Source organism: Nocardiopsis sp. NPDC006139 (assembly GCF_040614155.1).
In the GTDB taxonomy this organism is placed as follows: Bacteria; Actinomycetota; Actinomycetes; order Streptosporangiales; family Streptosporangiaceae; genus Nocardiopsis; species Nocardiopsis changdeensis.
Window position 1 is genome coordinate 55,551 of record NZ_JBEXTT010000025.1, and the last position, 44,557, is coordinate 100,107.

Consider the following 44,557-nt stretch of genomic DNA (forward strand, 5'->3'; position numbering starts at 1 on the left):
GGGCCGCCTGGTCACCGAGGAGACGCCCGCGCGGCTGCGGGCGCGCACCGGCGTGCAGGACCTGGAACAGGCCTTCCTCCGGATCGTCCGCGAACCCGGCCCGGGGCGCGGCCGCCACGAGCGCCCGGCGCCCGGTACCCCCGGCGGGGGTGAGGGCTGATGCACCCCGCCCTCACCGGCGCCACCGCGCTGCGCATCCTGCGCCAGCTCCGCCACGACCCGCGCACGGTCGCCCTGCTGCTGCTCGTCCCGTCGCTGCTGCTGGTGCTGCTGCGCTTCGTCTTCGACGACGAGGCGTTCTTCGCCCGGCTGGCCCCGCAGCTGGTGGCGATCTTCCCGTTCGTGGTGCTGTTCCTGATCACCTCGATCGCGACCCTGCGCGAGCGCCGCAGCGGCACCCTGGAACGGCTCATGACCCTGCCGGTGGGCCGGTTCGACCTGCTCCTCGGGTACGCCCTGGCGTTCGGCCTGGTCGCCGTCGCCCAGGTGGCCGTGGTGATCGCGGTGGCGCTGTGGCTGGGCATGGAGACCGAGGGGTCGCTGTGGACGCTCGGCGCGATCTCCCTGGCCGACGCGCTGCTGGGGGTCGCGCTGGGGCTGTTCGCCAGCGCGTTCGCCCGCAGCGAGTTCCAGGTGGTGCAGTTCATGCCGGCGTTCGTCATGCCGCAGGTCCTGCTGTGCGGGCTGTTCGCCCCGCGCGAGGACATGGCCGACGCCCTGTACCTGGTCTCCGCGGTGATGCCCCTGTCCTACGCGGTGGACGCCATCACCGAGGCGGTGGAGCGGCCCGAGGTGACCGGAGACCTGCTCGTGGACACCGGGATCGTCCTGGGCTCCGCCGTGCTGGCGCTGCTCCTGGGGGCGGCCACCCTGCGCCGCCGGACACCCTAGGAGCAGGGCGTCCCTGGTGGCGGGGCTACACTGCGGCGGAACGGAACGCTTCCCCGCACCCCCGCACCAGGAAGGGCGAAACGGATCATGGGCTTCTTCGACGGCCTGCGCCGACCCCCGGCACCGGCCCGGCCGCTGGACCAGGACACCGTGGACCGGGTGCTCGTCCTCGTCCGCGACCGGCGCAAGATCGAGGCCATCAAGCTCGTGCGCGAGCGCACCGGCATGGGGCTGGCCGAGGCCAAGTACACGGTGGAGGCACTGGAGGAGGGGCGCCGCGTCCCCGTCGAGCCGGCACCCGGCCGCAGCCTCGCCGACCGGGTCCGCGAACTGCTCGGACAGGACCGCGTCGCCGACGCCGTCGTCCTGGTCTCCCGCGAGACCGGCATGACCGAGACCGAGTCCGCGCGGTTCATCGACAGCCTCGGCCGATGAGATGAACCGCAGGCTGGACGGGCTGGAGCAGCGCATCGCCGCCGCGCTGCAGATCGACGGCCGGGCCTCCTGGCGCCGGATCGCCACCGTGCTCGCCGAGCCCGAGCGCACCGTCGCCCGGCGCGGCAACCAGCTGCTGGCCTCCGGGGACGTCACCGTCGCCGGGATACTCCCCCAATCGGCGTCCACCCTGCTGCGGGTCCGCTGCGCGCCCGGCACCGCGCGCATGACCACCGAGTCCCTGGCCCAGCGCGCCGACTGCACCTTCGCCTACATGACCACCGGCGGCACCGACTGCGTCGCCGAGCTGATGTTCGACGCGGAGCGGCTGCCGCAGGTGCTCGGCACGGAGATCCCGGCCACCGTGGGCCTGCGGGCCGCGGTGAGCTACCCGGTGCTGCGGTACTTCCGCACCATCCGCGGCTGGCGCTTCGGGCCGTTGACGACCGCCCAGTCCGACGCCCTGGCCCGCGAGTACTCCGCGGACCGCGGCGGGTTCCCGGACCAGGGCGAGCTCACCGCGCAGGACCTCCAGATCGCCGGGGTGCTGGCGGAGAACGGGCGGGCCGGGTTCGAGGAGATCGCCCGGCGCACCGGCGTCTCCGAGAGCACGGCGAGCCGCCGCACCGACTGGCTGCTGCGCCGCGGCCACATTCACCTGCGCGCCCTCGTGGAGCCCGCGCTGGTCGGGCTGCCGGTGGAGGCCATGCTGTGGATCCGCTCCGCGCCCCACCGGGTGGACGGCATCGGCCGGGAGCTGGCCGGGGCGCGGGAGGTGCGCTACGCCGCCGCACTGGCCGGGGACCACCAGATCGTGGCCAACGTGACGGTGCCCGACACCGCGGCGCTCTACCGGTTCGTCACCGACACGCCCTGGGCCGAGCAGGTCGACGCCGTGGAGACCACCCTGCTGCTGCACGCCCGCAAACGCGGCGGCCGGATGCTGTCCGCGGGCTGATCCGGCCGCCCGCCCCGGCGGCCCGCCCGACGCGCCACCCGGACGGGCCGCGAGCCGGACGGGCCCCTGCGGCCCGCTACGCGGTGGCCGCCGCGGTCGCCACCGGCCGCAGCCGCTGGCCGGCGCCGATGTCCGGCCTGCGGTCCGCGCACCGCGTCCGGTCCTCGAACGCCTTGGCGTAGCGGAGCAGCTCCACGTCCCGGTAGTGGTCCACCGCCATCTGGAAGCCCACCGGGAGCCCGCCCGGAGTGAACCCGGCGGGCATCGCCAGCACCGGCAGGCCGGTCGCGGACAGCAGGCAGGCCGACCGCATCCAGTCCAGGTAGGTCGTGGACTCCACGCCGTTGATCCGCTCCGGGTACCGCAGCCGCGCGTCGAACGGCAGCACCTGCGCCGCGGGGGAGAGGAAGAGGTCGTAGCGCTGGTAGAACCGCCGGACCGCGGCGGCCAGCCGGGTCCGCGCCGCGGCCGCGTCGATGATCCGCTGAGCGCTCAGCCCCCACCCCGCCTCCACGTTCCAGACCACCTCCGGCTTGACCAGGTCGCGGTGGGCGCGGACCAGCGGGCCCAGCGCGGAGGCGAAGTCCAGGGCCCGGGTGGTGTGGAACACCTCGTCGGCTCCGGCGAGGTCCGGGGCGGCCTCCTCCACCACCGCACCCGCGTCCTCGAACACGCGCAGCCGCTCGGTCAGCACCGCCAGGACCTCCGGTTCCACCGGCACGCCCATCCCCAGGTCCGGGCTCCACCCGATCCGCACCCCGCGCAGGTCGCCGACCACAGGGCCCGCGAAATCGGCCCCGGTCAGCGGTGCCGGGGGCAGCACCCGCTCCGACGGGCCGGCGACCGCGGACATGAACAGGGCGATGTCGGACACCTCGCGGGCCATCGGCCCGGTGCGGGCCAGCCACGCGTGGTCGTTGTCGGCGGCGGGCGCCGGGATCACTCCGTAGGAGGGACGGAAACCGACCACGTTGCAGAAGGACGCCGGGATGCGCAGAGACCCGCCCATGTCCGAGCCCTCGCCCAGCGGCTGGATCCCGGCGGCGATCGCCGCGGCCACCCCGCCCGAGGAGCCGCCCGCGCTGCGCGAGGGGTCGTACGGGTTGGTGGTGGTGCCGAAGACCTCGTTGAACGTGTGCGACCCGGCACCGAACTCCGGGACGTTGCTCTTGCCGGTGGCGATGACCCCCGCTCCGCGCAGCCGGGAGACGAGCAGGTCGTCCTCCTCCGGCACGTGGTCCGCCAGCACCGGGGAGCCGTTGGTGCTGCGCATCCCCGCCACCGCGTGCGTGTCCTTGTGGGTCATCGGCAGGCCGTGCAGGGGCGGCAGGTCCGCCCCCGAGGCGGTGAGCCGGTCGGCCGCGTCGGCCGCCTCCAGGGCCCGCTCCGGGTCCACGGTGACCACGGCGTTGACGGCCGGGTCCACCTCCGCGATCCGCTCCAGGTGCGCGGTGACGGCCTCCCGCGCGGAGACCTCGCGCCGGCGGATCGCACCGACCAGCTCCGCCGCCGACATCCGCTCAATCCCGTCCATGGGTCCTCCGAATTCCTCCACCGCTCCGGGCCCGTCAGCGGCCCGGACTCGACGCGCCCAGTTTCCGCGGTGGCGGCGCGCGCCGGAACGGTGCGGGGTGATGTGTCGCACTTTGCGGGAAACGGCCACGTCCGTGGCGATTTCCCGCATCCCTTGCCACCCCGGAGACCACTGCCCGAGGGTTGGCGCAATCGGGGAGCAGAACGCACCCCGCCCACCTCGGGAAGGAGCGTCCTCAGGTATGGCACCCCCTGTCCCCACGGTCGCCGCCACCGCGCTCACCTCCGCGGCCGAAACCGTCCCGGCGCCCGCCGCCGCGGCGGCGGACGGCATCGCGGAGGTGTCCGGGACCCCGGTCCTGTGGCTGTGCGCGCTCGGCGTCTTCGCCGTCATCTTCGTCCAGACCTTCATCTACATGCGGGCCGCCCGGGTCGCCGGACCCGACGTCGGCATGAGCCGGGACGAGCTCCGGAACGCCTACCGCGCCGGGGCCGTGGCCTCCATCGGACCCTCGCTCGCCGTCGTCCTGGTGGCGGTCGCCCTGCTCGCCCTCTTCGGCGCGCCCGCCGTGCTCGTCCGCATCGGACTGATCGGCTCGGCGAGCACCGAGGTCGCCTCGGCCGGCGTCGCCGCGGGCACGGTCGGCGCCACCCTGGGCGGCGACGGCTACTCCCCCTCCGTCTTCGCCCTGGCCTTCGTGGCCATGAGCCTGTCCGGCGGCATGTGGATGCTCGCCACCCTGGTCCTGACCCCCCTGCTCAAGCGCGGCGGCAAGAAGCTGGACGCGGTGAACCCGGCCGTGATGGCGGTCGTCCCCGCCGCCGCACTGCTCGGCGCGTTCGCCATGCTGACCGTCACCGAACTGCCCAAGTCCGGGATCCACGCGGCCACCGCGCTCACCTCCGCCGCCGTGATGGCCGGGTGCCTCGTCCTGGCCCGCGCCCTCAAGGCGTCCTGGCTCAAGGAATGGGCGCTCGGGTTCGCCGTCATCACGGCCCTGGCCGTCGCCTACCTGGCCCACACGGCGTGAACCCCCGCAAGCGAGTGGAGAAGACGACATGACCGCGGACGACACCGGCGCCACCGCCATGGCGGCGTTCGAGAACACCACCTCACGGTGGGGGCGGGCGACCATGGTCGCCGGGCTGGCACTCTCCCTGGCCGGGCCCCTCTACCTGGCGTTCTTCGCCGACCTGGGACTGGACGCCGCCCGGATCTGGGTCGCGTTCCTCGCCGTCGCCGCCACCTTCGGCGTGTTCTGGGTGCTGGAACCGCTGACCTACTACCCCATCCTGGGCCCGGCGGCCATGTACCAGGCGTTCATGATCGGCAACATCTCCAACAAGCTGCTGCCCGCCGCGGTCGTCGCCCAGGCCAGCGTCGACGCCCGGCCGGGCACCCGGCGCGGCGACCTGACCGCGGTGATGGCCATCTGCGGGGCGGCCACCGTGCACCTGACGTCGCTGCTGGTCGGCGTCGGGCTGCTGGGCACCTGGCTGATCTCCGTGCTGCCCGCCGGGCTGATCGAGGTCGCCCGGCTGTACATCCTGCCCGCCGTCATGGGCGGGGTGCTGGTGCAGTGCATCGTCACCATGCGCCGGTACCGCACCACCGCCATCGCCGTGGCCGTGGCGCTGGCCGTACAGTTCGCCCTGCTCCCCCTCGCACCGGGGCTGGCCCTCTTCTCCACCGCCCTGTGCGTGGCGGTGACGATGGTCCTGGCCTGGTTCCTGCGCGACCGCCGTATCGTGCACGGGACCGCCGCCGACAACGCCCCCGAACCCGCCCCGACCCCAGAGGAAGGCCGCCGATGACCGCCGAGACCGTACCCGCCGTCACCGACCCCGAGCGCATGCACCGGATCTACCGGCACCTGCACACCCACCCCGAGCTGTCCATGCAGGAGCACGCCACCGCCGACTTCATCGCGGCCGAGCTCGACGACCTCGGCATCGAGAACTTCCGCTGCGGCGGCACCGGCGTGGTGGGCGTCGTCCGCAACGGCGAGGGACCCGTCGTCGCGTTCCGCGCCGACACCGACGGGCTGCCCATCGCCGAGGACACCGGACTGGAGTACGCCAGCACCGCCACCGGCACCCTGGAGGACGGCACCGAGGTGCCCGTCATGCACGGCTGCGGACACGACACCCACGTCACGTCCCTGCTCACCGCCGCCCGCGAACTGCTCGGCCGCGCCGGCGAGTGGTCCGGGACCCTGGTGCTCGTGTTCCAGCCGGGGGAGGAGACGGCCGCGGGCGCCCGGGCCATGGTCGACGACGGCCTGTGGGACCGCGCCCCGCGCCCCGAGGTCGTCCTGGGCCAGCACGTCATGCCCTCGCGCGCCGGGAGCGTCACCATCTCCCACGGCACCGCGATGGCCATGGCCGACGCGCTGCGCGTGACCCTGTACGGCAGACAGTCCCACGGTTCGCAGCCGCAGTCCTCGATCGACCCCATCGTGCTCGGCGCGCACGTGATCGCCCGCCTCCAGACCATCGTGTCCCGCGAGCTGGACCCGCGCTCCCCGGCGGTCATCACCTCCGGCACCTTCCACGCGGGGCTGAAGGAGAACATCATCCCGGACCGGGCGGTGCTCACCCTCAACATCCGCTCCTTCGAGGAGGACGTGCGCGAGCAGGTGCTCGCAGCGGTCCGCCGGATCATCGCCGCCGAGGCCGCCGCCTCCAACGCCCCGGAGCCGCTGGTGGAGGAGATCTACACCTTCCCGCGCTGCTACAACGACCCCGGCGCCGCCGCCCGCGTCGAGGCGGCGCTGCGCGCCGAGCTCGGCGAGGACAACGTGTCCGTCGGCGAACCGGTGATGGGCAGCGAGGACTTCGGCCACCTGGCCGACTCCATCGGCGTGCCCGCGGTCTACTGGATGTTCGGCGGCTTCGACCCCGACGCGGGCGAGCCCCCGGTCAACCACTCCCCGTTCTTCGGCCCGCTCATGGAACCCACTCTCACCACCGGCACCCGCGCCGCCGTCGCCGGCATCCTCGCCTACCTCGGCACCAAGCCCTGACGGACCGAAAAACCCTTAAGGCAGGGAGTGGGAGTCATGCCAGACTCTGCTCATGGCTGAGAGTTTCATCGGTCCGGTTCCCGAAGTCGAAGTCGGGCGGGGCTTCAAGTCCAGGAAAGATGCTTCCCTGGCCAAGGTGCACCGCCCGCTTCAAGCGGGAATCTGCGGAACCAAGAAGACCGGTGCCGAATCCATCGTGGTCTCCGGTGGCTACAAGGACGACGAGGACCTCGGAGAGGTCATCGTCTACACCGGCCACGGTGGACGGGACGCAGCGACCGGAAAGCAGATCGCAGATCAGAGTCTGGAGGACAGCGGGAACGCCGCGCTCTATACGAGTCTCCTCGAAGGACAGTTGGTCCGTGTGCTCCGCGGCGCACAGGCGGACTCCCCTCACGCCCCTGACCACGGATACCGCTATGACGGCCTCTATCGAGTCGCGGAATACGGCTGGAAGACCGGGGCCGATGGATACCAGGTCGTCCAGTTCACCCTGACACAAGAGGACTCCGAGGCGGAGGTGCCGAGTTCGATCTCTGCGCCCACCGAAAGCACCGAGTCGGAGCCGGTGGGGACCGTCGGCCCGGCCCCCACCAAGGCCTTCACCGCTCAGCGCCCTGTTCGCAACACCAAGGTCACGCGTACGGTCAAGGAGTGGCACGGAGGTCGCTGCCAGCTCTGCGGGATCACTCTGACGGTCCCCAGCGGTGTCTATAGCGAAGGCGCCCACATTCAGGCGCTCGGTGCTCCTCACCACGGTCCCGACATCACCAGCAACGTGCTGTGCCTGTGCCCCAACTGCCATGTTCAGTTCGACACCGGAGCGGTTATTGTGACGGACGATCTCCTCATCGTCCGTAACGGCGTCGCTGAAGGCCAGCTCATCACCGTTCCGAAGCACAAAATCGGCATCGAGTACCTCCAAAGCCACCGAGCACGCTGGGGCAAGTGAGAGGCGGGCGGCTCTGGCGTTAGGGGAGGGCCTGACGGCCGGGCCTGGCAAGGCCCGGCCATGTCGCGCAGCATGTCCGTTCGGGTCGGCACCGACCCGAACGGCTCTTCTCCCCTCCAGACCTTTGCCGACCAGCGCCCTTCATCCTCGCACCACCGTCGTCATACCGCCTCGCCACGCAGAGACCGCTTGTGGGACGGAAGGATCCGATCGGCTCGCCCGTGTGCTCCGGTGTTACCGTGAACCGAACGTGCTCCACCCCCTTCTTCCGGAGCACGGAAGGGAAGCGTCATGGCAGACCCGACCAGCACCGCCGGTGACCGATCCGCCCCCGGAGAGCCGGATTATGAGGGCGTCGAGGTGCTCGTGCACGGCTTGACACCGACGTGGAGCGGCCACGACTTGGAAGCGTCGGCCGTCAGCGACGACGAACAGATCGGCACCTTCCAGCGCAACCAACTGTTCGAGGCGATGGGGGACACTCCCGAGACCGCCTGAGGCCCCTGATCCCCGCGCCGGCCCGGCGATTCTGTTCTACGAGCGTGGGTGTACAGCGGTGCCTGCTCGTGCAGAGAGGGAAGGACACCTCTCACCGAGTACCCGGATAACGCCGACGGGAGCCGGGGCGTTCGCGGGTCACCGTCGGCGCAGGTGGGCACTGCTCGAAGAGAGGAACATCGCTACCATCGCCACCGGCACCGCGGCGATGTGGAGGCCGCGCACCGTGTAGTAGGCCAGGTCGGCACCGTCGGCGGCGGCCAGTGCCGCCCCGGCGTCGCCACCGGCGGCGAACCAGCCGACCAGCGGCACCACCAGGGTCGCCAAGCCGATGCAGCCGAGCAGTACGGCGAGCGCGACCCGGGCCCACGCGCGACCCCGGTACAGGTGGAGCACCAGCAGCACCGCACCCCCGTAGACCACCGTGCGCAGCGCGATGTTCGCGGCCAACCCGGGCCCGAACCCCTCCGCGGCGATCACTCCCGAAGCCCCGATGACCGATTCCACCACCCCGGCGCCGATCGCGACCAGCCACAGGAGGCAGGCCGCCCGCAGCGCCGGAGGCGGCGCCTCCGGTCCGGAGGTGCGCGCAACGCCCTGTGTCGTCGTGTCCATGCCGGCTCCCTGAAACGTTCCGTCGTCGGTGGAACGAGTCTGGGCCACCGCGCGGCCCCGGTCAGGGGTGTCTGGACGCCGGTCCTCCGGTGGTACGGGCGCCCCGCCCCCGGGGGTTCGCCCACCCGGTCCCGGTGCCCCCGTCGTCGGCGGCCCGCCGCCGGAACGGACCCCGCGAACGCCGAGAGGCCGGTCCCGAAGGACCGGCCTCTCGCTCTGTCGGGGTGGCGGGATTTGAACCCACGACCTCTTCGTCCCGAACGAAGCGCGCTGCCAAGCTGCGCTACACCCCGAAGCAACGAGCCCAAGTCTAGCGGACGTCGGGAGTGCTCGGGTAATCGATTACGGGACTGTGGCCCAGGCCTCCTCAGGCCCCTTCCGGGCCCGCCACGAGGTCCAGCAGCGACGCCTCCGGGCGGCAGCAGAACCGCACCGGCGCGTACGGCGACGTGCCCAGCCCGCCCGAGACGTGCAGCCACGCCCCCGCGTACTCGTGCAGCCCCCACGCCCGCCGCCGGTCGATGCCGCAGTTGGTGACCAGCGTCCCGTAGAACGGCAGGCACAGCTGGCCGCCGTGGGTGTGCCCGGCCAGCATCAGCTGGTAGCCGTCGGCCGCGAACCGGTCCAGGTTGGCGGGCTCGGGCGAGTGCAGCACGCCCAGCCGCAGGTCCGCCGACGGGTCGGCCGGGCCGGCGATGTCGTCATAGCGGTCCAGCTTGATGTGCGAGTCGTGCACGCCGCCCAGCGCCACCTCCAGGCCGCCCGCCTTGAGGGCGCCCTTGCGGTTGTTCAGGTCCAGCCAGCCCGACGCGGACATCGCCGCGCCCAGCTCGCGCCAGGGCAGGTCCGGCACCCGGCGCTTGTTGTAGTCGGTCTTGCTGGTCCGCCACAGGTAGCGGGCCGGGTTCTTCAGCTGGGGGGAGAACAGGTCGTTGGACCCGTACACGAACGCGCCCGGCCGGTCCAGCAGCGGTCCCAGGGCTTCGATGAGCGGCTCCACCGCGTCCGGGTGCGCCAGCGAGTCCCCGGTGTTGACCACCAGGTCGGGCTCGTAGCGCTCCAGGCCGCGGATCCAGTCGATGAGCATCCTGCGGCCCGGCGTCAGGTGCGCGTCGGACAGGTGCAGGACGCGCAGGCGCGGGCTGCCCGGGGGCAGCAGGGGCAGCTCGTAACGGCGCAGCCGGAACCAGTTGCGCTCGATGACCGAGGCGTAGGTCAGCCCGGCGACCCCGAGGGCTCCCGTGACCGCGACCGCCCGGCCGGTGTTGCGCAGGAGTCGTCGCTTGTCGATGCCCATGCGGCCTTCTTCCTCGTCGGGCTCGGATGAGGGGCGGCGGGTGCGTCGTCCGGGACGGAGAGGCCGCGGAACGACGTTCCGGCACCCACGACGATGGTCTCACGCCGTCCGGGCACAAAACGTTGGTGGGCCGACGGGGGACCGCCGTAGGATCGGCCCATGTCCGAACTCAAAGACCGCCTGAAGAACGACCTGACCACCGCCATCAAGGCGCGTGACAAGGTGCGCACCGGCACCCTCCGCATGGTCCTGGCCGCGATCTCCACCGAGGAGGCCGCCGGCTCCAGCCAGCGCGCCCTGGGTGACGACGAGGTCGTCAAGCTGCTGACCCGCGAGGCCAAGAAGCGCCGCGAGGCCGCCGAGGCGTTCGAGAAGGGCGGCCGCCCCGAGCAGGCCGAGGCCGAGCGGGCGGAGAGCGAGGTCATCTCGGACTACCTGCCCAAGCAGCTCACCGACGAGGAGCTGGCCGACCTGGTCGCCGCCGCCGTCGAGGAGGCCGGCGCGCAGACCCCCCGGGACATGGGCAAGGTCATGAAGGTCCTCAACCCCAGGATCGCCGGGCGGGCCGAGGGCTCGCGGGTGGCGGCCGAGGTCAAGCGGCGGCTGGCCGGCTGACCCCCGGTAGGGGACCCCGGAACGCCCGAGGGGGCCGCGGCGTGCGCCGCGGCCCCCTCGCCGTACGTCCCGCTAGTCGCGGGTGGTGGTCGGCGTGTGCGCCGGCCGGACCCGGAACCAGCCGTCGTCGTCCTCGCCGGTGCCCGCGCCCGCGGTCCCGCCGCCCCGGCTCAGGAACACGTTGACCGTGGCCCCCTCCGGCAGGCGTGTGCCGGGGTCGGGGTTGACCGCGGCCACCGCGCCCTCCGGCTCCGGGGAGTTCAGGCGGGTGCCGGACACGTTCGCCGTGTACCCGGCCTCCTCCAGGGCCGCCACCGCGTCCGCCTCGGTCAGCCCGACCACGTCGGGCACACCGCCGTCGTCGGACGCCGGACTGGGGTCGTCGTCGGGCTCGGAGGGCGCCCTGGGCACCGACGTGGAGCCGAACCTGCCCGGTGCCGAGGGCAGCTGCTCGACCTCCAGGCCCTCGTGGGCCGCCCGGAAGCTCTCCTGCCAGATCCGGCCCGAGATCGTCGCCCCGTAGACCACCGAGAAGTAGCGGTCGCCGATGGTGACGTTGCGCAGCGGGTACTGCTGGGGGCCGCGCGGGTCGGCGACGAACACCGCGGACGCCATCTGCGGCGTGAACCCGGCGAACCAGGCCGCCGCGGAGCCGTCCGTGGTGCCGGTCTTGCCGGCCGCCGGCCGCCCGATGCCCAGGGAGCTGGCGGTGCCGCCGTTGAAGGTCTGCGACAGCAGGTAGGCGACGCCGTCGGCGACCTCCTCCTCCAGGACCCGCTCGCACTCCGGCTCGATCTCGATCGTGGAGCCGGCCTGCTTGTCCTCGATCATGGTGATGGCCTGCGGCTCGCAGTACATGCCGCCCGAGGCGAACGTCGCGTAGGCGTTGGCGACCCGCAGCGGGGACACCTCCTCGCTGCCCAGCGTGAAGCTGCTGTTGGCCAGCGAGTTCTCGTTCTCGGTGAACAGGGTGCCGTCGGCCCGTTTCAGGCCCAGCTTCTCGGCCATCTTCATGACGTCGCAGATGCCGACCCTGGCCTGGAGCTGCGCGAAGTAGGTGTTGGACGACGCCTTGGTGCCCGACACCATGTTGTGCGTGGTGCCCGCGGCCGTGTCACCGGCGTTGCTCGGCGTCCACGTGGCCAGGTACCCGCCGTTGCAGCTGCGCTGCCCGGACACGGACACACTGGTCGGCGAGTTGAACGCGGTGCTGAACGGCAGGCCCTCCTCCAGCGCCGCGGCCAGGGTGATCGCCTTGAACGTCGACCCGGCCTGGAAGCCGGTGCTGCCGCCCCGGTCGGAGTCGGTGGCGAAGTTGATGGAGGTCTCGCCGAGCTTGCTCTCGTCGGGGCCGTAGTTGCGGCCCTGCGCCATGCCGAGGATCTGGCCGCTGCCCGGTTCGATGATCACCTGGGCGGACACCTTGCGGGACTCGTTCTCGCGCGGCACCCACTCGTCGACGGCGGTCTGCGAGGCCTCCTGGACCTGCGGCCGCAGCGTGGTGTGGATCTCCAGGCCCGCGGTGCGCAGCCAGCGCGCCCGCTCGGTCTCGTTGGGGCCGAACCGCTCGTCCTTCTCGATCTCCTGGACCACGTAGTCGCAGAAGAACGGCTCGTCGCTGGGGACGCACCCGTTGGGCGGGGTGTCCAGGTCCACCTCCAGAGGCTCCTTCTTGGCCTCTTCGGCCTCGGCCTCGGTGATGGCTCCGGAGGCGACCATGCGGTCGAGGACGACGTTGCGGCGCTCGACGGTCTGCTCGGGGAAGAACCGGGGGTTGTAGAGGTAGGGGTAGCGGACCAGGCCGGCGATGGTCGCCGCCTGGTGCAGCTCCAGCTCGCTGGCGGGGATGTTGAAGTAGTGCTGGGCCGCCGACTCGACGCCGTAGGCGCCGTCGCTGAAGTAGGCGATGTTGAGGTAGCCCTCGAGGATCTCGTCCTTGGTCATCCGCTTCTCCAGCGCCACGGCGTACCGCAGCTCCCGGATCTTGCGGGCGATCGACTCCTCGCGGGCGGCGTCCAGTTCCTCCTGGGAGGTGGCGGCCTCGATCTGGACGTTCTTGACGTACTGCTGGGTGATCGACGAGGCGCCCTGGGTGTTGCCGCCCAGGGTGCGCACGGCGGCGCGCAGCGTGCCCGCGACGTCCAGGCCGCCGTGCTCGTAGAAGCGGGCGTCCTCGATGGCGAGGATGGCGTCGATCATGACCGGGGACACGTCCTCGAGGGGGACGAGTTCCCGGTTCTGGTCGAAGATCTCGGCGATGACACCGCCCTCGGCGTCATAGATGGTGGAGCGCTGCGGGGGAGGCGGCGTCTCCAGGTTGCTCGGCATGTCGAGGAACCCGGCGGCGACGTTGCGGGCGGTGATGCCCACGCCGCCGACGGCGGGCAGCGCCAGCGCGGCGACCAGAAGGCCCGCGATCGCGCTGACGACGACAAGTTGGCTGATTCTCTGAAGCAATGTCCCCTGACCCACCCCATCAGACTAAGTGACCACATGAGCGCGAAGAGGTGCGCTGTGGAACGGATGGTGCTCGGACGTACCGAAACGCCCACGGCACCGCGCGGGCCCTGCCCCCAGACCATCTTTTCACGTGCTATCGCAGCCCCTGTGTCCTTCGGTTCGGCCGTACAGGGGTTCCGGGGCATCGCGGCCGGAAGGGCTCGCGCCGGTCGCGCAATGGCCCGAGCGGACCATATTCGGTGAGATGGAATGTGGGTCGAGTGGGTTCTGTCGCGACGGCCCCGAAGTCCGTAACTTTCTGCACAGCGGGGCGGGCCTTCGTCCGTCCCACTCGTCAGCCGGAGCCTACCCGTTCCCGGCACCCGCTCGGAGCACACGGATACCCGGGCTCCCCGCGATCACGGCCCACCCACGGGGGTGCAGCGCACATGTGGATTCACCAGTGGACGACCCGGGCACGCTGCCGCCGGGTCGACCCCGACGCACTGTTCGTCCAGGGCGCGGCTCAGAACCGCGCCAAGCTCATCTGCCGGGACTGTCCCGTGCGCACCGAATGCCTGGTGGACGCGCTGGACAACCGGGTGGAGTTCGGGGTGTGGGGAGGGATGACCGAACGCGAGCGCCGGGCGCTGCTGCGCAAGCACCCGCAGGTCACCGACTGGGCCCCGGTCCTGGAGGAGGTGGCCTGCCGGGAGGGCGAGCGCGAGGGCGAGGAGGACCTCGTCCGCGACCTGGTCCGCTTCGCCGACGCCGCGGTGGCCGCGGCCGCGGGCACCGACGCCGACCGCTCCTGACCACCGGCCGTTCGGGCCGTGTTCTCCGAATCCTCGCCCCGCTTCGGCCCGCCCGTCGCCCGCCACCGCCCTCGGCGGACGGCCCGCGGCCACGCGGCTTCCCCGAGCACCGGCTCCCCGGGGCTCCCGGAGCCCCGCCCAGGCGCCTCGCGACCCCCCACGGCACGGGAGGACATGCGAAGCAGGCCCCGACCGTCGGGACCGCCGCCATCCCCTGAGCCCCCGGGTCCCCTGAGTCCCCCCGGGGCCCGCGGCTCCTCCCCCGCCCCGGCCGTCACGCGCCGCGGGCCAGGGCCTCCCCGATCCCGCGCAGTCCGTCCAGGTCGTGCACGTCCTCCGGCAGGGCCGGCACCTCCGCCACCGGCACTCCCGGGTGGTCGGCCGCGGTCCGCTCCCGCAGTCCCCGCTCCCGCCGGTGGGTGCGCACCAGCTCGGCGTGCAGCCGCAGCGCCGCCGACGCCCCCGGGTGCGTTCCCGCCGCCTCCAGGGACTCCGCGGCCGCCGTCGCCGCCTCGGCGTCCAGCCGCGCGCCCGCACCCTCCGGCAGCGGGTGCGTCCGGTTGACCACCAGCCCCGCCAGCGGCATCGCGTCGGTGGCCAGCCGCCGCATGAAGTACGACGCCTCGCGCAGCGCGTCCGGCTCCGGCGCCGCCACCACCACGAACGCCGTCCCCGGCGCCTGCAGCAGCCGGTAGGTGCGCTCCGCGCGCTCCTGGAACCCGCCGAACACCGTGTCGAACGCCGCCACGAACGCCCGCAGGTCGTTCAGCAGCTGCGCCCCCAGGATCTTGCCCAGCACCGAGGTGACCAGCCCCATGCCGGCGCCCAGCAGCCTGAACGCCCCGCTGGGGGCGGGCGCGCTCAGGAACTTCACCAGCCGCCCGTCCAGGAACCTCCCGAGTCGTTTCGGCGCGTCCAGGAAGTCCAGCGCGGACCGGCTGGGCGGGGTGTCCACCACGATGAGGTCCCACTCCCCGGACTGGCGCAGCTGCCCCAGCTTCTCCATCGCCATGTACTCCTGCGTGCCGGAGAAGCTCGTGGAGAGGGTCCGGTAGAAGGGGTTGGCCAGGATCTGGCGGGCCCGCTCGGGGTCGGCGTGCTCCTCGACGACCTCGTCGAAGGTCCGCTTCATGTCGAGCATCATCGCGTGCATGCTCCCGGGGGTCCCCTCCGGCAGCGGAACCGGGCTCGGGGTGTTGTCCAGCGTCTCCAGCCCCATCGACTGGGCCAGCCGCCGGGCCGGGTCCACGGTGATCACCACGGCGTGCCTGCCGCGCTCGGCGGCCCGCAGCCCCAGGGCGGCGGCGGTCGTGGTCTTGCCGACCCCGCCCGCCCCGCAGCACACCACGATCCGGGTCGCCGGGTCGTCCAGCAGCGCGTCCACGTCCAGGCGTCCGGCGCTCACCGGCGCACCCCCTGTCCGGCCATGCGGCGGGCCAGCCCGTCCAGCGCCGCCCGGTCCGCCCCGCCCTCCAGCAGGGGCAGTTCCAGCAGCGGTGCCCCGGCGTCCGCCAGCTCCCCGCGCACCCGCTGCTCCAGCAGCACCCGCCGGGCGTGGGCGCCCACCTCCTGGGCCAGCGACTCCGCCAGCTCCCCGGGATCGTCCAGTCCGGCGGCCTTGAGCCCGGCGGCCAGCTCCTCCAGGTCGGCCTCCCCGGCGGCCGCGGCGGCCAGGAGGTCCTGCGGCAGCAGCGGCGGCCGCACCATGTTCACCACGACCATGCCCACGTCCAGGCCGAGGGCGGAGACCTCGGCGATGCCGTCCCGGGTCTCCTGGGCGGGCATCTCCTCCAGCAGCGACACGAAGTGCACCCGCGTCCGGCCGGAGCGGATCACCTCCATCACCTTGTCGGCGTGGTTGCGGATCGGTCCCACCCGGGCCAGTCCGGCCACCTCGGAGTTGACGTTGAGGAACCGGCCGATGCGCCCGGTGGGCGGGGCGTCCATGACCACCGCGTCGTAGTGGAAGGGCCCCTCCGCGCGCCGCCGGCCTCCCTCCCGGCGGCGCACCGCCTCGGTGGCCTTGCCGGTGAGCAGCACGTCCCGCAGGCCCGGGGCGATGGTGGTGGCGAAGTCGACGGCGCCCAGCCTGGTGAGGGCCTGCCCGGCCCGGCGCATGCCGTAGAACAGCTCCAGGTACTCCATGAGCGCAGACTCGGCGTCCGCGGCCAGTGCGAACACCCGGCCGCCGCCGGGCACCGCCTCGATCTCGCGCTCCTCGTACGGCAGCGGCGGTATCCCGAACAGCGAGGCGATGCCCTGCCGCCCCTCGACCTCCACCAGCAGCACCCGCCCGCCGTCGGCCGCCAGGGCCCGGGCCAGCGCCGCCGCGACCGTCGTCTTGCCGGTGCCCCCCTTGCCGGTGACGATGTGCAGCCGGGCGCCCGCGCACGCCCGTGCGGGGTCGGGGTACCGGCCTCGGTCCTCTCGCTCGCTCACTCCACGGAGTCTATGCGGGCGTCCTCGCCGCACGCGGTGGGCCGCCCGGGTGAGTAATGTGGCGGCGTCGACGTGCCCGGACCCGCCGGGCGCACCGCACAGGGGGTAGTCACCTTGAGCAAGTGGGAGTACCAGACGGTGGCGCTGCTGTCGCACGCCACCAAGCAGATCCTCGACAACTGGGGCGCCGACGGCTGGGAGCTGGTCTCCGTCGTCCCCGCGCCGCTGCCCGAGGGCACCGACCCGCGCAACCAGCAGTACGTCGCCTACATGAAGCGGGAACTCTAGCCATGGCCACCCCCGAAGCCCGGATCGCCGAGCTCGGCCTGACCCTGCCGGAGGTGGCGGCCCCGGTCGCCTCCTACGTCCCGGCGGTCCGCAGCGGCTCCCACGTGTACGTGTCGGGCCAGCTGCCGTTCGTGGAGGGCCGGCTGCCCGCCACCGGCAAGGTCGGCGCCGAGGTCTCCCCGGAGACCGCCAAGGAGCTGGCGGCGGTGTGCGCGCTCAACGCGATCGCGGCCGTGCGCGCCGAGATCGGGGAGCTGTCCGATGTCGTGCGCATCGTCAAGGTGGGCGGGTTCGTGGCCAGTGCCCCGGACTTCACCGGGCACCCCGGGGTGATCAACGGGGCCAGCGACCTGCTGGCCGCGGTGTTCGGCGACGCGGGCGTGCACGCCCGGGCGGCGGTCGGTGTCGCGGCCCTGCCGCTGGACTCGCCGGTCGAGGTTGACATGATCGTCGAGGTCGTCTGAGCGAGGGGGAGCCGATGTCGAGCGGTTCGGGCCGGAGCGGGGCCGTGGTGCCCCGTCCGGCGGCCACGGTGGTGCTGCTGCGCCCGGCGGGCGCGGGCATGGAGGTCCTGCTCATGCGCAGGGTCCGCTCCATGGGGTTCGCGCCCGGCGCCTACGTCTTCCCCGGAGGCGGGGTGGACGTGCGCGACGAGGCCGGAGACCTGCCCTGGACCGGACCGTCGCCGCAGGAGTGGGCGGACGTGCTCGGCGTCGACGTCCCGCGTGCCAGGGCCCTGGTCTGCGCCGCGGTCCGCGAGACCTTCGAGGAGACCGGGGTGCTCCTGGCCGGGGAGCCCGGGAGCGACGACCTCGTCCTGGACACGACGTCGCCGGAGTGGGAGCGGGACCGGCTGGGGCTGATCGACCGCTCCCGCTCCTTCACCGAGGTGCTGTCCCGCCGCGGCCTGGTGTTGCGCTCGGAGTGGCTGCACGCCTGGTCGCGGTGGATCACCCCGGCGGCGGAGAAGCGCCGCTTCGACACGTGGTTCTTCGCCGCGGAGCTGCCGCGCGGACAGGTCTCCCGGGACGTCGGCGGCGAGGCCGACCTGACCCGGTGGATCGATCCGGCGCTGGTGGCGGGGGAGTGGGAGCAGGGGCGGATGCCGATGCTCCCGCCGACCCTGGTCACCTGCGGACAGGTGGCCGAGTGCGGCACCCTGGACGGGGTGAAGCGCGCGAAACGGGATATCGTCCCCATTGAGCCCGAAGTGCGCGTGGTCGACGGCCGGCTCCGTGTCTTCGTCCCCGACGGGATCGACTACCCCCTTCCCAGTGAGTGAGGTGCGATGAGGATCGACGGTTCCGGCACGTTGCGCGCCGGCTGTGTCCTGTGCCCCAACCCCGGTCCGATGACCCTGGAGGGGACCAACACCTGGATCCTGCGCGAACCCGGCTCCCGCGGGGTCGTGGTGGTCGACCCGGGCCCGCACGACGAGCGGCACCTGGAGCGGGTCGCGCGCACGGTGCAGGAACAGGGAGCCCAGGTGCTCATGGCGGTCCTCACCCACCGGCACCCCGACCATTCGGAGGGCGCGCGCTACTTCTCCGAGCTGACCGGCGCCCCCGTGCACGCGGTCGACCCCGAGATGCGGGTGGGCGGCCGCGGGCTGGCCGACGGAGAGCTGCTGGAGGCCGACGGGCTGCGCCTGCGGGTGCTGGCCACCCCCGGGCACACCGACGACTCCGTCTGCCTGTACCTGGAGGCGGACGGGGCGATCCTCACCGGCGACACCGTCCTGGGGCACGGCACCACCGTCATCGACGGCGACGACGGACTGGGCCCCTACATGGAGTCGCTGTACCGGCTGCGCGACCTGGTCCGCGAGAACCAGGTGCGCACCCTGCTGCCCGGCCACGGGCCGATCCTCACCACCCCGGCAGCGGTGCTGGACTCCTACATCGACCACCGCGAGTCCCGGCTCGCCCAGGTGCTGGACGCCGTGAACTCGGGCGCCTGGCGGGTGGAGGAGATCGTCGACCGGGTCTACCCGGACATCACCGAGCAGATCCGCTTCGCGGCGATGTCGTCGGTCCGCGCCCAGCTGCGCTACCTGTCCCTCAACGGCGGCCTCCCCGACGGCGTCGAGGTCTGACCGGGCTCCGCGCGGCCCCGGCCGCGCGCCTTCCCGGGCGCTTCGCACCCTGCCGTGCCGCGCCTTCGGTGTGACCCGCTGCCGTGCTCCCCACCGGTCCCCTCGGCCGGGCTTCCCGTACCGCCCCCTCGCACCGGACCCGGAAACGGCGACGGGCTCCGGTCCGCGCGATTCCCGGGAGGGGATTCGACGCGGGCCGGAGCCCGCCGTGGCCCCCGCAGCGCGGGGCCGGGCACAGCCGGTGCGGCCGCTCCTAGCGGGCGCGGCGGCGCATGCGCTCGACGTCCAGCAGGACCACGGCCTTGGCCTCGATCCGCAGCCAGCCGCGCAGGGCGAACTCGGCGAGGGCCTTGTTGACCGTCTCGCGGGAGGCGCCGACCAGCTGGGCCAGCTCCTCCTGGGTGAGGTCGTGGTGGACGTGCAGGCCGTCGTCGCCCTCCTTGCCGAACTTCTCGGCGAGCTCGAGCAGGGCCTTGGCGACCCGGCCGGGGACGTCGGTGAAGACCAGGTCGGCCATCACGTCGTTGGTCCGGCGCAGGCGCTCGGCCAGCGACTTGAGCAGCTGGAGCGAGACCTGCGGGCGGCTGGAGAGGAACGGGCGCAGGTCGTCGTGGCCCAGGCCGGCCAGGACGGAGTCGGTCACCGCGACGGCGCTCGCGGTGCGCGGGCGCGGGTCGAACAGCGACAGCTCACCGAACATCTCGCCGGGGCCGAGCACCCCGAGCAGGTTCTCGCGGCCGTCCACGGCCGTGCGGGTCAGCTTCACCTTCCCGTTGAGGATGACGTACAGGCGGTCGCCCTCGTCGCCCTCGTTGAACAGGGTCTGGCCCCGCCCGAGACGCACCTCGTTGACCGAGGAGCGCAGCGCGGCGGTGTCCTCCTCGTCCAGGGTCTCGAACAAGGGGGCCTTGCGCAGCACCTCGTTGATGTCGTCCACCACGTCCTCCTAAAACCTGACCGCCAACAGTGTGACGTATATCGCACCCGGGTGTGAAACCGGGTCGTTACCGCGGCTTGTCCGCCGGGAGACCACGCGCCCACGATTGGCCGGCGTCAGCCCCTGCGATCTTAGTCGTGATCGGCTTGTAGCAGGGATGTCCGCGCCGTGCCAGCGGGACATTGGTTACATAATCCCGACGTCCGACCCCCGCCCCGGAAGGCGGGTGCCCGATCGGCGTTTCCGAGCGGATCCTCCCCACGGCCCCCTACCCTGTGACGATGCCCCGTGACACACCGAACGCGAGCGACCCCGCGCCCACCCCCACGGGTGAGAGCCGCCTCGCACTGGTCCGCCGAGCCCGCAGGATGTACCGGGAGCTCTCCGAGCTCTATCCGGACGCCCACGCGGAGCTGAACTTCACGACCCCGTTGGAGCTGCTGGTCGCCACGATCCTGTCCGCGCAGTGCACGGACAAGCGGGTCAACCAGGTCACCCCGACCCTGTTCGCGCGCTATCCCGACGCCGAGGCCTACGCCTCCGCGGACCGGGACGAGCTTGAGGGGATCATCCGACCTCTCGGCTTCTTCCGCGCCAAGGCGAACAGCCTCATGGGCCTGGGGCAGTCCTTGTGCGAACACCACGGAGGCGAGGTCCCGGGGAACCTCGCCGACCTGGTCAAACTACCCGGTGTAGGGCGGAAAACCGCAAACGTACTGCTCGGTAACGCCTTCGGTGTGCCCGGAATCACGGTGGACACCCACTTCGGGCGCCTCGTCCGGAGATTCGGGTGGACCGACGAGGAGGACCCGGTCAAGGTCGAGCACGCCGTCGGGGAGCTGTTCCCGCCCAAGGACTGGACGATGCTCTCCCACCGCGTCGTCTGGCACGGCCGCCGCGTCTGCCACGCCCGCAGGCCCGCCTGCGGGGCGTGCGTGGTGGCCCGGTGGTGCCCCTCCTTCGGAGAGGGCCCCACCGACCCGGAGGCCGCGGCCAAGCTGCTGCGCATGCGCTCCTTCGCCTGACCGGAGGGCCCGCGGCCCGGGGCGCCCGCGGGGCGGGCCCCGTCCGGGGCCTCGTTCGCCTGTCAGGAGGGGGTGCCGTGCTTTGTAGTCTGATGGTGTGAGCGTTGACACCGCCAGAGTCCTCCTGTCGGGGTCCCATCACGTGACGACCCAGGGGAGGGACGGGCCGGAGCGGTGCCGACGGCCCGCGGCGCCCCGCCGACCCGCCCCCTCTCCGAAGGCAGGTGCCGACCATGAACCCGATGCCGTCCTGGCTCGCCTCACTCGCCGACGCCGCGTCCGGTATGACCGTGCCCCCGCAGATGCGGCCGCCGCGCGACGGCGGCCGCGAGTCCGCGGTCCTCATCCTCTTCGGTGAGGGCCCCCAGGGCCCCGACGTGCTGCTCATCCAGCGCAACGCCGGACTGCGCAGGCACGCCGGCCAGCCCGCCTTCCCCGGCGGCCGGATCGAGCCCACCGACCCCTCACCCGAGGCCGCGGCCCTGCGCGAGGCCGCCGAGGAGACCGGCCTGGTGCCCGACGGCGTGGACGTCGTCGGCCGCCTCCCCGAGCTCTACCTCAGCTACAGCGACTTCCGGGTCGCCCCCGTCCTTGGCTGGTGGCGCGAGCCCTGCGAGGTGCGCCCCACCGACCTGGGCGAGGTCGCCGCCGTCTCCCGGGTCCCCGTCGCCGACCTGGCCGAGCCCGGCAACCGCGTCATGGTGCGCTACGGGGACGGCACCCGCTGGGGACCCGGCTTCCGGGTGGACGGCATGCTCGTGTGGGGGTTCACCGGTGCCATCGTCGACCGCCTGCTCGTTCTGGGCGGCTGGGAACTTCCCTGGCGCAGGGAGGGTCTCACCGATGTGTTCGAGGCGACGCCGCACGGACTGCGCCCCGTCGGCTGAGGCCCGACCCGCTCACCTCGCTCCCGTGGGTAGCGCACACCTTTGGAGGGCAATGTGCTCGACGTGATCCTGATCGTCCTGTTGCTGCTTTTCGCGGTGACCGGGTACCGACAGGGTTTCATCGTCGGTGTCTTCAGCTTCGCGGGATTCATCGGCGGCGGCGTGCTCGCGGCGCTGACCTGCCCGGAGTACATCCAGCGGTGGGTGGAGGACCCCGGCCGGCAGGCCCTGGTGGCCATCGCCGTGGTGTTCCTGTCCGCCGCCCTGGGCCAGTTCCTGCTCTCCTACCTGGGCACGATGGTGCGCAACAAGGTGACCTGGGACTCGGCGCGGGTCGTCGACGCCATGGGCGGAGCCGTCGTCAGCGGCCTGTCGGTGCTGCTGGTGGCGTGGTTCATCGGCAGCACGGTCGCCAACTCGGCGCTGCCGTTCGTCGCCGACCAGGTGCGCGGCTCCCGCATCCTCCAGTCCGTCGACACGCTCATGCCGGAGTCGGCGCACAGCGGCTTCTCGACGTTCCGCAGGGTGGTCGACCAGAGCGCCTTCCCCCAGGTCTTCAGCGGACTGGGAACGGGGGAGCTGGCCGAGGTCGACCCGCCCGACCCCGACGTGCTCACCACGCCCGAGCTCATCGAGGCCAGCCGCAGCGTCGTCAAGGTGCTGGGCACCGCCCCGTCCTGCCAGCGGCGGGTCGAGGGCACCGGGTTCGTGTACTCCGACGGCCGGGTCATGACCAACGCCCACGTGGTCGCCGGCGTCACCGACGACCTGCGGGTGGTCACCCGCGAGGGGTACCAGCTGGAGGCCACCCTGGTGCTCTTCGACGCCCAGCAGGACCTGGCCGTGCTGCACGTGCCCGAGCTGGACCTGACGCCGCTGGAGTTCACCGCCGACGCGCCCCAGGGCGGTGACGCCGTCGTCGCCGGGTTCCCGCGCAACAGCGGGTTCACGGCGGTCCCGGCCCGGGTGCGGGCCCGCCAGACCGCGCAGGGTCCCGACTTCTACCACTCCCAGCAGGTGAGCCGGGAGATCTACCAGGTGCGCGCCGTGGTGCGTCCGGGCAACTCCGGAGGCCCGCTGCTGGCCCCCGACGGCACGGTCTACGGGGTGGTGTTCGCCGCCGCCACCAACGAGCCCGAGACGGGGTACGTCCTCACCTACGACGAGGTCGCCGCCAACGCGGAGAGGGGTCTGACCGCCACCGCCGAGGTGTCGTCCCAGACCTGCGACTGACCCGCCCCGGGGGCGTGCCCCGAACGAACGAGGGCGCCCCCCTGCCGGGGGGCGCCCTCGTCGCAATCGTGCCCGGAACCCTAGTTGGACCTCGGGTCCGGGGTGATCGGCCAGCTCATGCGCACGATGGTGCCGTGCTCACCGGGGTCGATCTTCACCTCGTCGGCCAGACCGGTGATGACAGCCAGACCCAGCCCCGGGGAGAACCCCGAGATCCCGCCGGGAGGGGTGTCCTCCCCGTCGAGGAAGAGTCCGTCGAGAAGGGGCTCGGTGTGGTCGGCCGGTTCCGGGACCTCCGTGGCCGGGGCCCGGTCGGAGACGACCACCTCGAAGCGTCGGGTCGCGCTCCCGTTGGCGCGCAGGATACGGCTCGCGGTGTCGGCACGGGGGTCCGACGCCGGATCAGGCCCGCCGTCGTCGATCAGCTGGAGCAGGATCGGCTGCGTCGGGCAGTGCAGCTTGTGCGCCGCCACCGCCCGGGAGCACGCCTCACCGACCGCCAACCGGATCTCGTCGATGGTGGAGGCGGGGATGCCCGCCCGCCGGGCCACGGTCGCGGCCATGAGCCGGGCCGTGCGCACGTGGGCCGGAAGCGCACTGATCGTGAGCGTGATGGTCGCCATCGCTCGCTCTGTACTACTTCGCCGAACGCTTGTCGATGGCTTCCTGAACCGTGTTGTGGATACCGAACACCTTGGTCAGGCCGGTGATCCGGAAGATCTTGAGGATGCGCTCCTGGGTGCACACCAGGTCCAGGGTGCCGTCGTGCGCGCGCACGCGCTTGAGGCCGCCCACGAGCACGCCCAGACCCGTCGAGTCCAGGAACTCCACCTTCTCCATGTTGACCACGAGGTGGAAGTTGCCCTTGTTGACCAGATCGATCAGCAGCTCACGGAGCCGGGGTGCGGTATAGACGTCGATCTCACCCTCAACGACGACGATCTCGGTGTCGCCCTCGGTGTAATGATCAAGCTTCAAGTCCACTAGTCCTCCAGCGCCGATGATCTCTGCCGGGCGTTACCCCACCAGCACGCATTCAACCACGGGTGGCGTGCCGGTCCTCCCGTGATGCACGGAAAAACGGTGACACCGCGCGACCGTTCCCCCGGATGACACACTGAAACCAATGTCCGCCCAGTGAGGAGGGGTCCCGGATGACGCGACCGGAGTCCGTGCTTCCCGGTGTGTGGCGTGACGATACCCGGTACCCGCAGGTGACCCACGTCGAGCACGTGGCGCGGCACGACGGGGTGAGCGGGCGGTGGCCGGAATGGACCCCGGCCCTCCTGGTCGAACGCCTGGCCGACCGGGGGATCACGGAGCCGTGGTCCCACCAGGTGGCCGCCGCCGACCTCGCCCGCTCGGGCCGTGATGTGATCATAGCCACGGGTACCGCCTCGGGAAAGTCACTTGGCTTCCTTATGCCCGCGGTGGAGGCGGTTGACGCGGGCGGAACCGTTCTCTATCTCTCACCGACCAAAGCGCTGTCCCGGGACCAGCTCCGCGCCATCGAGGACCTGCGGCTGCCCGGCCTGCGGGCGGCCGTCTACGACGGCGACACCCCGCCCGAGGAGCGCACCTGGGTGCGCGAGCACGGCAATTACGTGCTCACCAATCCGGACATGCTCCACCACGGCATGCTGCCCCGGCACGAGGCATGGCGGCGCTTCCTGAGGCGGTTGCGCTACGTGATCGTGGACGAGGCGCACCTGTACCGCGGGGTGTTCGGCTCGCACGTCGCCCAGATCCTGCGCCGGCTCCGGCGGGTGTGCGCCCGGCACCGGTCCGAGCCGGTGTTCGTGCTCGCCTCGGCCACCTCCGGGAGCCCCGGGGAGAGCGCCGGCCGGCTCACCGGGATCCCGGTCACCGCCGTCACCGAGGACGGGTCGCCGCGGCCGGGGATGTCGGTGGCGCTGGTGGAGCCGGAGTTCACCGACCTGACCGGCGAGCACGGCGCCCCGGTGCGCCGGACCGCGCCCTCCCACGCCGCCGAACTGCTCGCCGAGCTGGTCAGGGAGGGTGTGCGCACGCTCGTGTTCGTGCGCTCCCGGCAGGGCGCCGAGCTGGTGGCGCTCACCGCCCAGCGCCTGCTGGAGCCCGATCTGGCCCGCCGGGTGGCCGCCTACCGCGGCGGCTTCCTGCCCGCCGAGCGCAGGCGGCTGGAGGAGGCGCTGCGGACCGGGGAGATCCTCGGGCTGGCCAGTACCAACGCCCTGGAGCTGGGGGTGGACATCACCGGCCTCGACGCCGTGATCATCGCCGGGTGGCCCGGCACCCGGGCCTCCCTGTGGCAGCAGGCGGGGAGGGCCGGGCGCGGGGACGACGCGGCACTGGCCGTGTTCGTGGCCCGGGACGACCCCCTGGACACCTACCTGGTGCACCACCCGGAGGCGATTTTCGGTCAGTCCGTAGAGACCGCCGTACTGGATCCGGAAAACCCGCACATCCTCGGCCCGCACCTCTGCGCGGCCGCCCAGGAGTTCCCGATCACGGAGGACGACTTCTCCCTCTTCGGACCCACCACCCGGGAGCGGCTCGACGAACTCGTTCACCGGAAATTCCTCAGGAAGCGGCCGAGGGGGTGGTTCTGGACGAGCAACGAAAGGGCAAGTGACCTGGCCGATATCCGGGGTTCCGGGGGGTCGCCCGTGCAGATCGTCGACACCTCGACGGGCGGACTGCTCGGAGAGATCGACGAGGCGGCCGCCCACGGCACCGTCCACCCCGGGGCGGTGTACCTCCACCAGGGCGACACCTACCTGGTCGGGGAGCTGGACCTCGACGAGGGGGTCGCCCTCGTGCGGCCGGCCGAGCCCCCGTACAGCACGTGGGCGCGCGACACCACGGACATCACGGTCCGGTCGGTCATCCGTGAGGAGCGGTGGGACAGCGGGGTGGTGCTGCGCTTCGGCGAGGTGGAGGTGGTCCGGCAGGTGGTCGGCTACCTCAAGCGGGACGTGCGCACCGGCGCGGTCCTGGGCGAGCAGTCGCTGGACCTGCCCGAACGAACCCTGCGCACCCGCGCCGTGTGGTGGACGCTGCCCCCCGAGGCCGAGGAGCGCCTGCGCAAGGAGGAGGTCGGCCTGCTCGGCGCCGCGCACGCCGCCGAGCACGCGGCGATCGGCATGCTGCCGCTGCTGGCCACCTGCGACCGCTGGGACATCGGCGGGGTGTCCACGGCCACCGGCCGGGTGGAGGTGTTCGTCTACGACGGCCACGAGGGCGGCGCCGGGTTCGCCGAACGCGGCTACGCGGCGGCCCGGGAGTGGCTCACCGCGACCCGGGCGGCCATCGCCGACTGCGCGTGCGAGGCGGGGTGCCCGTCCTGCATCCAGTCGCCCAAGTGCGGCAACGGCAACGAACCGCTGAGCAAGTCCGGCGCCCTGCGCATGCTGGACGAGGTGCTGGGCGCCGCAGGCTGAGACGTTCAGAGACCCGGGAGCGGTCGGGGGCGCGCGTCGAGGCGGGGAGCGCGCCCGGGCGGGGCCGGGGGCGCCGGGAAGGGGGCGTCGCCCACGGCGGCGTACAGCAGGAGCGGCAGCTCGGCGTCGTCGTGGACGAGGGCCAGCGCCGCCCAGCGGCCGGTCTCCGGGAGGCTCCACACCCGTAGGTCGCAGACCGCCGTGTAGAGGTGGCCGAGCGCGGACGGGAGCTCCGCGCCGTCGAGCGCGGCGTCCGCGTAGGGGGCCGGGTCGACGAGCCCGGGGGCGCCCCAGCGTTCGGTGAGGGCTGCCTCGACCTCCGCCAGGTCGGCCTCGATCGCGGCCTGGGCGGCCTCGACGGTCCCGGGCGAGCGGTCGTCCCAGAAGTCTCGGCTCATGGCCAGGAGCGCCAGGTGGAAGTCGGCGCCGCCGGAGGGCTGGGGCCGCCCGGGGGAGTAGGGGCGGGCCAGGTCCGCGTCGATCAGGCGCAGGCGGGCGCGGACGTCGGCGGGAGTGTTCACACGGATCCTTCGGGCGTCGGGTTCTCCCGGCGGGCTCTTCCCGTCCGGGGGCGGCGGCCGCGGGGCCCGGCGGCGGCCACGGCGCCATCATCGCGCGGGACGGTCCGGCAGGGGCGGGGTGCGGGCCGGGGAAAGTTATCCACAGGCTGGGGAAAGCCCTTCCGTCGCCTCCCCGGGCCGCCCACCCTGGAAACCGGGGCGACATCCCTGTCACCCCTCCTACCAGGGAGGTTCCGTGTTCTCTTCGGCATGCCTTGCCGCCGTCACCCGCTGTCCGCTGCCCCTCGCGCGGCGGCACCCGGCCGCGGACGCCGACCGCGGCATCACGACGACCGAGTACGCCCTGTGCATTCTCACGGCGGCGGCCTTCGCCGGGGTCATGTACGCGATCGCCAAGAGCCAGGCCGTCAACGACGCCTTCACCGGGATCGTCGTCAATGCGCTCAACAACGGCTTCTGACCGGGGGGCCGTCACCGTCGAGTTCGCCCTCACCCTGCCGGCCCTCCTCCTCGTCCTGGCGCTGGCCGTCGGTGCGGTCACCGCCGCCGACGCCCGGCTCGCCTGCGCGGACGCCGCACGCGTGGGCGCCCGGTCCCTGGCCCGTGGCGAGAGCGAGGCACAGGCCCGGGAGCTGGCCCGCGCCGCCGCCCCGGACGGCGCCCGGGTCGGCCTGGGCCGGGACGGCGGGACGGCGCGGGTCACCGTCACCGCCCGGGTCCGGTTCGGCCGCGTCCACCTCCACACGGTGGAGGTGAGCGGCACCGCCGCCGTCCTCCTCGAACCAGGGGTCCCACCATGACCCCGGGCCCTCGGAGCGATGTCCGGGCCGGACCCGGGCCCCGGCCCGGGGGCGTTCGGGGCACGACCGGGTCCCGCCCCGGAACCGGACGCGACCCCGCTCCCGACACCGGGGCGGCCGCCGTCCACTGGGTGGCCATGGCGGTCCTGCTGTGGACGGTCGCCCTGGCCGCCGTCCTGGCGGCGACCGCCCGGTTCGACCGGGACCGCGCCGGCACGGCGGCGGACCTGGCCGCCCTCGCGGCGGCCTCCGTCGCCGTCCACGGGCGGGACACCGCCTGCGAGCGGGCCCGCCTCACCGCCGAGGCCAACGGGGCCTCCCTCGACACCTGCGAGATCACCGGCCACACCGCCGAGGTGGTGGTCGCCGTCCCCTCTGTTCTCGACCTGTCCGTCAGCGCGGGCTCACGTGCCGGGCCGGTCCACAGAGCCCTTCCGGAGGAAGCACCATGACCCTGCCCGCCCTGATGTGCGCCCTGCTCCTCAGCGCCGCCCCCGACCCCGCCCCGCCGTCCCCCTGCCCGCCGCCCACGGAACTGCGCGCCCACCCGCCGGTGCACGCCGTGCCCTGTACCCGCCCGTGGACGGAACCCCCGGAGTGCGTGCCGCTCCGGCTGCCCCTGTCGGCGGTGTCCGGCTCCCCCCGGCCACCGGAGGAGAGCGCGGCGTCGGTGGCGGACGCGGAGCCGACGGCCCCGCCACCGGCGCGTCCGGCCTCCGGCGACGGCGGCCCCGTCCGGGCGGTCTCCAGCGGGGAGGCTCCGGCGGCGGAGCCGACCTCCGTGCCGGCGGTGCTTCCGAGCGGCGGCCCGAGCCCGACCGCGGAGCCGAGCGAGGCGGAGTGGAGCGGCGGCCCGGACGCCGAGACCGGCGCCGTCCAGGTGGTGCACCACGTCTCCACCACGCCGGCCCCGGCCGACACCGTCGCCCGGGTCGTCGGCAACACCTCCACCGTGCTCCTGGCCCTGCTCGCGGTGACGTCGCTCGCCCTGCGCCTCACCGTGGGCTGGCCCCGCTTCCCGGAGCCCTACCTGGGCCGCCGCCGAGCGGGAGGAGACCGCGACACCCACTGGTGACCCCCCACGCCCCGCCGAAAGCCCCGCCCCGGCCCGCCGCCGGATGAGTGCGAGCGTCACTCGTGTCCGCGCGCCGCCGCGGGTAGCGCCCTTATGCCTGTGGGGTGCCCGCCGTGACACGGTGATGGAGGTATGCGCGGGTGCCGCCCGGACCGTCCTCATCCCGGCCACCGCCAGGTGGCTGCTGCCCGGGCCCGGCCTCGTCAGAGGCAGTCACCGGGTGGGTGCGCGAGGGCGCGATCGGCCTGGGGCGTGGCCGTCCGGGTGGGGCGCGGGTGCCGTCGCGGCTGTTGTGGGGTGGGCGGGCAGGTGTGGTTCCTGAGCCGGGGGGCGGCTGGCCGGGGCTGTGGGCGGATGGATGAGCGGGGCCGTCGCCGGGCGGGGTGGGGGCGGCCCGGGGGGCGGTGCTTCGGGCCGTCGTGCCCTGGTGGGTGGGCTTCGGGCGCCCTCCCGCGTTCCGGAAGCCGCAGGTCGGCCACGGCGGGGCCGTAACGGTCGTACCCTCCGATGTATGGGACACCGACACCCGAGCAAACTCAAGAACACCGAGGTAGGCCATGCCCGGGCGCGGTGGCTGCTGCGGGCGGAGTTGGCGGGGTGCGCCGAGTGCCGGGCCGAGGGCGACCGGGAGGCCCTGGCGGACCTCGACCAGGAGGGCGTGTTCGACTCCCTGATCAGCGGGTTCGTGCTCGCCCGGGTCCAGCAGTGGCGGGCTCCGGGCCGACCTCCCCGCTACCCGGCCACGGTGTACCGCCTGGCCCCGGTGGACGAGCGCGACTTCTGGCGCGCGCCCACCCAGCACTGCATGCGCCTGTGCACGGTCGAGGGACCGCGCGGCACCCGGGTGAACACCCTGCCCGCCCTCAAGGAGTTGCGGCTGATGCCCATGCGGGACCGCTCCCTGGTGCTGGACGACATCATCGACGGCCTGAGCGAGGACGAGGCCTGACCCGCCGCCTCTCGGCAGCCTGACGCCGATCCCCTGTCCCGCGCCACGCCCCGGTGTCGGCGGCCCCCGCTCCGGTGGCTCGGCCGGGATCACCCGCCCAACGCGCGCGACAGCAGGTCCACCACCATCGGGACCACCCCCACCAGGAGGAAGGACGGCAGGAAGCACAGCGCCAGCGGCATCACCACGAGCACCCCCAGGCGTTCGACCCGCGCCGACGCCAGAGAGCGCAGCTTCCTGTGCAGGTCCGCCACGTGCCGGTCGAGCAGGTCGGCCACCGGAGCCCCGGTGTCGGCGGCGCGGGCCAGGTCGCGCCCGGCCGCCACCAGCGGCTCGGGCAGCACCCCGGCAGACTCCGACCAGGCGGAGGCCGGATCCGCCCCTAGACGCAGCCGGTCGGCCACCGACGCCAACTCCGCCCCGAGCCTGCCGGGGGCGGCCCGCGCCACGGCCGCGAGGCAGGACACCAACGGCGCCCCGGCCCGCATCCCGGCGGCGATGAGCCCGATCACCACGGGGACGTCGCCGGTGAGCACGATCCGGTCGTCCCGCGTTCTCCCCCGGGCGCGCACCCACCATCCGACCCCGCAGGCCGCGACCACGGCCGCGCCGAGCGGCCCGAACAGGGCCCCGGCCACCGCCGCCGCACCCGCCGCGGCCGCCGTCAGGACCAGCAGCCGACCGGGGAGGCGGGGCTTCGCCTCCGTTGGCGGCCGCAGCCGCATTCCGGGGCCGCCGCCCATCGCGATCCACACCCCCACGGCCCCGCACACCACGGTGATGACGGTGAACACGCTCCCCCCTCACTTTTCCGTCCCTGCCATCCGTTGGCCACGGGTGCCCCGAGCCTGTCCGGCGGACGCCCCCGGCCGGTCCGGCGCGTGCGCCCGGCGGGCGCGGGATCCGCATCGGACCGCCCCTCACGATGGCCGCTGCGGGCCCTCCCATGCGCGGTCACCGCGGAGGGCGGCCGTGTTCCGACAGCCGGGCATGCCTAGTCCTCCCGGTCCACGGCGGCGCGCACCAGCCGCGAGATCCACCACAGCCCGGCGAGGTTCAGCAGCACACCGAGCACCAGGCAGAACAGCCCCAGCGGGGTCGTGAACAGGAACACCAGCGGCGAACCCCCCAGCCCGGCCGACAGCAGCAGCCCCACCACGGGGAGCAGGCCCAGCACGATCGCCGTGGTCCTCGGGCCGCCGGTGCGCGCCGAGATCTCGGCCCGCACCTCCTCCTGCGCGGTGAGCTCGTCGGCGAGCGCGTCCACGACATCGGCCAGCCCGGCACCGGTGTCCGAGGCCACCTCCCAGCACACGGCCAGGTAGGCGAGGGCGCGCAGGTCCGGATCCGCCTCGGCGGCCCGCACCGGGGCCCGGGTGCCGAACCCGTCTCCCACCGCCCGGGCCACCTCCGGCCCGGCCTCGGCGAGCGCCGCCCCCAGCGCGTCCTCGGGCGGCCTCCCGGACCGCAGCTCGGCGGCCAGCACCCGGCACAGGGTGATCACCCCGCGCCGTTTCTCCCGGCCCGGCGCCGTCCTCCGCCGCAGCACCGACGCCCGCACGCGTTCCAGCACCCCCACCGGCCCCGGACCGCGCGGCACCTGCCATCCGATCCGCCCCGTCCCGGCGTCGACCAGCACCCCCAACAGCACCAGCCCCACCGCGCACACCCACACCCCGATCACGCCACGCCCCCGAACGTCCCTCGTCCCCGCCCCGCACACCCGTGTTCTCCGAAGACCCCGCGCACCCCGGTCGTTCCGCGGTTCCCGGGCCCCGGCCCGGCGCGGCCACGCCGCCCCGGCCGGCGCGCAGCCCTCGGGCGCCGCCACCCCGGTTCCCACGCGGTGCCTCCCGCGCCGGTGCTCATCGGCGCCAGCCGTCGCCGACACGGGCGGTGAGGACGCCGACCCCCGGGTGCTCGCGCTGGGCCCCGCACGCGGCGAACGACACCGCGGGCACCGTACGCACCAGCCCCTGGCGGTCGTGGTCCAGCACTCGGACCTCGGCCAGCCGCCGGACCCCGGCCTCCCGCACCAGGTGCACCACCAGCACCCCGGTGGCCGCCAACTGGCTGTGCACCGCCTCCCGTCCGAGCCCGGCCGCGCAGCCCAGCGCCTCCACCCGGGCCGGCACGTCCCCCGCGCCGTTGGCGTGGAGCGTCCCCGCGCCACCCTCGTGGCCGGTGTTGAGCGCGCCCAGCAGGGACACGATCTCCGGCCCCCGCGCCTCGCCCACCACCAACCGGTCCGGGCGCATCCGGAGAGCCTGGCGGACCAGCACCTCCAGGGTGACCTCGCCGCTGCCCTCGATGTTGGCGGGACGGGTCTGCAGGCGCACCACGTGCGGATGGTCGGGGCGCAGCTCGGGGGAGTCCTCGGCCAGCACGATCCGCTCGCCCGGGTCCACCAGGGACAGCAGCGTCGACAGCAGGGTGGTCTTCCCCGTCCCCGTGCCACCGCTCACCAGGAAGGCCGTCCGCGAGTCCACCACCGCCCGCAGCAGCGCCGCCCCGCGCCGGGTGAGCGTCCCGCAGTCCACCAGCCGGTCCAGGGTGAACACCCGGCGGGGCGGCATCCGCAGCGACAGGCACGCACCGGTGGGGGAGACGGGCGGCAGCACCGCGTGCAGCCGCGCTCCGTTGGGAAGGCGCGCGTCCACATAGGGCACCGCGGCGTCCAGCCGCCGCCCGGCCTGGGCGGCGAGCCGCTGGGCCAGCCGCCGCACCGCCTCCGCCGACTCGAACCGCACCTCCACCCGGCGCAGCCCGCCGCCGTCATCCACCCACACCTCGTCCGGCCCGTTGACCAGGATGTCCGTGACCCCGGAGGTCATCAGCTCCTCCAGCGGCCCGGCACCGGCCAGGTCCGCGGCCAGCCGCCGGGTCAGCGACAGCACCTCGGCGTCGCCCAGCACCCCGCCCTCCGCCCGCAGCGCCGCCGCCACGTTGCCGGGGCTGACCACCACCCCCGAGGCCACCAGTCGGTTGCGCACCGCCTCCACCAGGTCGGGCCCGGCGGAGCCGCCGGTGCGCCGGGGCGGTGGCCCATCCCGGAGGAGGGTGGAGCCGGTCACCGACGGCCGCCGCAGCGCCCGCTCGGTCAGCGCGCTCACCGCGGCACCCCCGTCAGTTCGGCGACGAGCCGGTCGGCGAACCCGGCCAGCGGCGAACGCGGGTGGTCCGCGGGCCGCCGTCCGGCGGCCAGCGCACGCTCCAGGCCCGGCTCCGGCGGCAGGTCCGCTCCCAGTGCCAGCCCCAGCCCCCGGGCCACCACGTCGGCGGTCAGCCCGCCCGAGGCCCCGCGCACCACGGCGCGCACCTCCCGGGACTCCGCCCGCAGCCGCGGCACCATCGCCGACGCCGACACCACGGCGGCCACCTGCGCGGGCACGACCAGCAGCACCAGGTCCGAGCGGTTGAGGAAGGCCGTGACCGCGGCCCCGAACGACCGCGGGAGGTCGACGACCACCAGGTCGCACCCCTGCCGGGCCGACTCCAGCATCGACCGGGCGGCGGCAGCGGGCAGCGGACCCCGGCGCGCGTCCGGCCCGTGCACCCAGGTGAGCACCGAGATCCCGGCCGGTCCGGGCAGCCGCGCTGCCACGTCCGACCAGCGCAACCGGCCGCGCCGGTCCGTCAGGTCGTCCCAGCCGAGCCTGCCGTCCACCGGGTCGCGCTCGCAGCCGAGCAGGATGTCGGGACCGCAGCCCAGCGGGTCGGCGTCCAGCAGCGCGGTGCCGTGCCCGCCCCGCGCCCCGGCCAGTGCCAGGGCGACGGCGAGCAGGCTCGCCCCGGCCCCGCCGCGCCCGCCCATCACGGCCACGGTCGGCGCCCGCCGTCCGGGCTGTCCGCTCGCGGAGATCAGGCCGGTCAGCAGCATCTCGTCCCGGGGCAGCAGCATGGTGCCGCCCGCCCCGCCCGCACCGTTGGGCCCGCCGTGTCCGGGACCCGGCCCGGGCCCCGCGTCCGGGCCGCCGCGGGCCACCACGACGAACCGGGCGTGCGGCGGCCGCTCACCCGAACGCAGCTCCGGGTACAGGTCGGCGCCCAGCACCACCAGCGGCGAGCGCGGCCACGACAGCAGCGCGCGATCGACGGTGTCGGCGGTGTTGACCCGGACCGAGGCGGCGGCCGACAGCCGCAGCAGGTCGTCGAGCAGTCCGGTGTCGGCGGTGGCGATGAGGGGAACGGCGTCCATGGGGCCTCCGGGCAGGGGGAGGGGCACCCTTCGACCATCGCCGATCCCGGGGGTCGGCGAAAGCCGGACCGTCGATCTGTGGATAACCCGTCCGGGGCGGGGCCGTGGGCCGCACCGTCCGGCGGGGCGCCGGTCAGGGCCGGGACGCCGCCTCCGAAGACCTGCGGGCGGGATGCGCACACGGGGGCGGATGCACATCCCACCCGGCAGGCTCGGCGAACGGGCCTCGTGCGATGTCCCGCGTCAGGGGGGCGCGCGGGTGGATCGCCCTCTCGACCCTGGGGGGAGGGCCGGGCCCGCCCTTCGGAAGGGTCGACGAGGGGAGGGGAGCCCCCGGACCACCGAAAAGCGCGTCGGGACATGCGTTCCGCCCGGATCCGGCCCCACCGGGCCGCACACGAAATGCGCGCACGCCACGGCTTTTGCCGAAGTGGTGTGAACCGGTTCCCGTCGGAACGACGGAACCGACGCTACCACGTGACACTGCGTATCGGTTCGGGAATCCAGGATGAAAAGTTGGACCAACCACCTTTTCGAAGCCCGGGGACCGGCGTAGAAAGAAAGGGATCGGTGGCGTAGACCCACCCCGACAGGTGAACCGGGAACCCACGCACCAGCAGGCCTCGTAGGGCCCGCCTCGACCGAGACGCTCGATGAAGCGCCTGGTCAGGACAGACGAATGGATGCTTGTTAACCCGGTGCAGCCGGTCGGAGACGGCGCCTCGCGGATTCCCCGCGGGGCGCCGTTCGCCGTGTTCGGCGAGAGGCCGGGGCAATCCCGAAACATTGGGTAACGGACAAGCGTGACCGAACCGATATCGTTCGTGCCTCTACCCGTTGGTAAATGGACGAGTAACAAGCGCGGTTTCCGTTCACGGACCGCTCCGCGCCGCCCCGATCCGCCGCCCGCCGGGCCGTCCCGGCCCGCTCCCGTCGCGCCCTGGCTCGGGGCCGCCCGCCGGGCCGTCCCGGCCCGCTCCCGTCGCGCCCTGGCTCGGGGCCGCCCGCCGGGCCGTCCCGGCCCGCCCTCGCCGTGCCCCGGCCCGGGGCCCGCCCCGGACCGCGACACGCCCGGCCCTCAGCCGCGCTTGAGCGCCTCGCAGGTCGCCAGCGAATCCTGCGCCCCGGCCCGCACCGCCCGGCAGCAGTACACGACCCACCCGGCCACGCCCTCGGCGGTCCCGGACATGTACCCGCGCAGCGCGGGGGCGTACTCCTCCGACAGCGTCCGGTGGCCCAGCTCGGACGGCACCAGCGATTTGGGGTCCAGCCCCCGCTCGACCAGCGTCAGCCGCTCGGCGGCCCGCGCCACGATCCCGTCGCCCCACCCGAACGGGCGGATCGCCATCAGCTCGCCGTGCACCAGGGCCGACGTCACCAGCGCGGGCACCGAGGTGCGCGCGCCCAGCAGCGCGTACAGGCCCTCCAGACGGGCGAGCGCGGCCTCGGGGGCGAGCGCCTCGCCCAGCTCCAGCGGGTCCTCGACCCGCTCGCCGGCCATGCGCGGCCGCCCCAGGGCGTCGGCGGACACCGCGTCCGCGGCGGCGAGCGTGTGCAGCCGGGCCAGCACCTGCCGCGGCGCCTTGGGCCAGGTCTCCACCAGGGTCCCCAGCTCGCCGCCCACCCGCAGGGCGCCCTTGATCCGGGTGTCGTACACGTGCCCGGCGCGGATCTCGTCCATCGAGACCTCGGCGCCCTCCAGCGCGGCGGACGCGCACGCCCCGCGCAGCGAGGACTCCATGGACACGTCGCTGCTCCGCCGACGCAGGATCCGGTGACCCAGCAGCCGGTCCACCAGGGTCCGGGTCTCCTCCACGGCCTCGGCCACACCGGGCAGTGCGGCGATCCTGGCCAGCGGGTCGGTCTGGGCGGCAGAAGTCGTTTCGCTCACGGGAACCAACATACGCGCCGGTAACACCGGCCACCGCGTGCCCTCCGCCGGTCGTCCGTCCCCCCGCTCCCGCGCCGGCGACCGTTCGTCGCCCGTCGGCGACCGCTCACCGGCCGTTCGTCGCGCGCCGGGTCGCCCCCGGCGCTGGAACCGACCCTGCCTGTTCCACAGGTCCAGACCACATGATTAATTTGGTGTGAACCAGCCTACGTAAGGAGAATCACAGTGGCCGACAGCACTCCCCCGAGCCAGGAGACACTGTCCAACCTTCTCCATGAAACACGCAGCTTCCCCCCGCCGGCCGATCTGGCCGCGAACGCCAACGTCAAGGCCGACGCCTACGACGAGGCGGCCGGGGACCGGCTCGGTTTCTGGGAGGAGCAGGCCCGCAGGCTCCAGTGGGACCGGCCCTGGGACACCGTCCTGGACTGGCAGCCGCCCTTCGCCAAGTGGTTCGTCAACGGCAGGCTCAACGCCTCCGTCAACTGCGTGGACCGCCACGTGGCCAACGGCCTGGGCGAGCGCGTCGCCTACTACTGGGAGGGCGAGCCGGGCGACACCCGCACGATCACCTACGCCGAGCTGAAGGACATGGTCTCCCAGGCCGCCAACGCCCTCACCGAACTGGGCGTCACGCGGGGCGACCGGGTCGCCATCTACATGCCGATGATCCCCGAGACGATCGTCGCCATGCTGGCCTGCGCCCGCATCGGCGCCGTCCACATGGTGGTCTTCGGCGGCTTCTCCGTCGACGCCCTGGGCCAGCGCCTGGACGACAGCCAGGCCAAGCTCGTCATCACCGCCGACGGCGGCTACCGGCGCGGCAAGCCCAGCGCGCTCAAGCCCGCCGTGGACGCCGCGGTGGCCGACCGCCCGGCCGTCGAGAAGGTCCTCGTCGTCCGCCGCACCGGCCAGGACGTCGAGTGGACCGACCGCGACGTGTGGTGGCACGACCTCGTCGACTCCCAGAGCACCGAGCACACCCCCGAGGCGCACGACGCCGAGAACCCGCTGTACATCATGTACACCAGCGGCACCACGGCCAAGCCCAAGGGCATCCTGCACACCACCGGCGGCTACCTCACCCAGGCGTCCTACACCCACTGGGCGGTCTTCGACCTCAAGCCCGAGACCGACGTCTACTGGTGCGCCGCCGACATCGGCTGGGTCACCGGCCACTCCTACATCGTCTACGGCCCGCTCTCCAACGCCGCGACGACCGTCCTCTACGAGGGCACCCCGGACACCCCGCACCGCGGCCGGTTCTGGGAGATCATCGAGAAGTACAAGGTCACCATCGCCTACATGGCCCCCACGGCGATCCGCACCTTCATGAAGTGGGGCGACGACATCCCCGCAGGGTTCGACCTGTCGAGCCTGCGCGTCATCGGCTCGGTGGGCGAGCCCATCAACCCCGAGGCCTACGTCTGGTACCGCAAGCACATCGGCGGCGACCGGACCCCGGTCGTGGACACCTGGTGGCAGACCGAGACCGGCGCCATCATGGTGAGCCCGCTGCCGGGCGTCACCTCGGGCAAGCCGGGTGCGGCCATGCGCGCCCTGCCGGGCATCGTCGCCGACGTCGTGGACGAGAACGGCAACCCGGTCCCCGACGGCGAGGGCGGCTTCATCGTGATCCGCGAGCCCTGGCCGTCCATGCTCCGCGGCATCTGGGGCGACCCGGAGCGCTACAAGGACACCTACTGGTCGCGCTTCGAGGGCCTGTACTTCCCGGGCGACGGGGCCAAGAAGGACGAGGACGGCGACCTGTGGCTGCTCGGCCGCGTCGACGACGTCATGCTCGTCTCCGGCCACAACATCTCCACCACCGAGGTCGAGTCCGCCCTGGTCTCGCACCCGAGCGTGGCGGAGGCCGCCGTCGTCGGCGCCACGGACAAGGTCACCGGCCAGGCCATCGTCGGCTTCGTGATCCTGCGCAGCGGCGCCGAGGAGGTCTCCGAGGAGACGGTCAAGGCCCTGCGCGACCACGTCGGCGCCTCCCTCGGGCCGATCGCCAAGCCCGCCCGCCTGCTGGCCGTGCCCGAGCTGCCCAAGACCCGCTCGGGCAAGATCATGCGCCGCCTGCTGCGCGACATCGCGGAGAACCGCGAGGTCGGTGACACCTCCACGCTCACCGACTCCTCGATCATGGAGGTCATCGCCAAGCAGCTGCCCTCCGTGAAGCAGGGCGACTGACACGCGCACCCGCGTGCGGGGCGCCCCGGGCCCGCGGCCCGGGGCGCCCCGTCGTTTCCGCGTCCGGGCACGGATACTCACCCGCGTGACGAAGGCGGAGCCCCGTGTTGTGCGTGCCGTGAGGGACACCGGTGGCGGCCCATGTGCGAGGATGCGGAGGATCGTCCGCGTGTTCTGACCGACAGAAGGGAAACCCCGCGATGGTGGACAAGCCGGGAACCGGCGGGCCGGGTGCCGTCGGAGACACCGACCGCTCCGTCGGTGAACTCGTCTCGGACGTCACCGGGAACTTCTCCCGTCTGGTGCGCCTCGAACTGGAGCTCGCCAAGGCCGAGGCCAAGCTCGAGGCGGCGAAGGCCGGCAAGGGCATCGCGGGGTTCGCGGTGTTCGCCGTCCTCATGCACATCTTCGTCATCCTCCTCTCGGTGACCATCGCCTTCGTCCTGTACGAGGTGGCGGGCCTGCCGGGGTGGGCCTCCTTCGCCATCGTGACCGGCTTCTACCTGCTCGTCGCGATCGTGTTCGCCCTCTTCGGCCTGGTCAGCTTCCGCCGGATGCGCGGCCTGGAGCGGACCCGCCTGACCACCTCCCGCCTGGGCGCCATCCTGCGCCGCGAGATCACCCCGCCGGGCTCGGAGGTCGCCGCCGCCGGCAGGGCCGGGGCCACGGCCACCACCGGAAACTAGACGCCCCACCGTGCTGGACGATTCGGCCGCCTACGTCGAGGGCCCCTGGGCCCACCGGACCGTCGGGGCCGCGGGCGCCCGCTTCCACGCCGCCGAGCTGGGGGAGGGGCCGCTGGTGCTGTTCCTGCACGGCTTCCCCCAGTTCTGGTGGGCGTGGCGGCACCAGCTCACCGCCGTCGCGGGGGCGGGCTACCGGGCGGTCGCCGTCGACCTGCGGGGGTACGGCGGCAGCGACAAGACACCCCGCGGGTACGACCTGGTGACCCTCGCCCAGGACGCCGCCGGACTGGTCCGGGCCCTGGGCGCGCGCCGGGCGGTCGTGGTCGGCCACGGCGTCGGCGGCATGGTCGGCTGGACCATGACCGCCTACCACCCGGGCACCGTGCGCGCCCTGGCGGCGGTCGCGTCCCCGCACCCGGGCCGGGCGGCCCGTCTGATGCTCTCCGCGGGTCCGGGCGCCCGCCACATGCTCCGTGCCCAGCTGCCGATCCTGCCCGAGCACCGGCTCCTCGCCGACGGCTGCGCCAGGGTCGGCGACCTGCTGCGGGAGTGGTCCGGCCCGGGCTGGCCCGACGCCGAGGCCGAGAAGATGTACCGGATCGCGTTCTCCATCCCCAAGGTGTCCCACTGCTCCCTGGAGTACCACCGCTGGATCGCCCGCTCCCGGCTGCGCCCGGACGGCCTGCGTTACCACGCGCGGATGCGGACGCCGGTGCGCGTCCCGGTGCTCCAGGTCCACGGCTCCCTCGACCCCGTCTGCCCGCCGGAGACGGCCCGCGCCTCGGAGCGCTCGGTGACGGGGGCCTACCGTTGGAGGGGGATCCCCGGTGCCGGGCACTTCCCCCACGAGGAGCGCCCGGACGCCGTCTCGGACGAGCTCACCCGGTGGCTCGACTCCCTCCCCGGTGACGACTGAGGAAGAAGGTGGACACGGTGAACGCGGACCGCGACCGCGCCCCGGACGGGCGCGCGCAGAACCAGCGACCCCGCGACCGCTACGGCCGGCCGATGCCGCACGGCAGCGCGGGCGAGGTGGAGCGGGTGCCCGACGACGCCGAATTCTCGGCGGAGGAAGGGCTGGAAACGGCCCAGGACCTCCTCGACCGGGGGTACGCTTTCACCGCCCACGAAGTCCTCGAGGCCGTCTGGAAGTCCTCCCCCGAGTCCGAACGCGAACTGTGGCGCGGACTGGCGCAGACGGCCGTGGGCGTCACCCACGCCCAGCGCGGCAACCTCACGGGCGCCGCCCGCCTGCTGCGCCGCGGCGCCGACCGGGTGGAGCCGTACGGCCCGGACGCCCCGCACGGTGTGGACACCGCGGCGGTGGCGGCCTTCGCCCGCTCCCTCGCCGACGACCTCGAAGCGGGCCGCGCCCGCCCGGGCGACGGGGTGGACCCGTCCCGGATGCGTTTGCGCTGAGGCCCCTGGGGCGGCTTCCCGTTTCATTCCCTTATGGGAACTTTAACGTTAACACCGCATTAAGTCGTTATGCAAGAAGAATATCGCCGATAAATCCATTTATCCGTTTTTCGAGATCACCGATGGATCACATCTTTGATCGTTCTCGAAAAAACCCCTAATCCGCTCTCTTCTTTTTTCTTCGGGCTGCGTAGGATTTCCGGATCACCGCCCGTGAGCACGTGGCGCGGGCAGTGTGCACCAAACCGAAGGTGGCACCGCTTCGACCCCGGACCACGTGCCGTCGGGCCAGTTCAAGGCTCCTTCCGGACGGCGGTACGGGCACGGTTCCGCGCGGGATTCCCCGCGCTTCGCGTGCGCGGGGGAGAAAAGGTCGTGCCCGTCGCAAGGAGGACGGATTGTCTGGGCTCAACCTCGCCGCGCCAAGCGGCACGGCCCTAGAACTGCAAGGCATCGACTTCACACTCGTCATCATCGTCATGGCGGTCGCGCTCCTCGCGCTCGCCGTCGCGGGGATGCTGGTACGTGAAGTCCTCGCCGCCGGACAGGGCACCGAGCGAATGCGCAACATCGCCGTCGCGGTCCAGGAAGGAGCGGGTGCGTACCTCCGACGGCAGTTCCGCACCCTCGCGGTCTTCGTCGTCGTCATCCCCCTGCTGCTGCTCCTGCTCCCCGCCGACTCGTGGGCCATCTCCATCGGCCGGTCCGTCTTCTTCGCCCTCGGCGCCCTCCTCTCCGCCGCCACCGGCTTCATCGGCATGTGGCTCGCGGTCAGGGGCAACGTCCGCGTCGCGGCGGCCGCCCGCGGCGGCACCGCCGCCGACAGCCGCACCGCCATGCGGATCGCCTTCCGCACCGGCGGCGTCGCCGGCATGATCACCGTCGGCCTGGGCCTGCTCGGCGCGGCCGTCGTCGTCCTGCTGTACCGGGGCGACGCCCCGATCGTCCTGGAGGGCTTCGGCTTCGGCGCCGCGCTCCTGGCCATGTTCATGCGCGTCGGCGGCGGCATCTTCACCAAGGCCGCCGACGTCGGCGCCGACCTCGTCGGCAAGGTCGAGCAGGGCATCCCCGAGGACGACCCCCGCAACGCCGCCACCATCGCCGACAACGTCGGCGACAACGTGGGCGACTGCGCGGGCATGGCCGCCGACCTGTTCGAGTCCTACGCCGTCGTCCTCGTCGCCTCCCTCATCCTGGGCCGCGTCGCGTTCGGCGTCGAGGGCCTCGTCTTCCCCCTGCTGGTCCCGATGATCGGTGTCCTCACCGCCATCATCGGCATCTTCATCGTCGCGCCCTCCGCGCGCGACAAGACGGCGATGTCCGCGATCAACCGCGGTTTCTTCATCTCCGCCGGCATCTCCGCCCTGCTCGTCGTCGCCGCGTCCTTCTGGTACCTGCCCGGCAGCTTCCAGGAGCTGTCCGGCGTGAGCCAGAGCGTCCTCGACGAGATCGCCGAGGCGGGCTACACCGACGCCGACCCGCGCGTCATCGCGATCGCCGCGGTCCTCATCGGCCTCGTCCTCGCGGCCGCCATCCAGCTCCTCACCGGCTACTTCACCGAGACCGACCGGCGGCCGGTCCGCGAGATCGGCGAGAGCTCCGAGACGGGCGCCGCCACCGTCATCCTGTCCGGCATCTCCGTCGGCCTGGAGTCGGCGGTCTACTCCGCCCTGCTCATCGCGGGCGCGGTGTACGCGGCGTTCCTCCTGGGCGGCGGGTCCATCACCCTCAGCCTGTTCGCCGTCGCCCTCGCCGGGACCGGCCTGCTCACCACCGTCGGCATCATCGTCGCGATGGACACCTTCGGCCCCGTCTCCGACAACGCCCAGGGCATCGCCGAGATGTCCGGCGACGTCGAGGGCAAGGGCGCCGAGATCCTCACGAGCCTGGACGCCGTCGGCAACACCACGAAGGCCATCACCAAGGGCATCGCGATCGCCACCGCGGTCCTGGCCGCCACCGCCCTCTTCGGAGCGTTCCGCACCTCCGTCCAGGAGCAGCTCGGCGGCGACGAGGTCTTCTCGCTGTCCCTGGACAGCCCGGACGTCCTCGTCGGCGTCATCATCGGCGCCAGCGTGGTGTTCTTCTTCTCCGGCCTGGCCATCATGGCGGTCGGCCGCGCCGCCGGCCGCGTCGTCCTGGAGGTGCGCGAGCAGTTCCGCACCCGCCCGGGGATCATGGACGGCACCGAGAAGCCCGAGTACGCGCGCGTCGTCGACATCTGCACCCGCGACTCCCTGCGCGAGCTCATCACCCCCGGCCTGCTCGCCGTGCTGGCCCCGATCGCGGTCGGCTTCGCCTTCGGCTACGCCCCGCTGGGCGCGTTCCTCGGCGGCGCCATCGCCGCGGGCGTCCTCATGGCGGTGTTCCTCGCCAACTCCGGCGGCGCCTGGGACAACGCGAAGAAGCTCGTCGAGGACGGCCACCACGGCGGCAAGGGCTCGGAGGCCCACGCCGCCACGGTCATCGGCGACACCGTCGGCGACCCGTTCAAGGACACCGCGGGCCCGGCCATCAACCCGCTCCTGAAGGTGATGAACCTGGTCGCGCTGATCGTCGCGCCCAGCGTCGTCATCTTCCAGGACAACACCGTCCTGCGGGTCGGCGTCACCGTCGTGGCGGTCGCCATCCTCGTCGGCGCGGTCCTGTGGTCCAAGAAGCGCGGCTCGGGCACCGAGACCGAGCCGGCCGAGCTCGGCCACGGCGCGCCCGAGAGCGGCGACGACGATGAGACCCCCTCCGCCGGCTCCCCGGCCGTCGGGGGCGGCGGCATCACCGACGAGGCCGCCGGGACCGGCGGCAGGGAAGAGGCCCGCACCAACTAGGCACGCACGACGAGGGGCCGCCGGGAGCACCCGGCGGCCCCTCCTACTCTGGAGCGAAGAACGTACTCAGGGGGGCTCATGTCGGGAATGAAGGGTCTGTTCGTCATCGTGGGGGTGATGGTGGGGTTCATGGTCCTGCTCTCCATCGTCGCGACGGTGATCGCGTCATGACCGACCGGACGCTGCTCCTGCTCCGCCACGCCAAGGCGGAGGCGGGCTACGGGGTCATCGACTACGACCGCGCCCTCACCGACCGCGGCCACGACCAGGCCCGCCGCGTGGGCCGCCTCCTCGCCGAGGCGGGGCACACCCCGGACCACGTCATCTGCTCCGCGGCCAAGAGGACCCGCCAGACCCTCGAAGGAGTTCTGGAGACCCTTGGCACCACACCGGAGATCGACTACTCGGAGTCGGCCTACACCGCCGGCGTCGACTCCCTGGTCGAGCTGATCACCTATGTCGACCCAGGGGTGCGCACCCTCCTGGTGGTGGGCCACAACCCGACCATCGCCCAGCTGGCGGCGACGTTCGTGGGCAACGAGGCCCTGGTGTCGTACTCGCCGGCCACCGTCTCCGCGGTGGACATGGAGGTCGAGTGGCTCTACACGGCCCCGGGCACGGGGTCCGGACGCATCCTCGGCTGAACCTCCCCGCAGGCGAGCCCGCGGGAAGCAGCAGGTCAGAGTGTGCGCCCATGCCATCGATCAAGAAGATCCAGGTCACCTTCGACTGCGCGGAGCCCGAGCGTGTCGCACGCTTCTGGTGCGAGGTGCTGGGGTACGTCCTGCCGCCGCTGCCGGGCGAGTTCTCCACCTGGGAGGACTACAGGAACTCGCTGCCCCCCGAGGAACAGGGCGTATGGTGCGCCTGCGTCGACCCCGCGGGGGAGGGCCCGCGCCTGTACTTCCAGCGCGTTCCCGAGGGAAAGGCCGCCAAGAACCGGGTGCACGTCGACGTGCGGGTCGCCTACGAACTCGCGGGCGAGGAACGCCTCGCCGCCCTCGAAGCCGAGTGCGCCCGCCTGGTCCGACTCGGCGGGGCACACGTGGAGACGCTGTACGACGGCAACGACGCCTGCATCGTGATGCAGGACGTCGAGGGCAACGAGTTCTGCCTCACCTGATCCGAAGGCCGGCCGACCACGCCGCCCCGGCCCGCCGGGGTGGCCCGGACGATCAGGGGACACAGAGTGAACCCCTCCACCTCGGGACGAACCGCAGCACCACCACCAGCGGCCTCCGGGCCTGCGCCCCCGAGACCGATGATTGTGACCCAGGACACGCCGACGAACGTTTGCTTCGCTCGCGGTCGAGGGGTAGTGTTCTCCGAGTCGCCTCCAACGGGTCCAAGACCCGAAGGGGTACGACCGAGCGAGCCGAACGCGAAAGCGGGCGGGCCGGTCGATCTTCTTCTCTCCGAAATTCAGCGGTCCGAAGCAGTGCTGCGGACATGTAAACTCGGAGAGTGCCCCCAAAGGAAACAGCGGGAGCAACGCCTTCACCGAAATCAGAAGGACCCGGAAAACGCCGATTTGGCGGGGAACGGGAACACTGATAAAGTGAAGACACAACAAAGCGGAAACGCAGACGCCTTCCAC

The 44,557-nt window shown here is 73.1% G+C and carries 46 protein-coding genes and 1 tRNA gene (1 of these 47 running past the window's edge); 31 read left to right on the forward strand and 16 right to left on the reverse strand.

Annotation, left to right across the window (positions count from 1 at the left end):
• The 4 genes from ABZ249_RS27020 to ABZ249_RS27035 form a co-directional block, all read left to right on the forward strand.
• On the forward strand, nt 1-160 hold the final stretch of the coding sequence (locus tag ABZ249_RS27020) for an ABC transporter ATP-binding protein (protein ID WP_355268385.1). It extends 611 nt beyond the left edge of the window; the window shows 160 of its 771 coding nt (coding positions 612-771); the start codon falls outside the window, past its left edge; the stop codon is at nt 158-160.
• Entirely contained in the window at nt 160-891 is a 732-nt protein-coding gene (locus ABZ249_RS27025) for an ABC transporter permease (protein WP_355268388.1), read from the forward strand. The genes ABZ249_RS27020 and ABZ249_RS27025 overlap by 1 nt, the downstream gene beginning before the upstream one ends.
• Nucleotides 892-978: 87 nt before the next feature.
• A complete protein-coding gene (locus ABZ249_RS27030) occupies nt 979-1,326 on the forward strand; it encodes a ribosomal protein L7/L12 (protein ID WP_355268391.1) in 348 nt (115 codons plus the stop codon).
• 1 nt (nt 1,327) lies between these two features.
• Nucleotides 1,328-2,284 carry an Lrp/AsnC family transcriptional regulator gene (locus ABZ249_RS27035; protein WP_220564114.1) on the forward strand — a complete coding sequence of 319 codons (957 nt, stop codon included), beginning with the start codon at nt 1,328-1,330 and terminating at the stop codon, nt 2,282-2,284.
• 76 nt (nt 2,285-2,360) lie between these two features.
• Here the strand turns inward: ABZ249_RS27035 and ABZ249_RS27040 are convergent, their stop codons facing one another.
• Nucleotides 2,361-3,818 carry an amidase family protein gene (locus ABZ249_RS27040; RefSeq protein WP_355268395.1) on the reverse strand — a complete coding sequence of 486 codons (1,458 nt, stop codon included), beginning with the start codon at nt 3,816-3,818 and terminating at the stop codon, nt 2,361-2,363.
• 241 nt (nt 3,819-4,059) lie between these two features.
• Between ABZ249_RS27040 and ABZ249_RS27045 the strand changes: the two genes are divergently transcribed.
• The 5 genes from ABZ249_RS27045 to ABZ249_RS27065 all read left to right on the forward strand — a co-directional run bounded on the left by ABZ249_RS27045 (nt 4,060) and on the right by ABZ249_RS27065 (nt 8,293).
• Entirely contained in the window at nt 4,060-4,848 is a 789-nt protein-coding gene (locus ABZ249_RS27045; protein ID WP_355268398.1) for a DUF5058 family protein, read from the forward strand.
• A 28-nt stretch (nt 4,849-4,876) separates the two neighbouring features.
• A complete protein-coding gene (locus ABZ249_RS27050) occupies nt 4,877-5,632 on the forward strand; it encodes a hypothetical protein (protein WP_355268401.1) in 756 nt (251 codons plus the stop codon).
• A complete protein-coding gene (locus ABZ249_RS27055) occupies nt 5,629-6,843 on the forward strand; it encodes an amidohydrolase (RefSeq protein WP_355268404.1) in 1,215 nt (404 codons plus the stop codon). Before ABZ249_RS27050 ends, ABZ249_RS27055 begins: the two co-directional genes overlap by 4 nt.
• Before the next feature lie 52 nt (nt 6,844-6,895).
• Nucleotides 6,896-7,795, forward strand: coding sequence for a YDG/SRA domain-containing protein (locus ABZ249_RS27060; protein ID WP_355268407.1), 900 nt, complete (start codon nt 6,896-6,898; stop codon nt 7,793-7,795).
• A 291-nt stretch (nt 7,796-8,086) separates the two neighbouring features.
• The gene (locus ABZ249_RS27065) at nt 8,087-8,293 is read left to right on the forward strand and encodes a hypothetical protein (RefSeq protein ID WP_355268409.1); all 207 of its coding nucleotides are present in this window, start codon (nt 8,087-8,089) and stop codon (nt 8,291-8,293) included.
• 138 nt (nt 8,294-8,431) lie between these two features.
• Here the strand turns inward: ABZ249_RS27065 and ABZ249_RS27070 are convergent, their stop codons facing one another.
• The 3 genes from ABZ249_RS27070 to ABZ249_RS27080 form a co-directional block, all read right to left on the reverse strand.
• Complete coding sequence (locus ABZ249_RS27070) at nt 8,432-8,908, reverse strand: hypothetical protein (RefSeq protein ID WP_355268412.1); 477 nt, start codon at nt 8,906-8,908, stop codon at nt 8,432-8,434.
• 219 nt (nt 8,909-9,127) lie between these two features.
• Nucleotides 9,128-9,201: transfer RNA gene (locus ABZ249_RS27075), tRNA-Pro, on the reverse strand.
• A gap of 74 nt (nt 9,202-9,275) precedes the next feature.
• Nucleotides 9,276-10,205 (reverse strand): metallophosphoesterase, encoded by a 930-nt coding sequence (locus ABZ249_RS27080; RefSeq protein WP_355268415.1) that lies wholly within the window; start codon nt 10,203-10,205, stop codon nt 9,276-9,278.
• Nucleotides 10,206-10,364: 159 nt separating this feature from the next.
• Here ABZ249_RS27080 and ABZ249_RS27085 point away from each other — a divergent pair, with 159 nt between their 5' ends.
• On the forward strand, nt 10,365-10,820 hold the full coding sequence (locus ABZ249_RS27085) for a GatB/YqeY domain-containing protein (RefSeq protein WP_355268418.1): 456 nt from the start codon (nt 10,365-10,367) through the stop codon (nt 10,818-10,820).
• Between the two features lie 72 nt (nt 10,821-10,892).
• On the opposite strand, the gene ABZ249_RS27090 is transcribed toward ABZ249_RS27085, so the two are convergent.
• On the reverse strand, nt 10,893-13,277 hold the full coding sequence (locus tag ABZ249_RS27090; RefSeq protein ID WP_355268421.1) for a penicillin-binding protein: 2,385 nt from the start codon (nt 13,275-13,277) through the stop codon (nt 10,893-10,895).
• 431 nt (nt 13,278-13,708) lie between these two features.
• Between ABZ249_RS27090 and ABZ249_RS27095 the strand changes: the two genes are divergently transcribed.
• Nucleotides 13,709-14,074, forward strand: coding sequence for a WhiB family transcriptional regulator (locus tag ABZ249_RS27095; protein WP_355268424.1), 366 nt, complete (start codon nt 13,709-13,711; stop codon nt 14,072-14,074).
• A gap of 274 nt (nt 14,075-14,348) precedes the next feature.
• Here ABZ249_RS27095 and ABZ249_RS27100 read toward each other — a convergent pair whose 3' ends face one another.
• Together ABZ249_RS27100 and ABZ249_RS27105 are read right to left on the reverse strand one after the other, a co-directional pair.
• Nucleotides 14,349-15,479 (reverse strand): ArsA family ATPase, encoded by a 1,131-nt coding sequence (locus tag ABZ249_RS27100; protein WP_355268427.1) that lies wholly within the window; start codon nt 15,477-15,479, stop codon nt 14,349-14,351.
• Nucleotides 15,476-16,513, reverse strand: coding sequence for an ArsA-related P-loop ATPase (locus ABZ249_RS27105; protein ID WP_355268430.1), 1,038 nt, complete (start codon nt 16,511-16,513; stop codon nt 15,476-15,478). The genes ABZ249_RS27100 and ABZ249_RS27105 overlap by 4 nt, the downstream gene beginning before the upstream one ends.
• A gap of 114 nt (nt 16,514-16,627) precedes the next feature.
• Between ABZ249_RS27105 and ABZ249_RS27110 the strand changes: the two genes are divergently transcribed.
• From ABZ249_RS27110 to ABZ249_RS27125, 4 genes are read left to right on the forward strand one after another with little or no spacing between them, the layout of a single operon-like run.
• Entirely contained in the window at nt 16,628-16,801 is a 174-nt protein-coding gene (locus ABZ249_RS27110) for a DUF4177 domain-containing protein (RefSeq protein WP_013156298.1), read from the forward strand.
• 2 nt (nt 16,802-16,803) lie between these two features.
• Nucleotides 16,804-17,265 (forward strand): RidA family protein, encoded by a 462-nt coding sequence (locus ABZ249_RS27115; RefSeq protein ID WP_220564127.1) that lies wholly within the window; start codon nt 16,804-16,806, stop codon nt 17,263-17,265.
• Between the two features lie 14 nt (nt 17,266-17,279).
• Entirely contained in the window at nt 17,280-18,083 is an 804-nt protein-coding gene (locus ABZ249_RS27120; protein ID WP_355268435.1) for an NUDIX hydrolase, read from the forward strand.
• Nucleotides 18,084-18,089: 6 nt separating this feature from the next.
• Nucleotides 18,090-18,896: an MBL fold metallo-hydrolase gene (locus ABZ249_RS27125; protein WP_355268438.1), complete on the forward strand. Its 807-nt coding sequence runs from the start codon at nt 18,090-18,092 to the stop codon at nt 18,894-18,896.
• Between the two features lie 253 nt (nt 18,897-19,149).
• Here the strand turns inward: ABZ249_RS27125 and ABZ249_RS27130 are convergent, their stop codons facing one another.
• Nucleotides 19,150-19,824 (reverse strand): Crp/Fnr family transcriptional regulator, encoded by a 675-nt coding sequence (locus tag ABZ249_RS27130; RefSeq protein ID WP_218619586.1) that lies wholly within the window; start codon nt 19,822-19,824, stop codon nt 19,150-19,152.
• Between the two features lie 290 nt (nt 19,825-20,114).
• Between ABZ249_RS27130 and nth the strand changes: the two genes are divergently transcribed.
• From nth to ABZ249_RS27145, 3 genes are all read left to right on the forward strand, one after another.
• Nucleotides 20,115-20,858: an endonuclease III gene (nth, locus tag ABZ249_RS27135; protein WP_355268441.1), complete on the forward strand. Its 744-nt coding sequence runs from the start codon at nt 20,115-20,117 to the stop codon at nt 20,856-20,858.
• 233 nt (nt 20,859-21,091) lie between these two features.
• Entirely contained in the window at nt 21,092-21,745 is a 654-nt protein-coding gene (locus ABZ249_RS27140; RefSeq protein WP_355268444.1) for a CoA pyrophosphatase, read from the forward strand.
• A gap of 54 nt (nt 21,746-21,799) precedes the next feature.
• Nucleotides 21,800-22,978, forward strand: a complete 1,179-nt coding sequence (locus tag ABZ249_RS27145; RefSeq protein WP_355268449.1) for a MarP family serine protease — start codon at nt 21,800-21,802, stop codon at nt 22,976-22,978.
• Nucleotides 22,979-23,058: 80 nt separating this feature from the next.
• On the opposite strand, the gene ABZ249_RS27150 is transcribed toward ABZ249_RS27145, so the two are convergent.
• Entirely contained in the window at nt 23,059-23,601 is a 543-nt protein-coding gene (locus tag ABZ249_RS27150; protein ID WP_220564133.1) for an ATP-binding protein, read from the reverse strand.
• A 13-nt stretch (nt 23,602-23,614) separates the two neighbouring features.
• A complete protein-coding gene (locus tag ABZ249_RS27155) occupies nt 23,615-23,962 on the reverse strand; it encodes an STAS domain-containing protein (protein ID WP_073381848.1) in 348 nt (115 codons plus the stop codon).
• Nucleotides 23,963-24,132: 170 nt separating this feature from the next.
• Here ABZ249_RS27155 and ABZ249_RS27160 point away from each other — a divergent pair, with 170 nt between their 5' ends.
• Entirely contained in the window at nt 24,133-26,400 is a 2,268-nt protein-coding gene (locus ABZ249_RS27160; protein ID WP_355268452.1) for a DEAD/DEAH box helicase, read from the forward strand.
• Nucleotides 26,401-26,405: 5 nt separating this feature from the next.
• Here the strand turns inward: ABZ249_RS27160 and ABZ249_RS27165 are convergent, their stop codons facing one another.
• The gene (locus tag ABZ249_RS27165) at nt 26,406-26,921 is read right to left on the reverse strand and encodes a hypothetical protein (protein ID WP_355268455.1); all 516 of its coding nucleotides are present in this window, start codon (nt 26,919-26,921) and stop codon (nt 26,406-26,408) included.
• A gap of 235 nt (nt 26,922-27,156) precedes the next feature.
• Here ABZ249_RS27165 and ABZ249_RS27170 point away from each other — a divergent pair, with 235 nt between their 5' ends.
• The 5 genes from ABZ249_RS27170 (at nt 27,157) to ABZ249_RS27190 (ending at nt 29,745) form a co-directional block, all read left to right on the forward strand.
• On the forward strand, nt 27,157-27,381 hold the full coding sequence (locus ABZ249_RS27170) for a DUF4244 domain-containing protein (protein ID WP_355268458.1): 225 nt from the start codon (nt 27,157-27,159) through the stop codon (nt 27,379-27,381).
• Complete coding sequence (locus ABZ249_RS27175; protein ID WP_355268461.1) at nt 27,359-27,721, forward strand: TadE family type IV pilus minor pilin; 363 nt, start codon at nt 27,359-27,361, stop codon at nt 27,719-27,721. The genes ABZ249_RS27170 and ABZ249_RS27175 overlap by 23 nt, the downstream gene beginning before the upstream one ends.
• Entirely contained in the window at nt 27,718-28,173 is a 456-nt protein-coding gene (locus tag ABZ249_RS27180; protein WP_355268464.1) for an Rv3654c family TadE-like protein, read from the forward strand. Before ABZ249_RS27175 ends, ABZ249_RS27180 begins: the two co-directional genes overlap by 4 nt.
• Complete coding sequence (locus tag ABZ249_RS27185) at nt 28,170-28,796, forward strand: hypothetical protein (RefSeq protein WP_355268467.1); 627 nt, start codon at nt 28,170-28,172, stop codon at nt 28,794-28,796. Before ABZ249_RS27180 ends, ABZ249_RS27185 begins: the two co-directional genes overlap by 4 nt.
• Nucleotides 28,797-29,307: 511 nt before the next feature.
• Nucleotides 29,308-29,745 carry a hypothetical protein gene (locus ABZ249_RS27190; protein ID WP_220564138.1) on the forward strand — a complete coding sequence of 146 codons (438 nt, stop codon included), beginning with the start codon at nt 29,308-29,310 and terminating at the stop codon, nt 29,743-29,745.
• An 89-nt stretch (nt 29,746-29,834) separates the two neighbouring features.
• Here ABZ249_RS27190 and ABZ249_RS27195 read toward each other — a convergent pair whose 3' ends face one another.
• The 5 genes from ABZ249_RS27195 to ABZ249_RS27215 form a co-directional block, all read right to left on the reverse strand.
• Nucleotides 29,835-30,539 carry a type II secretion system F family protein gene (locus tag ABZ249_RS27195; protein WP_355268471.1) on the reverse strand — a complete coding sequence of 235 codons (705 nt, stop codon included), beginning with the start codon at nt 30,537-30,539 and terminating at the stop codon, nt 29,835-29,837.
• Nucleotides 30,540-30,739: 200 nt separating this feature from the next.
• Entirely contained in the window at nt 30,740-31,429 is a 690-nt protein-coding gene (locus ABZ249_RS27200) for a type II secretion system F family protein (protein ID WP_355268474.1), read from the reverse strand.
• Nucleotides 31,430-31,610: 181 nt separating this feature from the next.
• Entirely contained in the window at nt 31,611-32,750 is a 1,140-nt protein-coding gene (locus ABZ249_RS27205; protein ID WP_355268514.1) for a TadA family conjugal transfer-associated ATPase, read from the reverse strand.
• A gap of 104 nt (nt 32,751-32,854) precedes the next feature.
• Nucleotides 32,855-33,943, reverse strand: coding sequence for a septum site-determining protein Ssd (gene ssd / locus ABZ249_RS27210; protein ID WP_355268477.1), 1,089 nt, complete (start codon nt 33,941-33,943; stop codon nt 32,855-32,857).
• Nucleotides 33,944-35,021: 1,078 nt separating this feature from the next.
• A complete protein-coding gene (locus tag ABZ249_RS27215) occupies nt 35,022-35,846 on the reverse strand; it encodes an oxidoreductase (RefSeq protein WP_355268480.1) in 825 nt (274 codons plus the stop codon).
• A 213-nt stretch (nt 35,847-36,059) separates the two neighbouring features.
• Here ABZ249_RS27215 and acs point away from each other — a divergent pair, with 213 nt between their 5' ends.
• The 7 genes from acs (at nt 36,060) to ABZ249_RS27250 (ending at nt 44,083) form a co-directional block, all read left to right on the forward strand.
• Complete coding sequence (acs, locus tag ABZ249_RS27220; RefSeq protein WP_355268483.1) at nt 36,060-38,030, forward strand: acetate--CoA ligase; 1,971 nt, start codon at nt 36,060-36,062, stop codon at nt 38,028-38,030.
• Nucleotides 38,031-38,230: 200 nt separating this feature from the next.
• Nucleotides 38,231-38,716: a phage holin family protein gene (locus ABZ249_RS27225; RefSeq protein ID WP_220564142.1), complete on the forward strand. Its 486-nt coding sequence runs from the start codon at nt 38,231-38,233 to the stop codon at nt 38,714-38,716.
• Between the two features lie 10 nt (nt 38,717-38,726).
• Entirely contained in the window at nt 38,727-39,632 is a 906-nt protein-coding gene (locus ABZ249_RS27230; RefSeq protein ID WP_355268487.1) for an alpha/beta hydrolase, read from the forward strand.
• Nucleotides 39,633-39,640: 8 nt separating this feature from the next.
• Nucleotides 39,641-40,135, forward strand: coding sequence for a DUF309 domain-containing protein (locus ABZ249_RS27235; RefSeq protein WP_220564144.1), 495 nt, complete (start codon nt 39,641-39,643; stop codon nt 40,133-40,135).
• Nucleotides 40,136-40,533: 398 nt separating this feature from the next.
• Nucleotides 40,534-42,960, forward strand: coding sequence for a sodium-translocating pyrophosphatase (locus ABZ249_RS27240; protein ID WP_355268491.1), 2,427 nt, complete (start codon nt 40,534-40,536; stop codon nt 42,958-42,960).
• Nucleotides 42,961-43,127: 167 nt separating this feature from the next.
• Nucleotides 43,128-43,604, forward strand: coding sequence for a histidine phosphatase family protein (locus ABZ249_RS27245; protein ID WP_355268494.1), 477 nt, complete (start codon nt 43,128-43,130; stop codon nt 43,602-43,604).
• Nucleotides 43,605-43,654: 50 nt separating this feature from the next.
• On the forward strand, nt 43,655-44,083 hold the full coding sequence (locus tag ABZ249_RS27250; protein ID WP_355268497.1) for a VOC family protein: 429 nt from the start codon (nt 43,655-43,657) through the stop codon (nt 44,081-44,083).
• Nucleotides 44,084-44,557 lie beyond the last annotated feature (474 nt).

Bases quoted from the DNA above. Each gene is read 5' to 3' on its own strand.
- ABZ249_RS27030 (WP_355268391.1), top strand. From the start codon at position 979: ATGGGCTTCTTCGACGGCCTGCGCCGACCCCCGGCACCGGCCCGGCCG.
- ABZ249_RS27080 (WP_355268415.1), bottom strand. From the start codon at position 10,205: ATGGGCATCGACAAGCGACGACTCCTGCGCAACACCGGCCGGGCGGTC.
- ABZ249_RS27215 (WP_355268480.1), bottom strand. From the start codon at position 35,846: ATGTTGGTTCCCGTGAGCGAAACGACTTCTGCCGCCCAGACCGACCCG.
- ABZ249_RS27045 (WP_355268398.1), top strand. From the start codon at position 4,060: ATGGCACCCCCTGTCCCCACGGTCGCCGCCACCGCGCTCACCTCCGCG.
- ABZ249_RS27070 (WP_355268412.1), bottom strand. From the start codon at position 8,908: ATGGACACGACGACACAGGGCGTTGCGCGCACCTCCGGACCGGAGGCG.
- ABZ249_RS27140 (WP_355268444.1), top strand. From the start codon at position 21,092: ATGAACCCGATGCCGTCCTGGCTCGCCTCACTCGCCGACGCCGCGTCC.
- ABZ249_RS27185 (WP_355268467.1), top strand. From the start codon at position 28,170: ATGACCCTGCCCGCCCTGATGTGCGCCCTGCTCCTCAGCGCCGCCCCC.
- ABZ249_RS27040 (WP_355268395.1), bottom strand. From the start codon at position 3,818: ATGGACGGGATTGAGCGGATGTCGGCGGCGGAGCTGGTCGGTGCGATC.
- ABZ249_RS27115 (WP_220564127.1), top strand. From the start codon at position 16,804: ATGGCCACCCCCGAAGCCCGGATCGCCGAGCTCGGCCTGACCCTGCCG.
- ABZ249_RS27180 (WP_355268464.1), top strand. From the start codon at position 27,718: ATGACCCCGGGCCCTCGGAGCGATGTCCGGGCCGGACCCGGGCCCCGG.
- ssd (WP_355268477.1), bottom strand. From the start codon at position 33,943: ATGGACGCCGTTCCCCTCATCGCCACCGCCGACACCGGACTGCTCGAC.
- ABZ249_RS27050 (WP_355268401.1), top strand. From the start codon at position 4,877: ATGACCGCGGACGACACCGGCGCCACCGCCATGGCGGCGTTCGAGAAC.
- ABZ249_RS27245 (WP_355268494.1), top strand. From the start codon at position 43,128: ATGACCGACCGGACGCTGCTCCTGCTCCGCCACGCCAAGGCGGAGGCG.
- ABZ249_RS27095 (WP_355268424.1), top strand. From the start codon at position 13,709: ATGTGGATTCACCAGTGGACGACCCGGGCACGCTGCCGCCGGGTCGAC.
- ABZ249_RS27250 (WP_355268497.1), top strand. From the start codon at position 43,655: ATGCCATCGATCAAGAAGATCCAGGTCACCTTCGACTGCGCGGAGCCC.
- ABZ249_RS27085 (WP_355268418.1), top strand. From the start codon at position 10,365: ATGTCCGAACTCAAAGACCGCCTGAAGAACGACCTGACCACCGCCATC.
- ABZ249_RS27025 (WP_355268388.1), top strand. From the start codon at position 160: ATGCACCCCGCCCTCACCGGCGCCACCGCGCTGCGCATCCTGCGCCAG.
- ABZ249_RS27160 (WP_355268452.1), top strand. From the start codon at position 24,133: ATGACGCGACCGGAGTCCGTGCTTCCCGGTGTGTGGCGTGACGATACC.
- ABZ249_RS27190 (WP_220564138.1), top strand. From the start codon at position 29,308: ATGGGACACCGACACCCGAGCAAACTCAAGAACACCGAGGTAGGCCAT.
- ABZ249_RS27120 (WP_355268435.1), top strand. From the start codon at position 17,280: ATGTCGAGCGGTTCGGGCCGGAGCGGGGCCGTGGTGCCCCGTCCGGCG.
- nth (WP_355268441.1), top strand. From the start codon at position 20,115: ATGCCCCGTGACACACCGAACGCGAGCGACCCCGCGCCCACCCCCACG.
- ABZ249_RS27065 (WP_355268409.1), top strand. From the start codon at position 8,087: ATGGCAGACCCGACCAGCACCGCCGGTGACCGATCCGCCCCCGGAGAG.
- ABZ249_RS27225 (WP_220564142.1), top strand. From the start codon at position 38,231: ATGGTGGACAAGCCGGGAACCGGCGGGCCGGGTGCCGTCGGAGACACC.
- ABZ249_RS27035 (WP_220564114.1), top strand. From the start codon at position 1,328: ATGAACCGCAGGCTGGACGGGCTGGAGCAGCGCATCGCCGCCGCGCTG.
- ABZ249_RS27150 (WP_220564133.1), bottom strand. From the start codon at position 23,601: ATGGCGACCATCACGCTCACGATCAGTGCGCTTCCGGCCCACGTGCGC.
- ABZ249_RS27055 (WP_355268404.1), top strand. From the start codon at position 5,629: ATGACCGCCGAGACCGTACCCGCCGTCACCGACCCCGAGCGCATGCAC.
- ABZ249_RS27175 (WP_355268461.1), top strand. From the start codon at position 27,359: ATGCGCTCAACAACGGCTTCTGACCGGGGGGCCGTCACCGTCGAGTTC.
- ABZ249_RS27060 (WP_355268407.1), top strand. From the start codon at position 6,896: ATGGCTGAGAGTTTCATCGGTCCGGTTCCCGAAGTCGAAGTCGGGCGG.
- ABZ249_RS27125 (WP_355268438.1), top strand. From the start codon at position 18,090: ATGAGGATCGACGGTTCCGGCACGTTGCGCGCCGGCTGTGTCCTGTGC.